The following is a 57,012-nucleotide window of genomic DNA, read 5'->3' on the forward strand; positions in this document are numbered from 1 at the left end:
CACATTAGCCATGTATCGCTCGCAGAATCAGCGCCCGGCTCGGATCCCTGTGGGAGAGGGCTTGCTCGCGATGGCGGTGGGTCAGTTAACTCATCTGTCACTGATATACCGCTATCGCAGGCAAGCCCGCTCCCACATTGGCCATGTATTGCTCGCAGAATCAGCGCCCGGCTCGGATCCCTGTGGGAGAGGGCTTGCTCGCGATGGCGGTGGGTCAGTTAACTCATCTGTCACTGATACACCGCTATCGCAGGCAAGCCAGCTCCCACATTAGCCATGTATCGCTCGCAGAATCAGCGCCCGGCTCGGATCCCTGTGGGAGAGGGCTTGCTCGCGATGGCGGTGGGTCAGTTAACTCATCTGTCACTGATATACCGCTATCGCAGGCAAGCCAGCTCCCACATTGGCCATGTATCGCTCGCAGAATCAGCGCCCGGCTCGGATCCCTGTGGGAGAGGGCTTGCTCGCGATGGCGGTGAGTCAGTTAATTCATCTGTCACTGATACGCCGCTATCGCAGGCAAGCCAGCTCCCACATTGGCCATGTATCGCCCACAAAATCAGCGCCCGGCCCAGATACCTGTGGGAGCGGGCTTGCTCGCGAAGGCGGCATGTCAGTCACAGAATCTATAACTGACCCACTGCTTTCGCTTAGCTGATCGGTATTAGGCGAGCCGTTAATGGCCGCCTTTCATCCGCCGCGCAATCAGGTAGAGACCCAGGCCCACCAGCGCTGTAGCAGCACCGATGTAGCCGGTACTGGTCCACCCCAACCCCGCCGTAATCGCGATCCCCCCAAACCACGGCCCCAGCGCATTCGCCAGGTTAAACGCCGCATGGTTCGACGCCGCCGCCAAGCTCGGCGCTTCGTGTGCGATGTCCATCAACCGAATCTGCAACGGCGCCGCCAATGCGACCATGGTGCCCACCAACCCCATGCTCAGCAGCACGCCCCACAGCGACGAGGCGGCGAAGGGGAAGAACAGCAGCACGGCCATCGACCATACCAATATCAAACCCACCGCCCGAAACTGCATGCGATCAAACAGCTTGCCACCGGCAATGTTGCCGATGATGCCGCCCACGCCAAAGGCGGCGAGGCCGAAGGGGATCCATTGCGGCGAGACCTTGGTCACTTCCAGCATGGTCGGCGCCAGGTAGCTGAATACGCAGAACATCCCGGCAAAGCCAATCGCGCCGATGGACAGGGCCATCCAGACCTGGGGTTTGGTGAAGGCGCGCAGTTCTTTGCGTGGGTCGCTGCGTTGTTCGTCGTGGCGGTGGGGCACGAATTGCCAGACCAGGGCGATGGTGAGCAGGGCGATCACGCTGACCAGGGCGAACGCCGAGCGCCAGCCCAGGTGTTGGCCGAGGAAGGTGGCAATGGGGTTGCCGAGCAGCATGGCCAGGGTCAGGCCCATCATTACGCGGGCCACGGCGCCGGCGCGTTTGTCGGTGGGCACCATGCTGGAGGCGACCACGGCGGCGATGCCGAAGTAGGCGCCGTGGGGCAGGCCGCTGATAAAGCGGAAGGCCACCAACGAGCCGAAGGTCGGGGTGAAGGCGGTGGCGAAGTTGCCCAGGGCGTACAGGCCCATCAGCAACAGCAGCATGTGTTTGCGCAGCAGCTTGGCGCCGAGGATGGCCAGCAGCGGGGCGCCGACCATCACGCCCAAGGCGTAGGCGCTGATGGCGTGGCCCACCTGGGGTTCGCTCAGGCCCAGGTTCTGGGCGATGTCGGGCATCAGGCCCATGATGGCGAATTCGCCGGTGCCGATCGCGAAGGCGCCCACGGCCATGGCCGCTTCCATTTTGACGGCGCTGCGCGCGGGCAGTACCTGCCCGGGTGTTTGCTGGATTGTCATGGGTAACTCTGTGTGGAGGGTGTGCACGAAGGACGTCGCCGATGCTACGCAAGCCGCGACGAAGGTGTCTAGAACCGCCATTTTCGGCAGAGTTCCACGCCTGTGACCGCAGGTCGCGGCTGCCAGGCTTGACAGGAACGCATTAAAAGCCGCGATTTGGGCCTGTCAATTGGCCAAACGGCGCATAAACGCTGTTTAGCGTGATATTCTGCGCGCCGTCTTGGGCTAGTCTTTCCTTGGTGCGTACACCCGTATACGTCCCAGCGGTTGGCTGTCGCCCAGGTAGCTGAAGCCAATAATGATAAGAAGTCAGCGCAGAAGGGACATAACAGTGAGGTCGATCCATCGGCCTTGTGTGCCCACCCTGCAGCCTTTATGTGACTGTGCAGACCCCGCGCTACGTTGCCTGACGTAGCGTGAACGAGGGTTACTCATGATCGGGGGCGGTAGGGCGGATGGCGTTTTATCATAGGTGCTACTGATGTTTAAAAAAGTAAACACTGCCCTGCTGGGGCTGGCTTTGTCGATGGGGATCACGTCCGTTCACGCGGAAGAGGCAAAGAAAGTCGATGTGCTGCTGATCGGCGGCGGCATCATGAGTGCAACCTTGGGTGTCTGGCTCAATGAGCTGGAGCCGGACTGGTCCATGGAGATGGTCGAGCGCCTCGATGGCGTGGCCGAAGAAAGCTCCAACGGCTGGAACAACGCCGGTACCGGTCACTCGGCCTTGGCTGAGCTGAACTACACCCCGGAAGACAAGAACGGCAACGTTGAGATCCCGAAAGCGGTCGAGATCAACGAAGCGTTCCAGATCTCCCGTCAGTTCTGGTCCTGGCAGGTTCAGCAGGGCGTGTTGAAGAACCCGCGTTCGTTCATCAACTCCACTCCGCACATGAGTTTTGTGTGGGGCGATGACAACATCAAGTTCCTGAAAAAACGCTACGAAGCCCTGAAGGCCAGCCCGCTGTTCGCTGGCATGCAGTACTCCGAAGACCCGGCGCAAATCGCCAAGTGGGTTCCGTTGATGATGGAAGGGCGTGACCCGAGCCAGAAAATCGCGGCCACCTGGAGCCCGATCGGTACCGACGTGAATTTCGGCGAGATCACCCGCCAGTTCGTCGCTCACCTGCAAACCACGCCGAAGTTTGACTTGAAGCTGTCGAGCGAAGTGCAGGACATCACCCGCAACGACGACGGTTCGTGGCGTGTGAGCTACAAAAACCTCAAAGACGGCACCAAGACTGAAACCGACGCCAAGTTCGTGTTCATCGGCGCCGGCGGCGGTGCCCTGCACCTGCTGCAGAAGTCGGGCATTCCTGAAGCCAAGGAATACGCAGGCTTCCCGGTGGGTGGTTCGTTCCTGGTGACCGAGAACCCGACCATCGCCGAGCAGCACCTGGCCAAGGCCTACGGCAAGGCTTCGGTAGGTTCGCCACCGATGTCGGTTCCGCACCTGGACACCCGCGTGCTGGACGGCAAGCGCGTGATTCTGTTTGGCCCATTCGCCACCTTCTCGACCAAGTTCCTGAAAGAAGGCTCGTACCTGGACCTGCTGACCAGCACCACCACCCACAACATCTGGCCTATGACCAAAGTCGGTATTCGTGAATACCCACTGGTCGAGTACCTCGCCGGCCAACTGATGCTGTCTGATGATGACCGTTTCAAGGCGCTGCAAGAGTACTTCCCGAACGCCAAGCAGTCCGACTGGCGCCTGTGGCAAGCCGGCCAGCGCGTGCAGATCATCAAGCGTGATGAAGAGCAAGGCGGCGTGCTGAAGCTGGGTACCGAAGTGGTCAGCTCTGCCGACAACACCATCGCAGGCCTGTTGGGTGCATCGCCAGGCGCGTCCACCGCGGCTCCGATCATGCTGACCGTGCTGCAAAAGGTGTTCAAGGACAAAGTAGCCAGCCCAGCCTGGCAGGAAAAACTGCACCAGATCGTGCCAAGCTACGGCACCAAGCTGAACGACAGCCCTGAAGCTGTTGCCAAGGAATGGGCCTACACTGCCGGTGTGCTGCAACTGACACCACCGCCAGCGATCCCGCAACTGGCTGCTCCACAGGCTACCGAGGCTGCCAAGCCTGCGGCTGAGCCAAGCAAGCCGGCGTCTGATCTGGCGCTGTAAGCAACACCCACGAAAAAGCCCGCTGAACCGGTGACGGTCAGCGGGCTTTTTTGTGTGTATTCAGAGGGTGAACCCCTTTTTGAGTTGTTCATGCAGATGAAGCGCCAAATGGTTTGCGCTATCGGACAACAAGTAGATGTGGTGGCGCGGCAATTCAGGTAGGCGAACGCCGGGGATATTTTGAGTCAACCCAACTGTTATTCGACTTTCTTCAATCAGTCCAACGGCCAATCCGCAGAACACTGCGGCTTCTACCGCAGTAGAACTGGCACTTTCCAGCAGGACTCGATAGTAGGCTCCATGCTCTTTCAGCGCTCGTATCGCTGAGGCTCGATAGGGGCAACCGGTCAATTGCACTGCGATGGGTAGCGGCGCCTGTTCGGGTGTTTTGAATTGGTCGGAAACAACCCATACAGGCTGTATCGAACCCAACTGTTCTCCTTGCTCCAACGGCTGAGCACTGACGATCAATGCCAAATCAATCTGTTCCCGGCTGAACATGGTGAACAGTTCGCCACTGGATCTGGCTTCTATTTCCAACTCAAGCAAGGGATTGTCAGCGATAAGCTGCGGCAGGAAGTCGCGCATGAAAGCCGGCGCATAAGAATCGTGAAGCCCCAGGCGAATCCTTCCTTGCATGCGCTGGGGGGTTAAGGAGGCCAGTAAGCGGTCGTGGCTCTTGAGAAAGTCGGTGGTTTCGCTGAGTAGTTTCTTGCCATACATCGTCAGCTCAACACCTTGGTTACTCCGGCTGAACAGGCGTTGGCCGACTAAGTCTTCCAGCTTTTGAATCTGCGTCGTAACGGTCGAAGCGCTCCGATGCACATGGCTCGCTGCTTCATTGAAGCGACGGAAGCGGGCGACCGCATGAAAGGTTCGAAGCAGATCGATATTGAGTTGCTTGCTCATGATTCTTCTTTTTGGGATTAGTTGTGCAGATTATTCAAATATACAAAATCATGCTCGCAGCCTAGCCTTTTATTTAGCCGGCGTCATCACGGCGCTGTGTGATCAAAACTGCGAAAGGAACTGCGCTATGGATAAGACAAAACCCAACCGTTCTCGAAGTACGAAAGCAGACAACTCCGCTACGGCGGCTCGATCAAAGCTTAGTCTCTTTTCGGTTTCTTCTGATGTGGATACCGAAACACTTCTGGCTAGCGCTGCTGAGACGTTCTCATCCGTTAATAATTTGATATCCAACCTGGCATTTGAGCTTGAAGGCGCTCACAGGGGGCTTGCTCTCGGGATTCAGCAGATGACCGAGCAAGGTTTGTTGTTGGTTGATAAGGCATTGGAGCAAGTGGCACCTGTCTAGGGTGACCTAATGATGGATGGCGCCTGTGGCATTGATGAACTTCGATATATCACGGCAAGTGCCAGTGAGAGCGTACGGCTTTTGCTGGCATCCATTGTGAGTGACAAAGCATGGAGTCAGATAGATATGAAATATGGTGCTCGATATTTGGTATCACTTCGGGGAGCCGGTCACCTGAAGTCAGCCCTGCAAGCATCACTGGTTCCCGCATCTCGATGTAAGCATCCCGGGGCCCTGCTCGACACGTTGCAACACTGGAGTGACAGTTATTTGCGCAGTGATGGCCCATGCCTCACAGGTCATCGCAGCTTAGCGAACCTGGGGTACATGAGGTCGCCACTAGTAATTGCCCAGCCCGAGCAGTTGACGGCAGTGGCTCAGGTCTCGGGGCTGTTCAATAAGCAGGGCATCGCCGAGTTGAGGCGAGCGTGTTATCAGCTGGAGGCGGGGTCCAGCACCAGCGACTGGATTATCTCTAACCGTACCCGTGCGGCAACGCGGTCATCGACACTTATCCGGGAGATGATGGACAGTCGGGCGTTCCTGCTGGCGGTGTCAAAAATTGCAGGTGTGCCGCTGGTTCCGCACCCTTTCTTGCGCGCCCGTTCCCAGGTCAATTACTTCTACCCGCCCCAGGCTCTGCACGATAGGGCACAGATCGGTATGTGGCATACCGATGGAACCAGCTTTGTGCTGAACATAATGCTGTCTGAGCCCAGCGAGTACGAAGGTGGAGAGTTCGTTTATTTTGAGGGCCCTGTGGAGCGCTTTGATGTCGCAAGCCTCAATGACGACGTGCGAAGCTGTGGTGTGAAAGCCAGTGGCGATGCGGTGTATATCTACGGCAGTCGAGTGTTTCATGGCGTACGCCCACTCACTCAAGGCCGGCGCATGTCGTTGGTGTTGTCGTTTCACTGTCCTTACAGTCAGGCGGATGTCAATAAGTTCTGGCACTTGGCATCCGACGATGGCGTGCTGCGTACCATCAAGCCGTGGTTCCAGCTCAAGCGTGACCTGGTGCGACCCGCCAGCGAGCAATATCGGCGTTTGGGGATTGACCCCATCACGTTTGGCGAACTCGTGCCGTTGCAGTTGCAGGGGGCACGATGACGGCTCGTATCGGCTACACGCGGTTGTTACTGCTTCAGGTCGTCTTTGTCCTGTCCTGGAGTTCCGGCTTTATAGGTGCCAAGTTAGGCGCGCAGAGTGCTGGAGCCTTCAACCTTTTGTTCTGGCGTTTTTTGTTGGTTTCGTTATGCCTGGCAGTGTTTTTGAACAGACGGTTGCTGAGGGTTTCCTGGCAGCAGATTCGTCATCACGCAGTTGTCGGGTTCCTGTCGCAGTTCCTGTATTTGAGCTGCCTCTACGTGGCGATCCAGAACGGTCTACCGCCCGGGATCGCGGCGATCATTGCGGCGTTGCAGCCGTTGATGACAGCGGCATTGTCGACGGGCATGGCGTCCGAGCGCAGTGGCGGCTGGCAGTGGTTGGGGTTGATGATCGGCTTTGTCGGTGTGTCGATTGTGATTGCCGGGCAGTATGGCGGTGGCGGGCAGGGTGTCGGGCTGGTCATGTATCTCTTGCCTCTGGTGTCGGCACTTGGGCTGACACTGGCGACTTTGTACGAGCGTCGCTCGGTGCAGGCCCAGGACAGCGGGTTGGTATTGCCGCTGTTTATCCAGTCGCTGTTGACCTTGATAGGTTTTACCGCGGCCGTGATCTACACCGACACCCTGAGTATTCCCCATGACACCAACGTACTGATCTCGATTGTGTGGCTGACGGTGTTCTCCACCTTCCTCGCCTATTTGAGCCTGTGGATGCTGCTGCGGGTGATGACGGCGACCCATGTGGCGGCGCTGGTGTACCTGGAGCCGCCGGTGACGTTGGTGTGGGCGGCGTTGATGTTTGGCGATGTGATCCACGCATCGACCTACACGGGCATTGCCGTGGTCGTGGCGGGGTTGGTGCTGGTGCGCCTGAAGCGACCGACTGTCGCCTGTACTTACTGAGGCTGGCAGGTTCAGCAACCCGACAGACATCTCCTGTTAAAAATAACCCAGGCCCAAGCAGGGCCCGGCTGCAACAAAGGAAGGATTTCTTTCTGATGCAGGTGTGGGGCGTTCGCGCCCGAGGGTTTTGTATGTTGCTACGTTATGCAGCATTGGCCGCCATGGTGGTCGCGGCTTCCGGATGTGTGCAAGAGCGTGTTGTGCATGAGCGCAGGCCGGTGCAACGTGAGTATGTTGAGGTGGTGGCGCCGCAGCCGCCACCGGTGCAGGTGATCGAAGTCGAACCGGCGGTACGCGAGGGTTATATCTGGTCACGCGGTTACTGGCGCTGGGAAGGCGGGCGCTATGTGGCGGTGCACGGCCATTGGGAGCCGGTGCGCCAGGGGTATCGTTATGTACACCCGCACTGGGTGCAGCGTAGTGATGGCTACCATTGGCAGGTCGGTGGCTGGATACGCTGACCAAACCTCCTCTCCCTCTTCTCTGTAGGAGCGAGCTTGCTCGCGAAAACGTCAACGGTTACGCGGGCATTCAGGTTGCACGCGGTGCCTGTGAGTTTTTCGCGAGCAAGCTCGCTCCTACACAAACAAGGCGGGCTAGCCGAGCCGTTTCATCCCCGCTGCCTTGGCCGCGTTCAGATCAAAGGTGGCGGTGTACTCGCAACCGGCCGCATGGCCACAGCGTTCAACCAGGCAGTCGGCAAAGTCGGCTTTGCTTGCGGTGAACTTGCGCAAGGCCTGCCAGATGACATCGGCGTGCTCGACGGTCAGTTCCCGTGTGTGCAGCAAGGTCTCCAGCACCGTCACCACGTCGCTTTTGGCCGACTGGTAGCAGGACTGCAACACCCACACCAGTTCCGTCAGCGTCACCAGGCTGACGAAACCGGGTGAGGCGGCGGTGAGCGATTCGATCAGTTGGGACGCCTTGGCGGATTGGACCGGGTCATCCTGGGTCACATAACGCACCAGCACATTGGTATCCAGGCCGATCATCCAGCGCTTGCTCCCTGGGCCGCGATGGCGCGGTTCATGTCTTCGATAGACACGGCATGAGCGGGTTTGCGGATCAACCCCTTGAGGTCCCTGACGGTTTTGCTGGCGGCAATCATGGAAAACTTGCCGTCTTCCATTTCGACGAATTCCACCCGGTCGCCTGTTTCCAGGCCCAGGGCTGTCCTGACCTGCACAGGGATAGTGATTTGCCCTTTTGAAGTGAGTGTGGCGGTGGCCATAGTGAAGATCTCCATCGTGATATTCCTTACCTTAGGGTAAGGAATGACGGAGGACAATATCCGTTGGTCCATAGGTCGCTCGCTGAGGTGAATGAGTCGGAATAGTAAAACCCTAGTCCGAACTCTTGTTCCTCACACGCCGTGCCATGTCCCAAACGAATACAAACTATGACCGACCGCCGCTGGCTTACTGCACCACGCGATAGCACGGCACATACGCCGCGCCGCCCGGCAGTTTCATGCGGTGCTGGGCCACGAACGCCTTCAATAATTCATCCAACGGTTTCATGATCGCCGGGTCGCCGTGAATCTCATACGGGCCGTTTTCTTCGATCAGGCGAATACCTTTGTCTTTGACGTTACCCGCCACGATCCCGGAGAACGCCCGGCGCAGGTTGGCCGCCAATTCATGGGGCGGCAGCGCGTGGCTCAGTTGCAGGCTGGCCATGTTTTCGTGGGTAGGGTCGAACGGGCGCTGGAAGCCTTCGTCGATTTTCAGCAGCCAGTTGAAGTGGAACGCGTCATTACGCTCGCGGCGGAATTGCTTCACCGCCTTGAGGCCGGTCGTCATCTGGCGGGCCACTTCGGCCGGGTCGTCGATGATGATCTGATAATGCTGCTGCGCCGCTTCGCCGAGTGTGGCGCCGACGAATGCGTGCAGCTGTTCCAGGTAAGGCGCGGCGTGTTTGGGCCCGGTCAACACCACCGGGAACGGCACGTCGCGGTTATCGGGGTGCATCAGGATGCCCAGCAGGTACAAAAATTCTTCCGCGGTGCCGGCGCCGCCGGGGAAGATGATGATGCCGTGGCCGACGCGCACGAAGGCTTCCAGGCGTTTTTCGATGTCCGGCAAAATCACCAGCTCATTGACGATCGGGTTCGGCGCTTCGGCGGCGATGATGCCTGGCTCGGTCAAGCCCAGGTAACGGCCATTGGTGATGCGTTGCTTGGCGTGGGAAATGGTCGCGCCCTTCATTGGGCCTTTCATCACGCCTGGGCCGCAACCGGTGCACACGTCGAGGCTGCGCAGGCCCAGTTCGTGCCCGACTTTCTTGGTGTATTTGTATTCTTCGGTGTTGATCGAATGGCCGCCCCAGCACACCACGATCTTGGGCTCCACACCCGGGCGCAGCGTACGGGCGTTGCGCAGCAGGTGGAACACGTAGTCGGTGATGCCCTGGGAGTTGCTCAGGTCGATACGCTGGCTGTCCAGCTCGTTCTCGGTGTAGACGATGTCGCGCAGGGCGCTGAACAGCATTTCGCGGGTGCTGGCGATCATTTCGCCATCGACAAAGGCATCGGCTGGGGCGTTGAGCAGTTCCAGACGTACGCCGCGGTCTTGCTGATGGATGCGCACTTCAAAGTCTTTGTAGGCGTCGAGGATGGTCTTGGCGTTGTCGATATGCGCGCCGGTGTTGAGAATCGCCAGGGCGCATTGGCGGAACAGGGTGTAGATGCTGCCGGTACCGGCTTCGCTCAGTTGCTGCACTTCACGTTGGGACAGGGTTTCGAGGCTGCCCTTGGGGCTGACGGAGGCGTTGATGACTTGACGTTGGGGCATTCTGATTCCTTGAAAGCATAGCCACCGCGCTTGCTTGGGGGCGATGGCTTGAGAAGGGTGAGCGCCAATTAAGGTCGCACGAGACGGTTATTTACCTCAGGCGCAAGGCCCAGCGCAAATACCGTCCAACACCATCATGCCGCAGAACTTACTGAATCAGCTTCCAGTTTTTGTAGAAAACCCGACGCAGGGTAAAGACCAGCCCGGCAAAGCCTGCGATCACGGCGTTGAGCACCGACGGCAGCATCGTCGGGCGCACGATGTCGATGAACAGGCAGTAGCGCTTGGCGTCGTTTTTGTTGAAGGACGCATGCATCAGCGTGTCATCGAAGATAAACAGCGGGTCGTCATGCCAGTAGTGCTTGTGCTTGCCCACCTGGATATACACGCCTTCATGGTGGGGCGCCGGGGCCATGTTGTAGAGCACACGGAACATCATGCGCAGGGGGCCGAAGTGGAACGAGGTCGAGCGGTTTTCGTTGAACACCGAGACACCGATGGTCTTCACAAATGGCAGTTTTTTGCGCAACTGCGGGATATCCAGGGTGGTTTCGATCGGGCGACCGTACCACTGGAAGAACAACATGCCGCGTTTCTTCTCGGCCATGCGTTCGTCCAGGTAACCGATGATTTCATCCTTGCGGGCCATGGCGTCGTCGATCACCTGTTGCAGGTCTTGGCGCCACGCGGGGGGCAAGTCGTGCAGGGTATAGACATGCTGGTTGCGGCTGCTCAGCAGGTCGAGCAGGGTGTTGAACGGCGCCAGCACCCAGGTATTGCGACCGTTGCCGATGAAGTATTTCTTGAAGGTGTCGCGGTCGTAGAGGCCATTGCGCAAGAAATCGTAGACACCGCACACCACCACCAGCAGCAGAAACACCAGGCAGGTTCGCGGAAAACAGCCAATCAATAGCAACACGCCGACTACCCAGGCGAGGGACACCAGCTTTTTGCCGACAGCACTTTTGCTCATGAAACATGGCTCCAACTTTGAAACATAATGAAACAATATCGTCATGATAGGACTTTACGGGCCGCGCAGGCGTTTTAAATGGTTCGAAAATTGTGAAGCCTGTGCACAATTTTTAACGCCCGGCAGGGACGAGTCCGGAGCGTTGTGGATTGAATTTTGAGAACAGAAGATTTGCGACTATCGTGACGCTTCGGTTTTTCAGGCGTCATAGACCGGTACGATTGAAGTTGAATGGCCACTATTGGCCTTCGGCACCTTGGAAGAGGCAGAAATTTTTATGATCATCAAACCGCGGGTTCGTGGCTTTATCTGTGTGACCGCTCACCCTGTTGGCTGTGAAGCGAACGTCAAAGAGCAGATCGACTACGTAACCAAAAACGGCGTCATCGAAGGCGGCCCTAAAAAGGTACTGGTCCTCGGTGCCTCCACCGGCTACGGCCTGGCCGCGCGCATCAGTGCTGCGTTTGGCTGCGGCGCCGACACCCTGGGCGTGTTTTTTGAGAAAGAAGGCGAAGAAGGCAAACTGAGCTCCGCCGGCTGGTACAACAGCGCGGCGTTCGAGAAGTTTGCTGTGGAAAAAGGCCTGTACGCCAAGAGCATCAACGGCGACGCGTTCTCCGACGAGATCAAGCGCCTGACCATCGAAACCATCAAGAAAGACCTGGGCAAGATCGACCTGGTGGTCTACAGCCTGGCCGCCCCACGCCGTACCGACCCGCAAGGCGTGGTACACAACTCCACCCTCAAGCCAATCGGCAAGGCCGTGACTCTGCGCGGGATCAACACCGACAAGGGCGTGGTGGTCGACACCACGCTTGAGCCTGCGACCCAGGAAGAAATCGACGGTACCGTGAAGGTCATGGGCGGCGAAGACTGGCAGCTGTGGATCGACGCCCTGCGTGACGCCGATGTATTGGCCGAAGGCGCCAAGACCACCGCGTTCACCTACCTGGGTGAGAAGCTGACCCAGGACATCTACTGGAACGGCTCCATCGGCGAAGCCAAGAAAGACCTGGACAAGAAAGTTTTGACCCTGCGCGAAAACCTCGCTGCGCTCAAGGGCGACGCCCGGGTGTCGGTGCTCAAGGCGGTGGTGACCCAGGCCAGCTCGGCGATCCCGATCATGCCGCTGTACCTGTCGCTGCTGTTCAAAGTGATGAAAGAGCAGGGCACCCACGAAGGCTGCATCGAGCAGGTCTATGGCCTGTTCAAGGACAGCCTGTACGGCAGCGAGCCGAAACTCGACGCCGACGGCCGCCTGCGCGCCGACCTGGCCGAGCTCGAACCCAAGGTTCAGGACGCCGTGGCTGCGCTGTGGAACCAGGTCACCGATGACAACGTCAACGAGATCAGCGATTTTGCCGGTTACAAGGCTGAGTTCCTGCGCTTGTTTGGCTTTGAGGTCGACGGCGTTGATTACGACGCGGATGTGAACCCGACCGTCAAAATCAACGGCCTGATCCAAGCCTAAGTCGACGCGGTTAAAAATGTGGGAGGGGGCTTGCTCCCGATGGCGGTGTATCAGTCACTATCTTCAGTGGCTGACACCCTGCTATCGGGGGCAAGCCCCCTCCCACATTTGATCCGCGTCTTTTTCAGATACTTCTTACGCTCCTGCGGGCGCCTCCCTCTTTCAGATCTGTCAGACTCCAGCAGCTATCAAGCCACGCTAACGGAGGATCTGATGACGATTCGTGCAGTAGTTTTTGATTTCGGCGGTGTTCTGTTCGACTGGAGCCCGCAGCACCTGTACCGCAAGCTGATCGCCGATGAGGCGCAGCGGCAGTGGTTCCTCGATAACATCTGCACCCAGGCCTGGAACACCGAGCAGGATGCCGGTCGTACGTTGGCCGAAGCCACCCGCACCCTGATTGCTCTGCATCCCGATCACGAACCCTTGATTCAGGCTTACTACGAGCGCTGGCACGAGATGCTGCGCGGTGAGTTACCTGACGGCGTGGCGATTCTAGAAGCGTTGCACCAGGCCGATATGCCGCTGTTCGGGCTCACCAACTGGTCGGCTGAAACCTTCCCCTACGCCCGAGCGAACTATCCGTTCCTGCAGCGCTTTCGCAACATCGTCGTGTCCGGCGAATTGAAGTTGATCAAGCCTGACCCGGCGATCTACCACGCCAGCCTCAATCAGATCCGCGCTCATCTGCCGGATATAAAACCGAGTGAGGTGGTGTTTATTGATGATGTTGCCGGCAACACCGAGGCTGCCGTCGCCTTGGGCTGGCAGGGCATTCATCACGTATCGGCCGAGGCCACCGCCGCGCGGTTGCGGGCGTTGGGCGTGGTTTTTAATGTGCCCACTTCTCCATGACAAAATCGACAAATGCCCGCAGCTTGGGCAAGCGGTAACGGTCATGGCGATACAGCAGGTGCATCGGGCGGCTGGGCAATTTATAGGTGGTTAACAGGGCCACCAGCTTGCCGCTCTCCAGGTCCGCTTGCACCAGGGCGTCGGCCAGCATCGTGATGCCCATGCCGTTGACGGCCGCCTGGCGCAAGCCTTGGGAGCTGTTGATGGTCAACGAGCCCGCCACCGGAACCTCCACCTCGCCGCCATCGCCGCTCATGCGCCACAGTTTGTCGGTGTCACGCCAGTTGTCGTTCGCAGGGTAGGCGAAGGCCAGGCAGTCATGTTGTTGCAGGTCCTCCGGGGTCTGCGGCGTGCCGCGTCGCGCCAGGTAGGCAGGCGACGCGCAGAGGGTGAGGGTGTAAGGCTGCATGGGCCGGGCGATCAGGCTGGAGGTCTCCAGTTCACCGAGACGGATCGCCACGTCGAAGCCGCTGTCGACCAGGTCCATTCGTTCGTTGCTCAGCACTACGTACAGGTCGATAAGCGGGTAGCGCTGGGAAAACTCGCTTAACGCCGGCACCAGACGTTCGGTGCCGAACACAGGAGGCGCGGTGATGCGCAGGCTGCCTTTAGGGGCTTCACTGTGGATCTGCTCGGCCAGCAGCTCGGAGTCCGCCACCAGCCCCAGCACTTCCAGACAGCGCTGATAATACTGCCCGCCAAATTCGGTCAGGTTCTGTTTACGCGTGGTGCGTTTGAGCAAGCTCACCCCCAGCCGTTGCTCCAGCGCCCGCAGGTGGTTGCCCACCATGGTGGTCGACATCCCGCATTCCTGAGCAGCGGCGGTCATGCTGCCGGTTTCGACCACTTTCACGTAGACCGACATTGCCTGGAACAGATCCATTATCAAGCCCTGCTTTAAAGTCATTGCAGATATTCGCAGTTTATCCAGCGCAGGTGGTTAACGATACTTCCATCACCGCAACGATGCACTGGAGCCGCTACCATGACCGCCGCCTGCCTGATGAGCACCTATCAACCCCTGGCCCTGAGTTTCACCCGTGGCCTGGGCACGCGCCTGTGGGACCAGCAGGGCCGCGAATACCTGGACGCTGTCGCCGGAGTGGCGGTGACCAATGTCGGCCATTCCCACCCCAGGCTGGTGGCAGCTATCAGCGAACAAGCCGGTTTGCTGCTGCATACGTCCAACCTCTACAGCATCGACTGGCAACAACGGCTGGCCCAGCGCCTGGCGCAACTGTCCGGGCTGGATCGCGCATTCTTCAACAACTCCGGCGCCGAGGCCAACGAGACAGCCCTGAAACTGGCGCGCTTGCACGGCTGGAAAAAAGGCATTGAACAGCCGTTGGTGGTGGTGATGGAAAACGCCTTCCACGGCCGCACGCTGGGCACCATGGCCGCCAGCGACGGGCCGTCGGTGCGCCTGGGCTTTCAGCGCCTGCCGGGGGATTTCATCAAGGTGGGGTTCGGCGATATGCAGGCGTTGGAGGCGATCACTGCGCAGTTCGGCACGCGCATCGCCGCCGTGTTGCTTGAGCCGATCCAGGGCGAAAGTGGTGTGTTGGTGACGCCAGCGGGTTACCTGAAAGCCTTGCGCGACCACTGCACGCGCCACGGCTGGCTGATGATGCTCGACGAAATCCAGACCGGCATCGGGCGCACCGGCGCCTGGTTTGCCTTCCAGCACGAAGGCATCCTGCCCGACGTGATGACCCTGGCCAAAGGCCTGGGCAATGGCGTGCCCATCGGCGCCTGCCTGGCTCGCGCCGCCGTCGCCGAACTGTTCACCCCAGGCAGCCATGGCAGCACCTTTGGCGGCAACCCGCTGGCGTGTCGCGTCGGGTGTACGGTGCTGGAGATCATCGAGCAGCAAGGTTTGTTGCAGAACGCCGCACACCAGGGCGAACACTTGCTGGCACGCTTGCGCATGGAGCTGGACGGGCACCCGCATGTGCGGGCGATTCGTGGCAAGGGCTTGATGGTTGGGATTGAACTGGCCAGCCCATACCGCGACCTGGCTCAGCGTGCCGCCCAGGAGCACGGATTGTTGATCAACGTCACGCGGGGCAAGATCATTCGCCTGTTGCCGCCACTGACGCTGGAGCGCAAGGAAGTGGAGATGATCGTACGAGCCATCACCCGATTACTGGACTGAAATTCCATCAAAATGTGGGAGGGATCAACCCCGAACTACTGTAGGAGCGAGCTTGCTCGCGAAAGACGCACAGACGCTGCGTTCATTCAGCAAGCACGCGTTATCGTTGACGTTTTTCGCGAGCAAGCTCGCTCCTACAGGGGGTCAGGGGGAAGGGCCATTCAACCATTCCTGGTTGAGGGTCTCTGTATCCCCCAGGTACTCCAACAACCACGCCATGGCCGGCGACAGCTTGCTCTGCGCCCACGCCACACACGACGGGCTGGCCGGAAATGGTCGGCTCAGTTGCAGCGCCACCAGCTCACCGCGCTCGATCCATGGCAACACCTGATGGGCCGGCGCCATTCCCACACACAGCCCATCGCGCAGGCAATCCAACGCCGAAGCCCAGTTGGGCACCACCAGGCGGCGCTGGTTATCCAGGGTCCAGGTGTCACGCTTGGGCAGATTGCGCGAGGTGTCGGTCATGCACAGCGAGGCGAAGGGGCGCAGTTGGTCATCACTGAGCAAGCCTTCTACCGTCGCCAATGGATGCCGGGTACTGACCACACACAACCAGTTCAGCAGGCCCATATCGCGGAAGCTGAAGTGGCTGGCCACCGGCACCGCGCTGGTGGCGCCGATCACGATGTCGGTGCGCTCATCGGCCAGCGCGTCCCATACGCCGTTGTACACCTCGTATTCGAGCAGCAATTCCACTTCGGGAAACTGCCGATAGAAGTCCAGCACCAGTTGGCGGCAACGTTGCGGTTTGACGATGGAGTCCACCGCCACCTTCAACTGACCGCTCCAACCATTGGCTACCTGTTGGCACAAGCGCCGGGTGCCGAGCATTTTTTTCATCACGCTGCGGGCCTCGTCGATAAACAGGCGGCCGGCGGGGGTCAGCTCCACATCGCGATGCCTGCGTACAAACAAGGGCACGGCCAGCCATTCTTCGAGCTGGCGTACGGTGTAACTGATGGCCGACGGTACGCGGTGCAGTTCCTGGGCGGCGGCGCTGAAGCTGCCGTGACGAGCGACGGCGTCGACCACGTCCAGGGAATATTCCGACCACATACGCGTTGCCTTCAAAATTATTGATGAGAGTGTCCAATTATTATCGCTTCACACAGATATTGTCAGCTTCATAATGGGTGCCAGTCAGCAAATAGTTTGATGGCAGTGTCTACAAGGCTTCGATGAAAAATTCTTTTGGTTTTACCTGGTACCTGGCGGGGCTGAGCATGCTCGGCTATCTGGCCATGGACATGTACTTGCCGGCGTTTGGCGCCATGGGCGAGCAGTTGAATATTGGTGCTGGTGCGGTGGGCGCCAGCTTGAGTGTTTTTCTCGCCGGCTTTGCGCTGGGGCAGTTGGTGTGGGGGCCGCTCTCGGACCGCCTGGGGCGCAAGCCGATCCTGCTCGCGGGCCTGAGCCTGTTTGTGCTCGGTTGCCTGGGCATGTTCTGGGTCGAGACCGCTCCGCAACTGCTGGCGCTCCGGTTTATACAAGCGATTGGCGTGTGTGCCGCGGCCGTGAGCTGGCAGGCATTGGTGATTGACCGCTACCCGGCCGACAAGGCCCATCGGGTGTTTGCCAGCATCATGCCGTTGATGTCGCTGTCCCCGGCCCTCGCACCGCTGTTGGGAGCCATGGTGTTGAATCACTTTGGTTGGCAGGCGATCTTCGGCGTGTTGCTGGTGGTGTCGCTGTTGCTGCTGTTGCCGACCTTATTGCTGCGCAGCGTGCCCAAACGTGGGGAGCACAAGGGTGGACCCAGGCGCCTGGGGTACGGGCAGTTGCTCACCTCCCGGGTGTTCACCGGCAACGTGATGATCTTCGCCGCCTGTTCGGCCAGCTTCTTCGCTTGGCTCACGGCCTCGCCGTTCATCCTTGGCGGCATGGGCTACAGCCCGAACGACATTGGCCTGAGCTACGTACTGCCGACCCTGGCGTTTTTGGTTGGCGGCTACAGTTGCCGCAGCGCATTGCAGCACCTGGCGGGCAAGACCCTGTTGCCGTGGTTGCTGGCGGCGTATTGCCTGAGCATGGTGGCGCTGTACCTGGTGGCCACTTTGAGCGTGCCGACCCTGACCACCTTGTTGATTCCGTTCTGCCTGATGGCGCTGTGCAACGGCGCCAGCTACCCGATCGTGGTGGCGAATGCGCTGATGCCGTTTGCGGAAAACTCCGGCAAGGCGGCGGCTCTGCAAAATACCCTGCAGTTGGGTCTGTGCTTTCTGGCCAGCCTGCTGGTGTCGTCGATGATCGAGCAACCGCTGTTGATCACGGTGATTGTGATGCTGGCGACGGCGCCGTTGGCGGTATTGGGGTATTGGCTGGCACGGCCGAAGGGCAACGCTTCCGAACTGGCCAGCGCCTGATCTGACAATACGATCAAAATGTGGGAGCAGGCAAGCCAGCTCCCACATTTGAAGTGAGGCTCTTCAGTTAGAACGTCACTTCCATGTTCAGCGTCGGTGTTGAGGTGCGACTGCCACGGCCGCCGTCCACGCCGAACTTGTTGTGCCAGTACTCATAACCCACCCCCAGGTAAAGGTTCGGCTTGACGCTTTTACCCGGTCGCACCGCCACCATCAGCGCCGTGCGCATCAAGGCCTCCGCTGCCGTATCGCGGCCATGGTAATCCTCGCCTTTCTCCCCGACGTAATTGATAAACCCCTGGAATTTCGCCGCATGGTTGCCGACTTCGAACGGGCGCATCCACGTCAGGTTGAGCATGTAGGTGTCGTCGAAGGTGTGGTTCGACTCTTGGGCGCCGGGAATGCCGGTGTGGTTCTTTTCCTTGTAGTACATCAGGCTCAGGTCCAGCACGCCGACGGTGTTGAACTTCAAGGTCGGGCCGATCACCAGCGCGCGTTTTTTGGCTGAGGCGAAGTTGTTGTTGCGGTTGGCGTCGAAACCCAGGGTCAGGGCGTAATCCTTGATCAATCCGGTACCCGGCGTCAGATCGAACACTCGCGAGGCGTACAGCTGGTGCCGGTAAACCGCATACACCTCGCTGCCGCCATGGTCGGTGCCCTTGCGTGGGTCGCGGCTGTCGGACAGGAACACATCGAGGTTGAGAAAGTTGCTGCCGTAGCGGTAGCCGCTGGCGTGGGTGAAGCTGTAGATGCGCTTGCTGAAATCGTCGGGGTTGTTCGGATTGGTGAAGTGCTGGCCGTAGCGAAACCCGACGCTGTTGTTCATCCATTCCACCGCGACAGCCTCGCCACCGCCCAGAAGGGTCAATGCAACGGTTGCGCCCTGTAGTGCCTTTTTCATTATTTTTGTCCTTTGGCGTTCTGGCTCATAACGGCCGAATTGTTTTTGTAACGCTGCTGGAGGGTATCTTGTTCGATTGATTGTATACAACTCTATGGACATACAGTCTGAACATTGCATACAGTGAGCGCACAACAAAAACAGAGAACCCCTCACCATGACTATCCCGAAGGCGTCACCACAGCGGCCCGAAGATGAAAATCTGGGCGTTGCCGCCAACATGGCTTACGGCCTGCAGCATGTGCTCACCATGTACGGCGGCATCGTCGCCGTGCCGTTGATCGTCGGCCAGGCAGCCGGGTTGTCGCCGGCGGATATCGGCCTGTTGATCGCCGCGTCGTTGTTCGCCGGTGGCCTGGCCACGTTGTTGCAAACCCTTGGCCTGCCGTTCTTTGGCTGTCAGTTGCCACTGGTGCAGGGCGTGTCGTTCGCAGGTGTGGCGACCATGGTGGCGATTGTCGGTAGCGACGGTGCAGGGGGGATCCCGGCGATTCTCGGTGCGGTGATGGCCGCGTCGTTGATTGGCCTGTTGATCACCCCGGTGTTTTCACGCATCACCAAGTTCTTCCCGCCGCTGGTGACGGGCATCGTGATCACCACCATCGGTCTGACGCTGATGCCCGTGGCGGCGCGCTGGGCCATGGGCGGCAACAGCCGGGCGGCGGATTTCGGCAGTATGTCGAATGTCGGCCTGGCGGCCCTGACCCTGGTGCTGGTGCTGCTGCTGAGCAAAATCGGCAGCGCCACCATCTCGCGCTTGTCGATCCTGCTGGCGATGGTGATCGGCACCGTGATCGCCGTGCTGCTTGGCATGGCTGACTTCTCCGGCGTCATGCAAGGGCCGATGTTTGGCTTTCCTGCGCCGTTCCACTTCGGTATGCCGACCTTCCATGTGGCGGCGATCATTTCCATGTGCATCGTGGTGATGGTGACGCTGGTGGAAACCTCGGCGGACATCCTCGCGGTGGGCGAGATCATCGACACCAAGGTGGACTCCAAGCGCCTGGGCAACGGCCTGCGCGCCGACATGCTGTCGAGTATGTTCGCGCCGATCTTCGGTTCGTTCACCCAAAGCGCGTTCGCCCAGAACGTTGGCCTGGTGGCGGTGACCGGCGTGAAGAGCCGCTTTGTGGTGGCGACCGGTGGGGTGTTTCTGGTGGTGCTGGGCCTGTTGCCCTTTATGGGGCGGGTGATCGCGGCGGTGCCCACTTCGGTGCTGGGCGGTGCGGGCATCGTGTTGTTCGGCACGGTGGCAGCCAGCGGGATTCGCACGCTGTCGAAGGTGGATTACCGCAACAACATGAACCTGATCATCGTCGCCACGTCCATAGGTTTCGGCATGATCCCCATCGCCGCACCAAGCTTCTACGATCAGTTCCCCAGCTGGTTCGCGACCATCTTCCACTCGGGCATCAGCTCGTCGGCGATCATGGCGATATTGCTGAACCTGGCATTCAACCACTTCACCGCCGGCAACTCGGACCAGCAGTCAGTGTTTGTGGCGGGGACTGAGCGCAGCTTGTGCTTTCGCGACGTGGCCGCGTTGCGCGATGGGGATTACTACCGGGGTGGGAAGTTGTTTGATGCCGAGGGCAAGGAAATTCCGTTGGTAGCAGATACCTCAAAGAAAGCCGCAAAACCCGAAACCACTGAGGTTTAAATAGGTAGGAGCGAGCTTGCTCGCGAAAAACGTCAACGATGACGCGTGCTTCCTGAATAAACACGGCGTCGATGAGTTTTTCGCGAGCAAGCTCGCTCCTACAGAGGGCGGATTTCAGCCGGCCTTGAGGGCTTTGTGCGGCAACGAACACACCTCATCCAAAAACTTCACCACAGTCCCCATACACGCCTGGCGTTCTTCCACATGGGGCATGTGGCTGGAGTCTTCAAACAGTGCCCAGCGCACATCCGCGATCTCGTCCAGGAACGGTTTGACCACCAGCGGCGTGGCTTCGTCATGCCGCCCGGAAATTACCAGGGTTGGCACCTTGATGGCTGACAGGCGGCCAATCACGTTCCAGTCTTTCAAGCTGCCGATCACGTGGAATTCAGTCGGGCCGCTCATGGCGTGGTACACCGTCGGGTCGGCATCGACCTGGGCGAAAGTGCGCGCCACTTCTTCCGGCCATGGGTTGACTCGGCACACGTGCTGGTCATAGAAAATCCGCGAGGCCGCCAGGTATTCCGGGTCTTGGTAGGTACCGGCCTGTTCGTGTTTGAGCAGGGTTTCGTGCACGCCTTCGGGCAGCAGCTTACGCAGGCGATTGGCTTCGCTGGCCCAGGTACGCATACAGGTCGGTGAATTGGCGGGGATGAACGCGCGCAGGCCCTTGGGCTGCAAGATCGCGTGTTCGCTGCCCAGCATACCGCCCCAGGATTGACCGAGGATCGCGTAGTTCTCGCTGATTTGCAGGTGGTCCAGCAGGTTGTTCAGCTCGTCGAGGAACAGGCCGATGGTCCAGAACGAAGGATCTTTGTGGGGCAGGTGCGTGGAACGGCCATTGCCCAGTTGGTCATAGTGGATCACCGCGTGGCCGCTGGCGGCCACGTCCTTGAAGGCATCGACGTAATCGTGGGTGCAGCCCGGGCCGCCGTGGATGATCACCAGCGGCGTGCGGCCCGTGCTCAGGTCACCGGTGACGCGATACCAGGTCTGGTAGGCGCCAAAGGGTGCGTAGCCTTCGCGAACTTTTTCGATGAATTCCATTTCGTACCCCCTGAAAAAAATGATCAGGGTTACGATAATCTGAACAAAAAGTTTAGGTAACTAGCAAAACAGCTAGGTTTTTACGAAAACTCAAGCTTCCAGCAAGCGGTAATGGGTCGCTCGCACCACCGCTTGGACGCGGTTCTTGGCCCCCAGTTTATGCATGGCCGAAGCCAGGTGCAGGGTCACTACCGCCAGGGAACGGCTGAGTTTCTTGGCGATTTCGGCGGCGGTCAGCCCGTCGGCGGCCCATTTCAGGCATTCGCGTTCGCGCTTGGTCAGGTGGATATGCGGATAGGTGCGCAGCTCCTTGCTGAACAGCGGGTAAGCTGCTTCCTGTAAGGCATGGGTAATCAGGCTGAAGTCGGCCAATGTGTGTTGTGCGTCCTTCAACACCGTGCGTGCCTTGCCGGTGCGCAGGCCGGTCAGTGATGCGAAGCCACCCCGGGGCAAGTGAATGGGCACGCTGACGCCGCAGGTCAGTTCACGTTCGTGCAGGTACGAGGAAACGGGGGCGTGGCACGGGTCGATAATTTTTTGCAGGGCAGTCTCGGTTTTCGCTTCGTAGGACCAGACAAACGGCGATACCGTGCTCAACGCCAGGTGTTGCACCGGGTCGATCTGGTAAAACCCTTCGCCGCACCATAAGGCGTGCCAGTCGGGCGGTGTGTTGCGCAGTTGCAACACCGAGGGGGTAATCAGTGCGCCATCCAGGTCGATGGGCACCGGGGTGTAGTCGTACACCAGCGCATCGAAGCCCAGTTGTTGGGCAAGGATAAACGTATTGTCCATCTGTTCATCCAGGCTCCTGCCCGGCATGAGACGGTTATTGAAGGCGGTCAGCTTGGCCAGCATCCGTTCTGCTCCCGAATTCATTTGAATCTCGACTTGCTGCAAGTAGAATGCCACGCCCCGGCGAAGGACAGCCAGGCCAAACCTATAAGAAATACTAGGTTATGGACGCACGGTATCCTCGGTAGTGTTGACCTGATAAACGGCCGCTACCCGCCAGGCCGATACAACACAAGGAATGTATGCATGTGGCGTGAAATTGCCCCCGACCAGCAGTACAACGTACAAGTCGACGGCCATAACCTCGTGGTCTACAGCTTTGGCGAAGGCGATGAAGTGCTGCTGTGTCTCAATGGCGGCCCTGGTCTGCCGTGTGACTATCTGCGTGACGCTCATGGCTGGCTCAAAGCGCATAACCTGCGAGTGGTTGCATTCGACCAGCTTGGCACGGGCGCATCAGCCAGACCGACCGATGTTGCACTGTGGGAAATCCGCCGTTATGTCGAAGAAGTCGAGACCGTGCGCCAGGCGCTGGGCCTGGGCCGCGTGCATTTGCTCGGGCATTCCTGGGGCGGTTGGCTCGGTATCGAATACGCCATCCACTACCCCGATGCGCTCAAAAGCCTGATCCTGGAAAACACCGTCGGCGACATTCCCCATCTGTCCCGGGAACTCGAACGCCTGCGTGGCGCCCTGGGCAGCGAAACCGTGGCCATGATGCAGCGCCACGAAGCCATGGGCACCCTCGATCACCCGCAATACCAGGCCGCCATCACCTTGCTCAACTACCGCCATGTGTGCCGCCTCGACGAGTGGCCCCAGCCGCTGAAACGCTCCCTGGGCGATTGGAACATGGGGCCTTACGCAACCATGCAAGGTCCCAACGAGTTCCTCTACATCGGCAACCTCAAGGACTGGAACCGCCTCAAGGAGATGGGCGAGTTCACGATGCCGATTCTGATCACCACCGGTCAGCACGACGAACTGACCCCCGCCTGCGCCATGCGCATGAAGCTGGCCGCCACCCACGCCGAGCTGCATGTATTCCCCAACAGCAGCCATATGCCGTTTTATGAGGAACCTCAGGCGTACTTCCCGGTGCTGCTGGACTTTCTCGCTCGCCACCGAGGCTGAAGGATGAACCTGGCGCGATACCGTTTTGTCCTGTCCCGGCCGCTGCAGTTGCTGCCGGTGCTGTTTGGCATCAGCCTGATCACCTTTGTATTGGTGCGCTCGATCCCCGGCGACCCGGCGCGGGCCCTGCTGGGCTCGCGCAGTACGCCGGATGCACTGCTGAAAATCCGTGCCCAGTTCGGCCTCGACCAGCCGTTGTGGATGCAGTATTTCTACTTCCTGAAAAACCTGCTCAAGGGCGACCTCGGCCAGTCGCTGCTGTACAAGGTCGACGCGCTGAAACTGATCGTCACCCGCATTGAGCCGACGCTGGTGCTGGTGCTGGGCAGCGTGGTCCTGGCGTTGCTGATCGCGGTGCCGCTGGCGACCGTGGCGGCGCGTCACAAAGGCGGTTGGGCGGACAACCTGATCCGCGTTTTCACCACGGTCGGCCTGGGGATGCCGGCATTCTGGCTGGGGTTGATGCTGATCCTGTTGCTCAGCGTGCAATGGGGCCTGTTCCCGGTGTCTGGCTATGGGCGGACCTGGCTGGACAAGGCCCACCATATGCTGTTGCCGTGCCTGACCATCGCCCTGGCGCTGTCGGCGGTGTTGGTGCGCAACCTGCGGGCAAGCATGTTGATGGAACTGCAGGCCGATCATGTCACCGCCGCCCGGGCCCGGGGCTTGTCGGAGGCCGCGGTGTTTCGGCGGCATGTGCTGCCCAATTCCCTGGTGCCGGCGGTTAACCTGCTGGCGGTCAACATCGGTTGGCTGATCAGCGGCACGGTGGTCATCGAAAGCCTGTTTGCAATTCCGGGCATCGGTCAATTGCTGGTGCGCGGTATTTTCACCCGTGACTACATGGTGGTGCAGGGCGTGGCGATGGTGCTGGCCTGTGCCACGGTGGTGGTCAACTTCGTTGCCGATGTAGTGACAGTCGCCCTCGACCCAAGGGTGAAGATGCAATGAGCAGCCGCCCACTGATTGCACCCTGGCGTTTGCGCCTGCGCTTTGGCTTTCGCAATGGCCGCCTGACCGCCGCCTGGGGCCTGCTGATTCTGTTGGTGTGGTTGGCCCTGGCGCTGTTTGCGCCGTGGATCGCACCGTTTGACCCGATTGCGCAAAACACCGACATGAGCTTGCTGGCGCCCAGCCTTGCCCATCCGTTGGGCACCGACAATTACGGCAGGGATATCCTCTCAAGGGTGATCTGGGGGGCGCGCATCGACCTGCAACTGGCGATTGTCGGGGTGATCTTCCCGTTCATCATCGGCACCTTCATCGGCGCGGTGTCGGGTTATGTGGGTGGGCGCTTCGACAGTTTCTGTATGCGCGTAATCGATGTGGTGCTGGCATTCCCGTTTCTGGTGTTGATGCTGGCGATCATGGCCATTCTCGGGCCTGGTTTGCAGAGCTTTTATATCGCCATGGCACTGGTGGGCTGGGTGTCGTATGCGCGGTTGATTCGCTCGCAGATCCTGGTGCTCAAGGAAAGCGAGTTTGCCCTGGCCGCCAAGAGCCTGGGGTTTGGTCATGGGCGCATTCTGTTCCGGCATTTGCTGCCCAATGCCTTGTTTGGCTCCATCGTATTTTCCATGTCCGACGCGGTGCTGGTGCTGCTCAACGGCGCCGCCGTGAGTTACCTGGGCCTTGGCGTGCAACCGCCTACCGCGGAGTGGGGGACGATGGTGGCCGAGGGGCAAGCCTTTATCACCACGGCCTGGTGGATTTGCACGTTTCCGGGTTTGGCCATTGTGACCCTGGCCATGGGCTTTAGCCTGTTGGCCGACGGTGTGGCGCAAATATTGGGGGACCGCTCGTGAGCCTGCTGCAAGTGCGCGATCTCAGCGTGATCGCCAACAACACCGGGCGTGATGTCACCCTGGTGGATCGCGTGTCCTTTGACCTGGCCGAAGGTGAGATCCTTGGCCTGGTGGGCGAGAGCGGTTCGGGCAAGACCATGGCCTGTCGCGGCCTGATGCGCTTGCTGCCATCGCCCAGCCTGCGCGTGCAAGGCGGCGCCGTACGCCTGGCCAGGCAGGACCTGTTGCAACTGGATGACGCCGGTATGCGCGCCGTGCGGGGCGGGCAACTGGGCATGATCTTCCAGAACCCCAGCAGCCACCTCGACCCGCTGATGCGCATCGGTGAGCAGATCGCCGAGGGCATCCGCCTGCATCAAGGCGCCTCGAAAAAAGACGCGCGCGCACAGGCTGTCGAGGTACTGCGCCAGGTTGGCATCCCGGACCCGCAGACGCGGGTCGATAACTATCCCCATGAATTTTCCGGCGGTATGCGCCAGCGCGCGATGATCGCGGTGGCGCTGGGCTGCAACCCGAAAGTGCTGATCGCCGACGAGCCGACCACGGCCCTGGATGTGACGGTGCAGGCGCAAATCCTGCGGCTGTTGCTCGACCTGCGCGACCAGCGCGGCTTATCGATCATCATGATCACCCACGACCTGGGCGTGGTCGCACAAACCTGCGATTCCATCGCCGTGATGTACGCCGGGCGCCTGTGCGAGCACGGCAGCAAGTACGAACTGCTGGCCCGGCCGCAACATCCGTATACCGCTGGGCTGATCGACTGCCAGCCGGCCCACAGCAGCGGTCATGCATTGTTGCGCACCATCCCTGGCCAGCCGCCGTTGCTCGATGCCTTGCCTGACGGTTGCCGCTTTAATCCGCGCTGCCCGCAGGTCGGTGCCTTGTGTACCGAACTGCTGCCCCAGGGCGCACGCGTGGCCTGTCACTATCCATTGGGGGAACGCCCATGAGCCTGTTGCAGATCAAGGACCTGGAGGTGCGCTTTGCCGCGTCCGGCAGCGGCCTGTTCGGCTTGAACAAGCAGTGGGTGAGGGCGGTGAACGGGGTGTCGCTGAACCTCGCCGCCGGTGAAACTCTCGGCTTGGTGGGTGAGTCCGGCAGCGGCAAAAGCACCCTGGGCCGAGCGATTTTGCACCTCAACCCGATCAGCGCCGGCCAGGTGCTGTTTGACGGGATCGACATGGCCCATGGCAGCGCTATCGATATTGCCCGCCTGCGCCATGAAACCGCGATGATTTTCCAGGATCCGTACGCCGCGCTGAATCCTCGGCACAGCATTGGCGAAACCCTTGCCGAAGTGCTGCGCGTGCAGCGCAAGGTGGCTGTGGAGCGGATCCCGGCGCGCGTCAACGAGTTGCTGGAGCTGGTGGGCCTGCGCCCCGAACTGGCCGGGCGTAAACCGGGCTCCCTCAGCGGCGGCCAATGCCAGCGGGTGGGCATCGCTCGGGCACTGGCGGTGGAGCCGCGCCTGATCATTGCCGATGAATGCGTGGCGGCGCTGGATGTGTCAATCCAGGGCCAGATCATCAACCTGCTGCTGGAACTGCAACAACGCATGAACCTGGCGATCCTGTTTATCGCCCATGACCTGGCCATCGTGCGGCGCCTGTGCGACCGCGTGGCGGTGATGTACCTGGGCAAGATCGTCGAGGAAGGGCCGGTGGAGGCGGTGTTCACCACGCCGCGCCATCCCTATACGGCGGCGTTGATCGAGGCGATTCCCGAGATCGACCCCCATCGGCCGTTGCCCGCGCAGCCCCTGCCGGGTGAGCCACCCAGCCCGCTGAATTTGTCTGCAGGTTGTGCGTTTCACCCGCGTTGCCGGTATGCGCGGGCGGTGTGTTCCTCGGTGTTGCCGCCGACCCATTTCCTGCACGAGCACCGGTACAGTTGCGTGCTTGAAGAACCTTTGCTTTGACCTCTGCCATTCATTAACAAGGAGTTGTGATATGCAATCGCGCCACTTGAAGTTGCTCGCCGCCGCTACGCTGACCGCCTGGTCGTTGACCGCAGGCCTGGCCCAGGCCGCCGGTGTCCTCACCATCGGCTGCCGTGAAGACAGCACCACGTTCGATCCGATCAAAAGCGCGCAAAACCGCGACACCTGGGTGTTTGCCAACGTCTACGACACCCTGGTGCGCGTGGACAACCTGGGCACCAGGATGGAACCGGGCCTGGCCGAAAGCTGGGGCATTTCCAAAGACGGCCTGACGTACACCTTCAAGCTGCGCGAGGCGAAGTTCTCCGACGGCTCGCCGATCACCGCTGCCGATGCCGCGTTCAGCCTGCTGCGCATCCGTGATAACAAGGCCTCCTTGTGGAGCGACCCGTTCAGCCTGATCAACACCGCCAAGGCCAGCGATCCCAAGACTCTGGTGGTCACTCTGAAAACCCCGGCGGTGGCCTTTCTCTCGCAACTGGCATCGCCGACGGTGTCGATCCTGTCGGAAAAAGCCATGACCGCGATGGGCGAAGACGCCTATTCGGAAAACCCGGTAACGTCCGGCGCGTTTACCGTGCAAGAGTGGCGCAAGGGCGACCGGGTGATCCTGAAGAAGAACCCGAATTTCTGGCAGGCCAACAACGTCAGCCTCGATGGCGTGGAGTGGGTGTCGGTGACCGACGACAACACCCGTATGCGCATGGTGCAGAACAACGAACTCGACACGGCGATCTTCGTACCGTTCTCGCGGGTTGAAGAGCTGAAGAAAGACAAGAACGTGGTGATCCACGCCGACCCGTCCACCCGTGAAGATCACCTGTTGATCAACCACGAGCACGGTTTGCTCGCCAAGCCGCAGGTACGTCAGGCATTGGACATGGCCATCGACAAGCAATCGCTGGTGAAAACCGCGACTTACGGCCAAGGCACTGTGGCGTACTCCTACATTCCCAAGGGGTCGCTGTACCACTACGCCAACAACCTGCAGCGTCCTTATGACCCGACCGAGGCCAGAAAGCTGCTGGAAGAGGCCGGAGCCAAGGACTTGAAGCTCAATTACGTGGTCAACGCCGGCAACGAGGCTGATGAGCAGATTGCAGTGATCGTCAAGGACCAGTTGGCCAAGGTCGGTGTGACCGCCAACCTGCAAAAGGTCGACCCGACCCAAAGCTGGCAGATGCTGGTGGACGGTGAGTACGATATTTCAGTGATGTACTGGACCAACGACATTCTCGACCCGGACCAGAAAACCACCTTCGTACTGGGCCACGACACCAACCAGAACTACATGACCCGCTACAGGAACGACAAGGTCAAAGAGCTGGTAGCCGCCGCGCGAGTTGAGGCAGATCCGGCCAAGCGTGAGCAGATGTATGTCGAGTTGCAGAAACTGGCCAAGCAGGATGTGAACTGGATTGACCTGTACTACAGCCCGTACATCAACATCTCGCGCAAGAATGTGAGCAACTTCCTGCAGAATCCGTTGGGGCGCTTCACCCTGGAGGAAGTGGTCAAAAACTGAGTTTTTAACAACACCACAAAGCAATGTGGGAGCTGGCTTGCCTGCGATGGCGATGGAACATTCACCACCGCTATCGCAGGCAAGCCAGCTCCCACCTTTGTTTTGCAGTGTGTCAGGGCTTACTGCGCATCGAAGGCCTGGCCGTTGATGCCCGCACTGTCCGGCCCCATCAGGTACAGGTACACCGGCATGATCTCTTCCGGCGCCGGCCTTTCCATCGGGTTCTCACCGGGATACGCCTGGGCTCGCATACTCGTGCGTGTACCACCCGGGTTGATGCTGTTGGCGCGCACTGCCGCGACATCTTCCAGCTCATCGGCCAGGGTTTGCATCAAACCTTCGGTGGCAAACTTGGACACACCATAAGCGCCCCAATACGCCCGGCCCTTGCGCCCGACGCTGCTGGAGGTGAACACCACCGACGCATCCTGGGACAGCTTGAGCAGCGGCAGCAAGGTACTGGTCAGCATGAACATCGCGTTGACGTTCACATGCATCACTCGCATGAAATTCTCGCCGGATAACTGCTCGATGGGCGTGCGCGGGCCGATGATCGAAGCGTTGTGCAACAGGCCGTCGAGGTGGCCGAATTCTTTTTCGATCATCGCTGCCAGTTCATCGTATTGATGGGGCAGGGCGGTCTCCAGGTTGAAGGGGATCACCACCGGTTGCGGCTGGCCGGCAGCTTCGATCTCGTCATACACCTGGGCCAGGTTGGCTTCGGTCTTGCCCAGCAACAGCACGGTGGCGCCATGGGCGGCATAGGTTTTTGCCGCTGCTGCGCCAATCCCGCGACCGGCGCCGGTTACCAGGATGGTCCGGCCTTTGAGCAGTTCTGGAGGGGCAGAATAATCAAACATAAATAGCCTCGACAAAATTCAAGGTGATACACCACTCAAAGTGGAATCCATTTCCTGTGGGAGCTGGCTTGCCTGCGATGGTGGAGTACCTGTCGGCAGATGTGCTGGCTGGCAGACCGCTATCGCAGGCAAGCCAGCTCCCACATCGACCTCAGTGTTGTTGAGATCTTCGAACAATCAGCAACTGCACAGCGCGTTATCCAGCACCTTGCGCAATTCCAGCGGGTGATCCACCACCACGTCCGCGCCCCAGTGACGCGGGTTGTCGTCCGGGTGGATATAGCCATAGGTGACCGCCGCCGTGCGCGTACCCGCGTCGCGGCCGGATTCGATGTCGCGCAGGTCATCGCCCACGAACAGCACGCTGGCCGGGTCCAGGTCGAGCATTTTGCACGCCAGGATCATCGGCTCCGGGTCCGGCTTGCTGTTTTTCACATGGTCCGGGCAGATCAACACGGCCGAACGCTCGGCCAGGCCCAGCCGCTGCATGATCGGTTCGGCAAAGCGCACCGGCTTGTTGGTGACCACACCCCAAATCAGCTTGGCTTTCTCGATGTCTTCCAGCAACTCGGCCATGCCGTCGAACAGCTTGCTGTGCACCGCGCAGTCCTTGAGGTAGCGCTCCAGGAATTCCTGGCGCAGCTCTTCAAAGCCTGGGGATTCAGGATCCATCGAGAAGGTCACGGCAACCATCGCCCGGGCACCGCCGGAGATTTCATCGCGGATGTGCTGCGGGTTGATCGGTTCCAGGCCGCGGTCGGCGCGCATGGCCTGGCAGATGGCGATAAAGTCCGGCGCGGTATCCAGCAGGGTACCGTCCATGTCGAAGAGAACCGCTCGCAACTTCACAGGCTTACTCCTCGCGCAGGGTCTGGATCATGTAGTTGACGTCAACATCGTTGGCCAGCTTGTAGTGCTTGGTCAGCGGGTTGTAGGTCAGGCCGATGATGTCCTTGACGGTCAGCCCGGCCTGACGGCTCCACGCACCCAGCTCGGAAGGGCGGATGAATTTCTTGAAGTCATGGGTGCCACGCGGCAGCAGCTTCATGATGTATTCGGCGCCAATGATCGCGAACAGGTAAGCCTTGGGGTTGCGGTTGATGGTGGAGAAAAACACCTGGCCGCCGGGTTTGACCATGCGGAAGCACGCACGGATCACCGAGGACGGGTCTGGCACGTGTTCGAGCATTTCCAGGCAGGTGACCACGTCGAACTGCTCGGGCATTTCCTCGGCCAGGGCTTCGGCGGTGATCTGGCGGTATTCCACGCTCACGCCGGATTCGAGCTGGTGCAACTGCGCCACGGCCAGCGGCGCTTCGCCCATGTCGATGCCCATCACGGTCGCGCCGCGCTGGGCCATGGCTTCGCTGAGGATGCCGCCGCCGCAACCCACATCCAGCACCTTCTTGCCGGCCAGGTTGACGCGTTCGTCAATCCAGTTGACCCGCAGCGGGTTGATGTCGTGCAGCGGTTTGAACTCGCTCTCGCGGTCCCACCAGCGGTGGGCGAGGGCTTCGAATTTGGCGATTTCGGCGTGGTCGACGTTGCTCATGGTCAATCCTCTGAATCTGATAAGTCGGTGGTCGCGGCTGAACGTGCAGGTTCAACCGCGGCGTTATTCGTGGTGCCCGCTGATGCGTTGGCCCCAGGCAATGGCCGTGGCGGTCAACTGCTGTTCATCCATGCGGGTCAATCGCCGGTCGTCGAGCAATGGCTTGCCGGCGACCCAAAGGTGTTTCACGCAATCGCGTCCGGTGGCATATATAAGCTGTGAGACCGGATCGTAGATCGGTTGTTGCGCCAGCCCCGACAGATCGAAGGCGACTATATCTGCGGCCTTGCCGACTTCCAGCGAGCCGATCTCGCTTTCCAGGCCCATGGCCCGTGCACCGTTGAGCGTCGCCATGCGCAGGGCGCGGTGGGCGTCCAGAGCGGTGGCCGAGCCGGCAACGGCTTTGGCCAGCATCGCGGCGGTACGGGTTTCGCCCAGCAGGTCCAGGTCATTGTTACTGGCGGCGCCGTCGGTGCCGATGGCCACATTGACCCCAGCCTGCCACAAGCGCTCCACCGGGCAAAAGCCGCTGGCCAGTTTCAGGTTCGATTCCGGGCAATGGATTACGCTGGTGTTGCTTTCTACCAGCAAAGCCAGGTCTTCCTCGCTGATTTGGGTCATATGAACGGCCTGGAAGCGCGGTCCGAGCAAGCCGAGGCGGCCCAGGCGCGCCAATGGCCGCTCGCCTGTCTGCTCCACGGCTTGTTGCACTTCAAAGGCTGTTTCATGCACATGCATATGGATCGCTGCGTCCAGTTCTTCGGCGATCACCCGGATCTTTTCCAGGTTGGCGTCGCACACGGTGTAGGGCGCGTGGGGGCCGAAGGTAATCTTGATGCGCGGGTGGTGCTTGAGGTCGCCGAACAGCTCGATGCCCTGGCGCAGGGCTTCGTCGGCAGTGCTGGCGCCGGGAATCGGGAAGTCGAGGATCGGCATGGCGATCTGCGCGCGCATACCGCTGTTATGCACGCAATCGCTGGCGACCTTGGGGAAGAAGTACATGTCGGAGAAGCAGGTGATGCCGCCCTTGATCTGTTCGGCGATGGCCAGGTTGGTGCCGTCGCGCACAAAGGCTTCATCGACCCACTTGGCTTCGGCCGGCCAGATGTGTTTTTCCAGCCAGGTCATCAGCGGCAGGTCATCGGCCAGGCCACGGAACAGGCTCATTGCCGCATGGCCGTGGGCGTTGATCAGGCCAGGGCTGAGCAACATGCCGGGCAGTTCGCGCACCTCATTGGCCGCAAGCTTCAATGCCGCGGCGCGTGGGCCGATAAAGGCAATGCGCCCGTCGCGGATGCCCAGGCCATGCTCCTTGAGCACCACGCCGGCAGGTTCGACCGGTACCAGCCAGGTCGGCAAGAGCAACAGGTCGAGCGGGGCGGCAGTGGAGGTCATCGCAGGCTTCTTCCCAGGCAGCTATATAAAGAAGGGCGAAGTATACCCGAGCGTCCTGGCTGGCGGATCGCTATAATCCGCGGCTTTTGTTCATAAGTGCGGGGTAAGGGATGCGCGACCGACTGTTGGCTGCAGAGAAAGTGAAGGCCATCGATTGGCGTGACGGCGCGCTGTACCTGCTCGATCAGCGCGTGTTGCCGTCCCGGGAGAGCTGGGTGGCCTGCCATACCGTCGCGGCGGTGGCCGAGGCCATCCGTTCGATGCTGGTGCGGGGCGCGGCGGCCGTCGGCATCAGTGCCGCCTATGGCCTGGTACTGGCCGCCCGTGAACGCATTGCCGAGGGCGGCGACTGGCAAGCGGCGTGGGAGGAAGACTACGCACTGCTGGCCGACAGCCGCCCGACCGGGTCGAACCTGTTCTGGGCCCTCAAGAACATGCGCGACTGCCTGGACCGCCTCAAGCCGCACGCCGATCCGGTGGCTGTGCTGGAAGCCCAAGCCATTGCGATTCATGAAAGCGACCGCGAGGCCAATGTGGTCATGGCCCAACTGGGCATGGAGCGGATTCGCAAGCACCAGGGCAACGCCCAGGCGATCCTTACTCATGGCAACACCGGCGCGCTGGCCACGGGCGGGGTCGGCACGGCCCATGGCGTGATTCGCGCGGCGTTCCTGGAAGGGCTGGTCGAGCAGGTCTATGTCAACGAAACCCGCCCATGGCTGCAAGGCTCGCGTCTGACCGCGTGGGAGTTGGCGGGCGAGGGCATCCCGGTGACGGTGAGTGCCGACTCGGCTGGGGCACACATCCTCAAGACCAAAGGCGTGACCTGGGTGGTGGTCGGTGCCGACTGTATTGCCGCCAATGGCGATGTGATCAGCAAGATCGGCACCTACCAACTGGCCGTTTGCGCCATGCACCATGGCGTGCGCTTTATGGTGGTGGCGTCGAGTTCGACGCTCGATTTGATGATGGCTACTGGCGATGATGTTGCACTGGAGGCGCGCGATCCCGCTGAGCTGCTGGACGTCATGGGGCAGCGCCTGGAGGTTGATGCGTTTAACCCGGTGTTTGATGTGACGCCGGCTGACTTGATTGATGTGATCGTGACCGAGAAGGGCGTGGTTGAGCGCCCGGATACTGCCAAATTGGCCAGGTTGATGTGCCGTAAGCGCCTGCATTGAGGGCTGTGGTGTCTGTGAGATAGCAATCGGGGGCAAGCCCCCTCCCACATTTTGACTGTGTTCACAATTCAAGTGTGGGAGGGGGCTAGCCCCCGATTGGGCTCGAAAGTCAATAAAACCCTCGGATCCACCCTCAAAAAACAGCATCACCCCACCTCTGAGCCCCTCTCGTCCCCTTCAAGCCTGTCACCCGTCAAATTACTAGCCTCCATGCGCATCAGGGGGATAGGTGCGTGGCGGCGATTGTGATAACATCCGGCGGTTTCCAGGGCTGCCCCGAGGGGCTGCCTATAACGCGCAGATCCGTGTCATAACTCGTTGATTTGTCGTAAGTCGTTGTCAGGCACCGTGCCGGCAGCGGCGAGCTTCGTTCGTCCCGAATGGATGTGACGAGGTTTCACCCGAAAAAGGAATCAGGCTTCTCATGGGCGAACTGGCCAAAGAAATCCTCCCGGTCAATATCGAAGACGAGCTGAAACAGTCCTACCTCGACTACGCGATGAGCGTAATTGTCGGTCGGGCACTGCCTGATGCGCGCGATGGCTTGAAGCCCGTGCACCGGCGTGTGCTGTTCGCGATGAGCGAGCTGGGTAACGACTGGAACAAGCCGTACAAGAAATCTGCCCGTGTTGTCGGTGACGTGATCGGTAAGTATCACCCTCACGGCGACACTGCGGTGTACGACACCATCGTTCGGATGGCGCAGCCGTTTTCCCTGCGCTACCTGCTGGTAGACGGCCAGGGCAACTTCGGTTCGGTCGACGGCGACAACGCCGCGGCCATGCGATACACCGAAGTGCGCATGACCAAGCTGGCGCACGAGCTGCTGGCCGACCTGCACAAAGAAACCGTGGACTGGGTGCCGAACTACGACGGCACTGAAATGATCCCGGCCGTCATGCCCACCAAGATCCCCAACCTGCTGGTCAACGGTTCCAGCGGTATCGCCGTGGGCATGGCCACCAACATTCCGCCGCACAACCTCGGTGAAGTCATCGACGGTTGCCTGGCGCTTATCGACAACCCCGAGCTGACCGTCGATGAGCTGATGCAGTACATCCCCGGCCCGGACTTCCCGACCGCCGCGATCATCAACGGTCGCGCCGGCATCATCGAAGCCTACCGCACCGGTCGCGGACGCATTTACATGCGTGCCCGCTCGATGATCGAAGACATCGACAAGGTCGGTGGCCGCCAGCAGATCGTCATCACCGAACTCCCGTACCAGCTGAACAAGGCACGTCTGATCGAGAAGATCGCCGAGCTGGTTAAAGAGAAGAAGCTGGAAGGCATCACCGAGCTGCGCGACGAGTCCGACAAAGACGGTATGCGCGTAGTAATCGAGCTGCGTCGTGGCGAAGTGCCTGAGGTGATCCTCAACAACCTCTACGCCCAGACCCAGCTGCAAAGCGTGTTTGGTATCAACGTGGTTGCCCTGATCGACGGCCGTCCGCGCATCCTGAACCTCAAGGACCTGCTGGAAGCCTTCGTGCGTCACCGTCGCGAAGTGGTGACCCGCCGTACCGTGTTCGAACTGCGCAAGGCCCGCGAGCGCGGCCATATCCTGGAAGGCCAGGCGGTTGCGTTGTCGAACATCGACCCGGTGATCGCCCTGATCAAGGCCTCGCCAACCCCGTCGGAAGCCAAGGAAGCGTTGATCAGCACGCCTTGGGAATCCAGCGCCGTGGTGGCCATGGTTGAACGTGCCGGTGCCGACTCGTGCCGTCCGGAGACCCTGGACCCGCAATACGGTCTGCGTGAAGGCAAGTACTTCCTGTCGCCGGAGCAGGCCCAGGCCATTCTGGAACTGCGCCTGCACCGCCTGACCGGTCTTGAGCACGAGAAGCTGCTGGCCGAGTACCAGGAGATCCTCAACCAGATCGGCGAGTTGATCCGCATCCTCAGCAGTGCCGTGCGCCTGATGGAAGTGATCCGCGAAGAACTGGAAGTGATCCGCGCCGAATACGGCGACGTGCGCCGCACCGAAATCCTCGATGCGCGCCTGGACCTGACCCTGGGTGACATGATCCCGGAAGAAGAGCGCGTGGTGACCATCTCCCACGGTGGCTATGCCAAGACCCAGCCGTTGGCTGCGTACCAGGCCCAGCGTCGTGGCGGTAAAGGTAAATCGGCTACCGGCGTGAAGGATGAGGACTACATCGCTCACCTGCTGGTCGCCAACAGCCACACCACGCTGTTGCTGTTCTCCAGCAAGGGCAAGGTGTACTGGCTCAAAACCTACGAAATCCCGGAAGCCTCCCGTGCCGCCCGTGGTCGTCCGTTGGTCAACCTGCTGCCGCTGGACAGTGATGAATACATCACCACCATGCTGCCGGTTGAGGAATACACCGAAGGTCACTTCATCTTCATGGCCACCGCCAAGGGCACCGTGAAGAAGACCCCGCTGGAATCCTTCAGCCGTCAACGCAGCGTGGGCCTGATTGCCCTGGAGCTGGACGAAGGTGACGTGCTGATTTCCGCGGCCATTACCGATGGTGAGCGCGAAGTCATGCTGTTCTCCGATGGCGGCAAGGTTACGCGCTTCAAGGAATCCGACGTGCGCGCCATGGGCCGTACCGCCCGCGGTGTGCGCGGTATGCGCCTGCCGGAAGGGCAGAAGCTGATTTCGATGCTGATCCCGGAAGAAGGCAGCCAGATCCTCACCGCTTCCGAGCGTGGCTATGGCAAGCGCACCGCCATCAGCGAGTTCCCGGAGTACAAGCGTGGCGGCCAGGGCGTGATCGCCATGGTCAGCAACGACCGCAACGGCCGTCTGGTCGGCGCGGTGCAGGTGCTCGATGGCGAGGAGATCATGCTGATCTCCGACCAGGGCACCCTGGTGCGTACCCGTGTGGCTGAAGTGTCGAGCCTGGGCCGTAACACCCAGGGCGTGACCCTGATCAAGCTGGCCAAGGACGAGAAGCTGGTTGGTCTGGAGCGTGTGCAGGAGCCATCGGAAGTCGAAGGCGAGGAGCTCGAAGGTGAGGAATTTGAAGGCGAGGTGATCGCAGCTGGCGATGACAACGTTGACGAGCCAACCCTCGACGCTGCCGCAGACGAAGAAGAACCGCAGGAATAAGCGGACACACAGGGGGCGGATGAAGATTCGCCCCCTTGTTGTTTGTCCCGTATGAAACACAGCGCCCTTTGCCTGGACGCGGTCCATGTGGGAGCAGGCAAGCCAGCTCCCACAGATGCCCGCTCCAGAATGAGGGCGTTGCTGACATGATTGCAGCCCCACCAGATCAGAGTGAGATTGGATGTGAGCAAGAGAGCCTATAACTTCTGTGCCGGTCCCGCGGCGCTTCCTGAAGCAGTCCTGCAGCGTGCGCAGGGTGAACTCCTCGACTGGCATGGAAAAGGCCTCTCCGTGATGGAAATGAGCCATCGCAGCGATGAGTTTGTGTCCATCGCCACCAAGGCCGAGCAGGATCTGCGCGACTTGCTGGACATCCCCTCCGACTACAAAGTGTTGTTCCTGCAAGGTGGGGCGAGCCAGCAGTTCGCCCAGATCCCGCTGAACCTGTTGCCTGAAGACGGCACTGCCGACTATATCGACACCGGTATCTGGGGGCAGAAAGCCATTGAAGAAGCTTCGCGCTACGGCCACGTTAATGTGGCGGGTACCGCAAAGCCCTACGATTACTTCGCCATTCCAGGTCAAAACGAGTGGAAACTGACAAAGGACGCGGCCTACGTTCACTACGTCGCGAACGAAACCATTGGTGGTCTGGAGTTTGATTGGGTGCCTGAAGTTGGTGACGTTCCGCTGGTGTGCGACATGTCCTCGGACATCCTCTCGCGCCCGATCGATGTGTCCAAATACGGCATGATCTACGCCGGCGCGCAAAAGAACATCGGCCCGAGCGGCATCCTGGTCAATATCATCCGCGAAGACCTGCTGGGTCGCGCCCGCTCGCTATGCCCGACCATGCTCAACTACAAGGTCGCGGCCGATAACGGCTCGATGTACAACACCCCGCCGGCGTTCGCCTGGTACCTCTCCGGCCTGGTGTTTGAGTGGCTCAAGGAGCAGGGTGGTGTGGCGGCCATGGGCAAGTTGAACGAAGAGAAGAAGCGCACCCTGTACGACTTCATCGACGCCAGCGGCCTGTACAGCAACCCGATCAACCTCAGCGACCGTTCGTGGATGAACGTGCCGTTCCGCCTGGCCGATGACCGCCTGGACAAGCCGTTCCTGGCCGGTGCCGACGAGCGCGGCCTGCTGAACCTCAAGGGCCACCGCTCGGTAGGCGGTATGCGCGCCTCCATTTATAACGCTGTCGACATCCACGCCATCAACGCGCTGGTTGCCTACATGGCAGAGTTCGAGAAGGAACACGGCTAATGTCTGAGCAAGAACTCAAAGCCCTACGAGTACGCATTGACAGCCTGGACGAGAAAGTCCTGGAACTGATCAGTGAGCGCGCGCGCTGCGCCCAGGAAGTGGCGCGGGTGAAAATGGCGTCCCTGGCCGAAGGCGAAGTGCCGGTGTTCTACCGGCCCGAACGTGAAGCCCAGGTGCTCAAGCGCGTGATGGAGCGCAACAAGGGCCCGTTGGGCAACGAAGAGATGGCGCGGTTGTTCCGTGAAATCATGTCTTCGTGCCTGGCGCTGGAGCAGCCGCTGAAAGTGGCCTACCTCGGCCCTGAAGGCACCTTCACCCAGGCGGCGGCCATGAAGCACTTCGGCCACGCGGTGATCAGCAAGCCGATGGCTGCTATCGACGAAGTGTTCCGCGAAGTGGCAGCCGGTGCGGTGAATTTTGGCGTGGTGCCGGTGGAAAACTCCACTGAAGGCGCGGTCAACCACACGCTGGACAGCTTCCTTGAGCACGACATGGTGATCTGTGGCGAAGTCGAGCTGCGCATCCACCACCACCTGCTGGTGGGTGAAAACACCAAGACCGATAGCATCAGCCGTATCTACTCCCACGCTCAGTCCCTGGCCCAGTGCCGCAAGTGGCTGGACGCCCATTACCCGAATGTCGAGCGCGTGGCGGTGTCCAGCAACGCCGAAGCGGCCAAGCGGGTCAAGGGCGAGTGGAACTCGGCGGCAATTGCCGGCGATATGGCCGCGGGCCTGTACGGCCTGACGCGCCTGGCCGAGAAAATCGAAGACCGCCCGGACAACTCCACGCGCTTTTTGATGATCGGCAGCCAGGAAGTGCCGCCCACCGGCGACGACAAGACCTCGATCATCGTTTCCATGAGCAACAAACCCGGCGCGCTGCATGAGCTGCTGGTGCCGTTCCACGACAACGGGATTGACCTGACGCGCATCGAGACTCGTCCTTCGCGCAGCGGTAAATGGACCTACGTGTTCTTTATCGACTTCATCGGCCATCACCGCGACCCGCTGGTCAAGGGCGTGCTGGAGAAGATCAGTCAGGAAGCTGTGGCACTCAAGGTGCTGGGCTCTTACCCGAAAGCGGTTTTGTGAGGCTTTGACATGAGTGGCAACTTCCTCGCCCTGGCGCAGCCGGGCGTGCAACAACTCTCGCCTTACGTTCCAGGCAAGCCTGTGGACGAGCTGGCCCGTGAGTTGAATCTGGACCCGTCCAAAATCGTTAAGTTGGCGAGTAACGAAAACCCGCTGGGCCCGAGCCCCAAAGTGTTGGCGGCGATTCGTGAAGAGCTTGCCGAGCTGACCCGTTATCCCGACGGCAACGGTTTTGCGCTCAAGTCGCTGCTGGCGGACAAGTGCCGGGTCGAGCTGAACCAAGTGACCCTGGGCAATGGCTCCAACGACATCCTTGAACTGGTCGGCCGTGCCTACCTGGCGCCCGGTTTGAATGCCGTGTTCAGTGAGCACGCATTTGCGGTCTACCCGATCGTGACTCAGGCTGTGGGGGCTGATGCGCGAGTCATTCCCGCCAAGGATTGGGGGCACGACCTCCCGGCAATGCTGGCGGCGATCGATGCGCACACCCGCGTGGTGTTTATCGCCAACCCGAACAACCCGACCGGCACCTGGTTCGATGAGCAGGCCCTGAACGAATTCCTGCAGGACGTGCCGGAGCATGTGCTGGTTGTGCTGGACGAGGCCTACATCGAGTACGCCGAAGGCAGCGACCTGCCCGATGGCCTGGATTTTCTCGCGGCCTACCCGAACCTGTTGGTGTCGCGCACCTTTTCCAAGGCTTATGGCCTGGCGTCGTTGCGGGTTGGTTACGGCCTGTCCACGGCGGTAGTTGCCGATGTGCTGAACCGCGTGCGCCAACCGTTCAACGTCAACAGCCTGGCCCTGGCGGCCGCCTGTGCGGCGGTGAAGGATGCTCAATACCTGGAAGAGGGCCGTCGCCTCAACGAAAGCGGCATGTTGCAGTTGCAGGACGGCTTTCGCGAGTTGGGCCTGGGATGGATTCCGTCCAAGGGCAACTTCATCTGCGTCGACCTCGGCCAAGAGGCTGCGCCGGTGTTTCAGGGCTTGCTGCGCGAAGGCGTGATCGTGCGTCCGGTGGCCAACTACGGTATGCCGAACCACCTGCGTATCACCATCGGTTTGCCGGCCGAGAACAGCCGCTTCCTGGAGGCTCTGGCCAAGGTTCTGGCCCGTGGTTGATGTCACTGCATTGCAACCTGCTGTGCCTATGATCGGTCGCCTGGTGGTGGTCGGTCTGGGATTGATCGGTGGTTCCTTCGCCAAGGGCCTGCGTGAAAGTGGTCTGTGTGGCGAAGTGGTGGGCGTCGACCTCGACCCGCAATCGCGCAAGCTGGCGGTGGAGTTGGGTGTCGTGGATCGCTGTGAAGCGGACCTGGCAATCGCTTGCCAGGGCGCGGACGTGATCCAGCTTGCGGTGCCGATCCTGGCCATGGAGAAATTGCTCGCCGTATTGGCCGGCATGGACCTGGGGCAAGCGATCCTCACGGACGTCGGCAGTGCCAAAGGCAACGTGGTGCGCGCGGCGCAATTGGCGTTTGGCGTCATGCCGCCGCGCTTTGTGCCGGGTCATCCGATTGCCGGTTCCGAGCAGAGCGGGGTGGAAGCATCCAATGCGCAGTTGTTCCGTCGGCACAAGGTGATCCTGACGCCGCTGGCGCAGACTGATCCGGCGGCGTTGGCTGTGGTGGATCGGCTCTGGCGCGAGCTGGGCGCGGATGTGGAGCATATGCAGGTCGAGCGCCACGATGAAGTGTTGGCGGCGACCAGTCATCTTCCCCATCTGCTGGCATTCGGCCTGGTGGATTCGTTGGCCAAACGCAACGAGAACCTTGAGATTTTCCGCTACGCCGCCGGTGGTTTTCGTGATTTTACCCGGATCGCTGGCAGTGATCCGGTGATGTGGCATGACATCTTTCTCGCCAATCGCGAAGCGGTGTTGCGCACCCTGGACACGTTCCGCAGTGACCTCGACGCCTTGCGTGACGCGGTGGATGCGGGTGATGGTCATCAGTTACTGGGTGTGTTCACTCGGGCGCGGGTGGCGCGTGAGCATTTCAGCAAGATCCTGGCGCGCCGGGCCTATATGGAAACCGCAGTGAATGCCGATGAGCTGACTTTTGTCGCCAACCCGGGTGGCCGCTTGAGCGGATGCATTCGGGTGCCGGGTGACAAGTCGATCTCCCATCGATCCATCATGTTGGGTTCATTGGCTGATGGCGTCACCGAGGTGGAAGGCTTCCTTGAGGGCGAAGATGCCCTGGCGACCTTGCAGGCGTTTCGCGATATGGGCGTGGTGATTGAAGGTCCACACCATGGGCGAGTGACCATTCATGGGGTTGGCCTGCACGGCTTGAAGGCAGCGCCGGGGCCGATCTACCTGGGGAACTCCGGTACATCGATGCGTCTGTTGGCGGGTTTGCTGGCGGCGCAAAGCTTCGATAGCGTCCTGACCGGCGATGCATCGCTGTCCAGGCGCCCCATGAGTCGTGTGGCCAAGCCGCTGCGGGAAATGGGTGCGGTAATCGAGACCGGTCCTGAAGGGCGTCCGCCTCTGACCATTCGTGGCGGGCAGGCGCTCAAGGGCCTGACTTACGCGTTGCCGATGGCCAGCGCGCAGGTTAAATCCTGCCTGTTGCTGGCTGGCTTGTATGCGCAAGGTAAAACCGCAGTCACCGAACCTGCCCCGACCCGCGATCATACCGAGCGCATGTTGCGTGGCTTTGGTTATCCGGTGGCGGTGGAGGGCGCGACGGCATCGGTGGAGTCGGGCCATCGGCTGACGGCTGCTCACATTGAAGTGCCTGGGGATATATCGTCTGCGGCGTTTTTCCTGGTGGCGGCGTCGATTGCCCAAGGCTCGGAGCTGCTGCTTGAGCATGTCGGCGTCAATCCTACCCGCACCGGTGTGATCGATATTCTGCGGCTGATGGGGGCTGATATCACCCTTGAAAACCCGCGCGAGGTAGGCGGCGAGCCTGTTGCCGACCTGCGTGTTCGGGCCGCCGCCTTGAAGGGCATCGAGATTCCCGCGGCGTTGGTGCCGTTGGCGATCGATGAGTTTCCCGTATTGTTTGTTGCTGCTGCCTGCGCCGAGGGGTGCACCGTGTTACGCGGTGCCGAGGAGCTGCGGCTCAAGGAATCGGACCGTATCCAGGTTATGGCCGACGGTCTGCTGGCTCTGGGTGTGAAGTGCCAACCCACGTCTGATGGGATTATCATTGACGGTGGCCCGATGGGCGGCGGTGAAGTGCACGCCCATGGCGATCATCGCATTGCCATGGCGTTCAGCGTGGCCTCCCTGAGGGCGACGGCGCCGATTCGTATTCGTGACTGTGCCAATGTTGCTACGTCTTTTCCGAACTTTCTTACACTGTGTGCCCACGTTGGCATCCGTGTTGCCCAAGAGGCTCAATTGTGAATATCAAAGCACCGGTGATTACCATCGACGGGCCAAGCGGCTCGGGCAAAGGCACCATCGCCGGCATCCTGGCCAAGCGCCTGGGCTGGTGCCTGCTCGACTCCGGCGCGCTGTACCGCCTGCTGGCATTCGCGGCGCGCAACCATGGCGTCGACCTGACCAACGAAGAGTTGCTGACGAAAATTGCCGCCCATCTGGATGTGCAGTTCATCGCGGCGACCGACGGTCAATTGCAACGCATCATCCTGGAAGGCGATGAAGTCAGTGATGTGATCCGTACCGAGAGCATCGGTGCCGGCGCCTCCCAAGTGGCCGCTTTACCGGCGGTTCGTGAGGCTTTGCTACAGCGCCAACGCGCATTTCAGGAGCCGCCGGGCCTGGTGGCCGACGGTCGCGACATGGGCACGGTAGTGTTTCCCGAGGCGCCGTTGAAGATTTTCCTCACTGCCAGTGCCGAGGAGCGAGCGCGCCGCCGCTACTTGCAGTTGAAGGGCAAAGTCGATGGTGTTAGTCTGTCGAGTCTGCTAGATGAGATCCGTGCACGCGATGAGCGTGATACCCAGCGTGCGGTAGCCCCGCTCAAGCCGGCGGCTGACGCCATACAGCTGGATTCCACGGAGCTGTCCATCGAGCAGGTGCTGGAACGCATCATGAGTGAAATCGCCATTCGCGATATCGCCGGGTGATCAAGAAGGCCGCAGGGGACCAGTCATAGTCCTGCGGTGGCTTCTTTTAACTGAAACTGACCCACACCGTCTGGGGTGTGGAGATGGGCGTATTCTTCGCCCTTATCAACAGGAATTAAAATGAGCGAAAGCTTTGCGGAACTCTTTGAAGAAAGCCTAAAAACCCTGAACCTTCAGGCAGGCTCCATCATCACCGGTGTTATCGTTGATATCGATTACCAAGCTCGCTGGGTAACCGTTCACGCTGGTCTGAAGTCTGAAGCTCTGATCCCGCTGGAACAGTTCTACAACGATGCTGGTGACCTGACTATCAATGTCGGTGACGAAGTTCACGTTGCTCTGGACTCGGTTGAAGACGGTTTCGGTGAAACCAAGCTGTCCCGTGAAAAAGCCAAGCGCGCTGAATGCTGGATTGTTCTCGAAGCAGCCTTCGCAGCTGAAGAAGTGGTCAAGGGCGTTATCAACGGTAAGGTTAAAGGCGGCTTCACTGTCGACGTTAACGGCATCCGTGCGTTCCTGCCAGGTTCTTTGGTCGACGTTCGTCCAGTGCGCGACACCACGCACCTGGAAGGCAAAGAACTCGAATTCAAAGTCATCAAGCTCGACCAGAAGCGCAACAACGTTGTCGTTTCCCGTCGCAGCGTGCTGGAAGCAGAGAACTCCGCCGAGCGTGAAGCTCTGCTGGAATCCCTGCAGGAAGGCCAACAAGTCAAAGGTATCGTCAAGAACCTCACCGATTACGGCGCATTCGTCGATCTGGGTGGCGTCGATGGCCTGCTGCACATTACCGACATGGCTTGGAAGCGTATCAAGCATCCTTCTGAAATCGTCAACGTTGGCGACGAGATCGATGTCAAGGTTCTGAAATACGATCGCGAACGCAACCGTGTTTCCCTGGGCCTGAAGCAACTGGGTGAAGATCCATGGGTCGCTATCAAAGCCCGTTACCCAGAAAGCACCCGCGTGACCGCGCGTGTTACCAACCTGACCGACTACGGCTGCTTCGCTGAGCTGGAAGAAGGCGTTGAAGGCCTGGTACACGTTTCCGAAATGGACTGGACCAACAAGAACATCCACCCTTCGAAAGTCGTACAAGTCGGCGACGAAGTGGAAGTTATGGTTCTGGACATCGACGAAGAGCGTCGTCGTATCTCCCTGGGCATCAAGCAGTGCAAATCTAACCCATGGGAAGATTTCTCTGGCCAGTTCAACAAGGGCGATAAAATCTCCGGCACCATCAAGTCGATCACCGATTTCGGTATCTTCATTGGTCTGGACGGCGGCATCGACGGCCTGGTTCACCTGTCCGACATCTCCTGGAACGAAGTTGGCGAAGAAGCTGTTCGTCGTTTCAAGAAGGGCGACGAGCTGGACACCGTTATCCTGTCGGTTGACCCAGAGCGCGAGCGCATCTCCCTGGGTATCAAGCAGCTGGAAAGCGATCCGTTCTCCGAGTACGTTCAAGAGAACGACAAAGGCGCAATCGTTAAGGGCACTGTGAAAGAAGTTGACGCTAAAGGCGCCATCATCACTCTGGCCGACGATATCGAAGCGACTCTGAAAGCCTCCGAAATCAGCCGTGACCGCGTTGAAGACGCGCGCAACGTTCTGAAAGAAGGCCAGGAAGTAGAAGCCAAGATCATCAGCGTTGATCGCAAGAGCCGCGTGATCCAACTCTCCATCAAGTCGAAAGACGAAGTGGAAGAGAAAGAAGCTATCCAGAGCTTGAAAGAAGCTGCTCCGGAAGCTGCTGCTGACACCACCATGGCGGCACTGCTGCGCCAGGCGATGGCCAAGCAGAACTAAGTTCTGTAAAGCTGTTGAAAAAGGGCGACTTCGGTCGCCCTTTTTTGTGCCTGAAATTTGAGGAAGCAACTGCACCGAACGAAGGCGTTCAGCCCACTGTCAGAACTGACTATAGTTTTAAAAAACGGCTATTTCGCGTTGCTGACTCAATAAGGGTTTGAATGAACAGGATTATCGTAATACTTGCATTGGTGGTGCTTGCCGGCTGCTCCTCCACCAGCGCCAAGACCCATGCCAAGCGCGGCGTCAGCGGCATAGAGATCGACTGCTCTGGCTTGGGCAACAAATGGGAGAAGTGCGAGAAGCGTGCCGCCCGTGAGTGCAAGATGCAGGGCTATAAAGTCATCACTCGCTCCAGTGACGCCGAGGACGAAGAGGGTGACTACCTGTTCGGCTGGAACCCGGCAGGCGCAGTGACGCGGACGATGTTGGTGATCTGTAAGTAGGGGGTTGGCTGCTCGCTGAGTGTGTTTATTTAGCCTCAGATAAGTTGACATATGGGCTGTTCAAATTCATCAACTCATGCTAAAACCTTCGGAGCGCTTTTCCTAGCTGCTTGAAAAAGAAGGGAAAAATATGACGAAGTCGGAGTTGATCGAACGAATTGTCACCCATCAAGGGCTGCTCTCATCCAAGGATGTGGAGCTGGCTATCAAGACCATGCTTGAGCAAATGTCCCAATGCCTGGCCACCGGAGATCGCATCGAAATCCGCGGCTTCGGCAGCTTCTCACTGCACTACCGCGCACCACGCGTAGGCCGCAACCCAAAAACCGGCCAATCCGTCAGCCTCGACGGCAAATTCGTGCCCCACTTCAAACCGGGCAAGGAATTGCGCGATCGGGTGAACGAAGAAGAGGAAGAAGGCGTCTGAGTGTCTTTGGGGAAGGAGAAGGGTATGCGTGGGGTTAAGCGCGTTGTTGCGGTATTGATTGCAGTGCTGGCGGCTTTGGTGATTTTGGCGTTTGTGCTGGAGAACCAGCAGGGCGTGGCGCTGTCGTTCCTGGGCTGGAGTACTGCGCAGATGCCGGTGGCGGTGTTTGTGGTGGTGGCTTTGATTGTGGGGATGTTGATTGGGCCGGTGTTGGGGGTGGTTGTGCGTAGGCGTCGGGGTAAGGCGGTGGTTTAGGGGGGTGGTCTTAGCTGGCATTGTGATGGAAATGGGCGGTGTTTGAGACCGTTTGTCAGAAATCTAGTCATGTCGAGCGCTTTGAGTTGCCTGGCTACCTATTCCCGCTGGTTGCGACAGTTCTCATGGGGAATTCAGAAACGTCCGACAGACATGTCAAGACTTGTAATATGCCAAAGAGATGGCAGAATGGAATCTGTTCTCGATAACAGGCATTTTGTGCGCTCAAAATTTGGCAGAGACGCTGGGTTTTGGCGGTCATCCAATTAGAATAAAAAAATACGCAATTTTGTCTGCATAACGAGCCCGCAGTTTCTCTTTGAAGGCAGGTTTTTGTTGTGAGTAGTAGCTTCCGCGTTCCTTCTGTACCTCCCTCTGGCGAAGTTGATATTGCCGCAGTTTTTCATGCTGTTTGGCAGCAGAAAGTCCTTGTTTTATTTGTGTCCGTGGGGATAACACTGGCTGCGGCAGTCTATGCCTTCACTGCGAAACCTGAATACCAAGTAAGTAGTGTTTTGCGTCCTGCGGCCATTAACGAACTGGATGCCTTGAATCGGTCGGAAGTCTACCAATTGCCGCCAGGTGATGCGCTCATCAAAGTAGGTGCATCGTTAGAGTCCTATGAGACCCGACTCAATTTCTTCAGAGCTAACCAGGCATTATTCAAGCCTTTCGAGCGACCAGGGCGCACGCTTGAACAAAGCTTTGATGCCTTCAATCGCGACTCCCTCAAGTTGGTTCTGCCTGACCCGAAAAAATCTGATTCATTAAGTGCGTACATTGGGCTTGGACTCAACTACCCGAAAGGTATCGATGGCGTCAGCGTGCTTAACAAATTTGTTGATTATGCTATCGATGCCGAGCGTGAACAGATCGCCGCTGATTTGAGGGTAATTGTAAAAAATCGCCTGACCGAGCTGGAAGGAAAGATCGAAGCTGCCCGGTCCAGCTACAAGACAGACAAGGATGCGCGAATTGCGACGCTCCAAGAGGCTGATAATCTTAAGCGAGCACAGTTGCAGGACGAGTTGAAAGCCTTGCGCCAGCAGATCAAGACTGCGCGGCAAGACCGAATTGCGCAATTGGGCGAGGCAATCGCGATTGCCAAATCTCTTGGCATCGAGAAACCGACGACACCGTCCGCGCTGGGTGAAAAAACGGGTGGTTCCAGCGAAAGCAGCAGCGTGATGCGAACAGAGATTAATAACCAGCAGATACCGCTGTACTTCATGGGCGTCGAAGCGCTGTCGGCTGAGCGCACGGCGTTATTGCAACGCAAGTCTGATGATTTTACTGAGGGCCGAATTGCCCAAATTGCTCGTGAGTTGCAATTGCTGCAGAGCAATCGGGAAATTGAGGTGTTGAAGCAGCGTCAGAACGAAGACCTGTTTCTTTCGGGGGTAGAGCCCTTGAGGGCCGAAGTCGTACGCCTGAAAAATTTGGGCAATCTCGATATCAGCAATATGAAGCTGGTCACAATAGATCGCAAAGCGCTTGAGCCACTCAGGCCTGTGAGCCCCAATAAAATATTGATACTGGCCATTGGGGTCTTGGTGGGGGGAGTCCTGGGTGTTCTAGCCGCACTGATCAGGCATTTTATCATCAGTGGCCGTCGCGCCAAACAGCAAGAGGTCACGCCTGTGCTTGCCGGCGCTGCAGGTAAGCCATTGAACGAGAGGGTGATATCGTAATTGCGCCCCTCGCGCACCTGGCAAGCCATGATCGTAGAGGTCATGGCTCACTATTGACCCCGGTCTAGCTTTTACTGGGTACCTTCATTTTTCAATAACAGCTCATCTCCCTGTGTTTAGCCCCTGCTGTCCTCCAAGACGTTTTTGGTCCGGTATGCGTGGACCTGTATCACGTCAGGAGGTGGCATATTGCCATTGATTCGATCGGCCTCCACCCCTACAAGACTTTTCACTGTTCGTTTTGTTGATGGGGGGGAGCGCTGTATCATCACGTTCTTTGTGACGCTCGTGAATGCTGTGTCGGTATAGGAAGGGCTTGCTCTGACATGGTGTCAGCTGTGGCTTGGGATGAGTCGTATTTTGTCGGTAATAATCGAGTAAGCCTCCGCCCGTATGTGGGGGATCTGAACGTTAAGGATGTGTTTTAGATATGACAATGTTGAAGCGTAAGGGGATCATTCTTGCCGGAGGTGCGGGCACCCGTCTCTACCCTCTGACGCTGGGCGTGTCTAAGCAAATGCTCCCCATTTATGACAAGCCGATGATTTTTTATCCGCTGTCGGTGCTGATGCTGGCAGGCATCCGTGAAATTTTGATCATCTCGACGCCCGATGACCTGCCAGGATTCAGGAAATTGCTGGGTGATGGCAGCCAGTACGGTGTGCACCTAAGTTATGCCGAGCAACCCAGTCCCGATGGATTGGCACAGGCATTCATCATCGGCGAGGAGTTTATCGGCACAGATCCCGTATGTCTGATCCTTGGCGACAATATTTTCTACGGCCAGCATTTTTCCGACAATCTCCGATCTGCTATGTCGCAGGCGTCCGGCGCTACGGTGTTTGGCTATCACGTATCAGATCCAGAACGCTTTGGCGTGGTTGAGTTTGACCACACCGGGCGTGTACTCAGTATCGAAGAGAAGCCCGCCAAGCCCAAGTCGAACTATGCGGTCACGGGGTTGTATTTTTACGATAACCAAGTGGTGGAGATCGCTAAAAGCATTCGCCCCTCTTCACGTGGTGAGCTTGAAATTACCGATGTGAACCGTGTTTATCTTGAACAACAAAGTTTGACTGTCGAAATGTTGGGCCGAGGCTTTGCTTGGCTGGACACTGGGACACATGAGTCACTGCTGGAGGCGAGTCAGTTTGTGCACACCATTGAGCACCGGCAGGGCTTGAAGGTGGCTTGCCTTGAAGAAATCGCTTTCAATGCCGGCTGGATCTCGCCAGAACAATTGGCGACCCAAGTGCAGCACTTGAGCAAGACGGGATACGGCCAATACCTGCAGAACCTTCTGACTGAGCATAAGAGCTGATGAAGTTTATAGAAACCAAGCTGGCCGGTGTGGTCATTATTGAACCTAAAGTATTCGCGGATGACCGTGGATGGTTTATGGAAAGTTTCAATGAGCCGTTGTTCCACCAACAACTCGCCGAGTTTGGTCACCCCATTCCGCGCCCATTTGTGCAAGACAATCACTCCTGCTCAAAAAAGCACGTCTTGAGAGGGCTTCATTTTCAGCGTGATCCTCATGCCCAAGGCAAATTGGTCCGAGTTACTGCAGGTAGCGCCTATGACGTGGCGGTGGATATCAGGAAAGGCTCGGAAACATTTGGTCAGTGGCTGGGGGTTGAGCTCTCCGCAAAAAATGGCCGGATGCTTTGGATCCCAGAGGGGTTTGCACACGGCTTTTTGGCGTTGGAGGACAATACTGAGTTTCTCTACAAGACCACAGATATCTATTCCAAGGCTTGCGAGCAATCGATCAACTGGAATGATCCCGCCATTGGCATCCAATGGCCAGTGACTGAAGGGTTGATCATCAGTCAGAAGGATGAAGAGGCACCGTTGCTCTCGCAAGTAGTGTCTTCTGTTTCGGTACTGACAGGCAATGTGACGTCGAGTGAGTTGCAAGTAATTGGCGATGATCGTGGCAGCCTGATTGCCCTGGAGCAAGGGCGTGATATCCCGTTCGACGTCAGGCGAGCCTATTATATTTTCAATACCAAGGCGGGTATCAGCAGAGGCTCGCACGCGCATTTCAGGTTGGAGCAGTACATTATCTGCTTGTCAGGCAAATGCAGAATTCTGATCGATGACGGCGTGACGCAGGAATCGATATGGCTGGATGCCCCGAATAAGGCCATTCACATCAAGAAACTGATTTGGCGCGAGATGCACGACTTCAGTGAAGATTGCGTTTTGCTGGTATTCGCAAGCAATCATTACGATGAAGGCGACTATTTGCGAAATTACGATGATTTCATGCGTGCGGTGAAACGATACGCTTGATTGAGCAAGACGCTTGATGCGATCCGGGGTTGGAAAGCCAGCCTTAAATAAGGCAGGCCCATCAAGCGGCTACAGATTGCGGGGCGCAGCAACCGCTGCGCCTTCATGCACCTAATAACGAAGCACCGACGTCAGGTATTTTTGATGATTCCATTTCTCGATTTAAAATCATTGAACGCGGCTCATCGTGAAGAGCTCATTGAAGCTGCGACACGTGTCATTGATTCGGGTTGGTATATTCAAGGCGAATGCCTCAAGCGCTTCGAGGAAGAGTTCACGGCGTACACTGGTGCCCGCCACACGGTGGGGGTTGCGAACGGTCTGGATGCATTGATCTTGACCATCCGTGCCTGGAAAGAGCTGGGGAAGCTCAAAGATGGCGATGAAGTCATAGTGCCAGCCAATACTTACATTGCCACATTGCTGGCCATCACCGAGAACAAGCTGACGCCGGTTTTGGTTGAGCCTGACGCAGACACCTATAATTTGTGCCCCAAGAATATAGAACGAGCGTTGACTGACAAAACTCGATTGATCATGCCTGTGCACCTCTATGGGCAGTTGGCTGACATGCCCGCAATCGATGCAATTGCCAAACGTGAGAACCTGCTGGTGCTGGAAGACTCTGCTCAAGCTCACGGGGCGCAAGTGGCAGGCAAGAGTGCGGGCAACTGGGGTGATGCGTCCGGATTCAGTTTTTACCCAGGCAAGAACCTAGGGGCGTTGGGAGATGCAGGGGCCATTACCTCCAGTGATGCCGAACTGGTCAATATGATTCAGGCACTTCGAAACTATGGTTCTCATGAGAAATACAAGAATCTGGTGCAGGGCGTAAACAGTCGGCTGGACGAGATTCAGGCTGCCATGTTGAGCGTGAAGCTCAAATATTTGCAGGGTCAGATCGAGGCGCGTCGACGCGTTGCCGCTATTTATATGGCGGGAATAAAGAATCCTTTGATCAAACTGCCATTGGATACGAGTGTTGATGTGATGAATCATATCTCGCACGTGTGGCATCTTTTTGTAGTGCGATCCGAGGTGCGAGAAGCGCTGCAGCGTCATTTGACTGAGTCAGGTGTTCAAACATTAATTCATTACCCAATACCACCTCATCAGCAACAGGCCTATGCGAAGTCGGACTTTTTCAATAAATCATTTCCTATCACAGAACGCATTCACCGGGAAGTATTAAGCTTGCCGATCAGTCCGGTGATGACCGACGCTGAGGCTCAGCGTGTCGTTGAGGCCTGCAATAGCTTTTCTGTAGACGCCTGATATGACGCTGCTTCGAACGAGCTTTCTCAACGGTATTGCCGTCATTATCAAGATGCTCACGTTGCTGGGCATTAACAAGATGCTCGCCATTTATGTAGGGCCTTCCGGGTATGCTGCGTTAGGCCAGTTTCAAAATGCTGTGCAAATGGTGACGACGTTTTCGACCGGCGCTATCAGCAATGGGGTGACCAAATACACTGCTGAATATAAAGACGACGAGGACGCACAGCGTCGGGTGTGGCGTACTGCAGGAACGATCGCATTAATCGGCTCGGTTGTAACATCCATACTGATTGTCTGTTTCAGCAAGCCGCTGGCGGTGTGGTGTTTTAATGATGAGTCTTTGTACAGCGTCTTTATCTGGTGCGCTGCTACAGTCGTGTTCTTCTCCTTCAATACCTTGCTGCTCGCTATTCTCAATGGCAAAAAGGAAATCAGCCGATATATCCTGGCCAATATAGGGGGGAGTCTTCTTTCCTTATTGGTCACTATCATCATGGTCGTACAATACGGGCTCTATGGTGCATTGATTTCCCTTGTGCTCTATCAATCCATTGCCTTCTTTGTGACGTGTTTGCTGTGCTATAGAACACCGTGGTTTCGATTTTCGAATTTGCTCGGCCGATTGGACAAGCAAATTGCCATAAACTTGACAAAGTTCACCGCTATGGCGCTCACCACGGCGGCATGTGTGCCAGTCAGTCATATTTTGGTACGGAACTATCTGGGGTCGGAATTTGGGTGGGAGACCGCTGGGTATTGGGAGGCCATGTGGCGTCTCAGTACCGCCTATTTGCTGTTGGTGACGACAACGTTGGGCTTGTATTTTCTGCCTAAGTTGTCAGAACTGGTCAATCCAGAGGATATCAGGAAGGAGATCGTGCAAGGCTATAAGCTGATTTTGCCAGTTGCGATGATCTGTGGCTTGGTGATTTACCTCATGAGAGACTTCATTATCGGGCTACTGTTTACCGATGCGTTCAGCCCGATGAGAGATTTCTTCGCCTGGCAGATGCTGGGCGATACGTTGAAAATCGCTAGTTGGATACTTGCCTACCTAATGCTGGGTAAAGCGATGGTTAAGATGTACATCGTTACAGAAGTGATTTTTGCGTTCGGGTTTTATTTGCTTACGATCGTGTTGACAAAGGTGGGTGGGCCGATTGGTGTAACGTGGGCTCACGCAGTTAACTACGGTGTTTACTTGGTAGTCATGTACTTTCTTATTTATAGAAAGCTAAATCAAAATAATGCTGTGTGAGGTCTTTTTGCCCATGAGTCGCTTGCTACCCTCACTTCGCGATTTAATTTTAACGCAAAAAGATATCAATAAGAGTATTGAGTTGGCCGAGGCCTATGGGGCAATACTTTGGGCGGTTGATAAGGGGGTTTACGATGATCCAGAACTGGAGGCCTTGTTAACCAACCGGTGCATGAGCTTGGTTCATGAAGATGACATTGTCGCACCTTCGAAAGATTGTATTCATCTGATATCCGAGCCTTATTTGATCGGAGGGCATACCCGGCTGATGGAACAGCTTGCTACGATGCACTCGGAAAAGCCTGACCTGTTGATAACCCGCCAAAGTGATGACGCTGCGATTGAGCGTACTCGTGTCTTTTTTAATGAGTGCACTGTCTTACAGTTCCGTACGCCATTGCAGAAAGTCACTGAAATTATAGAGTGTCTGAAAGCCTATAAGAGGGTGGTTTTGCATATCCATCCGGACGACATGACTACGGTCATTGCCTGCAATATTCTAAAAGGCATGACGAATGCAAAAATCTTTTTTGTGAATCATGCCGATCATGTCTTCACTTACGGCAGTTCTGTTGCGGACGTCTATTTCGAAATCAGCACGTTTGGTCAGCAGCGGGATAAAAAGAAAAATATTTCAGGGGTAAAGTCCTTTTTGGGCATCCCGTTGAGCACTCGCTTAGTCAAGAAAGCACATCGCCTGCCTGCGAAAGATGATGCATTGAACTTTTTTAGCGCGGCGTCACCCTTCAAATTCAAACCGGTCAAAAACTATGATTCAAGGCCTACGATTCACCGGGTTTTGTCAGAGTTTAAAAACGCCACTTTCTGGATAGTTGGAGCCAATCCCTACACCAATATCTGGTGGTGGCCGTTAAAGCTTAGATATCGGCGGCGCTTTCAAATTTTATCGTCGGTGCCGTATGAGAGCTACCTGAAACTCTTGGATGGCGCTGATTTTTACGTTGATAGCTATCCAACGCCCGGTGGTACCGCATTTGCAGAGCAGCTCGTGAGCGGCCGTCGTTGTGTGGGTCTTCGCGCGCCGATACAAGGTTATTCACCTGCGGACAATCTTAAAAGTAAAAACATAGATGATTTAATGACGAGCATTCTCCAGTGTGACAATGACCCAGCGGTAATTGAGTCAGTTTACGCCGTGAATGGCTATGACGCTGTTAAGTCTCGCTACTTAGCGTGTCTTTATGACGACGTGTTATGCGCTAACGAGATGGAGCGTTATGTGGCATGGACGGGGGATGTTGCTGCATATGAGCAGACAGGGAAAATTACCTCGGCTATTCCCCCAGAGGTAATTGCGAAGTTGATAAGTTTCGATAAAGGTTTTTTGTTGCCTGTATTGCATGAGTTGAGTACAGTGCAGAAAGTTAAGATGGTGTTCAAGTTAGCGCTTTTGAGGATTAAAAGTTTAACCGGGAAAGACGTAGGATCGGACAAGGCATGAGGGCACTAGCGCTGCGTTTTTTTATAATATTGCTCTTGTTTTCGGATTACCTTATCTTGACCTTTCATACGCCTGCTGTTTTTGCGGCTTGGCGCGAGGGTGCGGTACTGTTCTATATACTGCTGACAGTGCTGATCGTGTTTTTTCAGGCTGGTACTCAGCATTCAATACCGCGCAAGTATAAAGAACAGTTGCTGATATTTGCTTTTTTCCTCATGTTTTATGTGCTGTGCGGTGAGCTTACCGATGGATCATTTCGCATGTTTCGCTCCTTTGCGATGCCTATTATTTTTGCGTTGATGGTGAATGCGATATGTCGGGATTTAGAGCTTGAAGTAAAGCTGAGATTGATATTTTCCACGCTGGTGGCCGTGACACTTATTTGTGGTGGTTATGCCGTATATCAATATCTCACTATCACTGGTGCTGAGCAGTTCTGGTATTGGCCCCTGCTAACCGAAAAAGGCTTTGAGTTAGAAGCGTACAACTCTATGAGGGAGGGAAGTGCCAGGATGTCCGGGTTCTTTACCGGTACCCTTGAATTCAATGCCTTTGTTTTGAATACGGCGCTATTTGCCAGTTGTCTGCTCGTGCAGGCGATCAGGAAAGGAAAGTACACCTTAAGTTTTATCGGGTATGTGCTGGTCGTTATTTTTTCAACGCTGGTGATTTGTTATGGCTCAGTCAGAACTGCCGTTATCGGAATGGTGTCTGCGGTATTCTTCTTGATCGTACTGCAGATGTTCAAGCGGAAAATGCTTATTAATGCGTTGGGTTACAGCTATTTCGTAATGTTTACAAGTTCCATATTTCTCTACCTGGCCTTGGGGTACACCGACGATTTGTCCGCCTTGGACCGCGTACGGCAGTGGTATGTGGTTCTCGAATCATTGGGCTCTATGCCGCTGGGCCTGGGCTTCGGCGCCATAGGGCCTGGTCAGGCACACTGGTATGATTCGCTGTGGTTGAATCTCCTGGCCTCCACGGGCTATCTTGGGCTGACCATTATGATCGGCTTAATTCTATTTTACGCCAAGATCGTCGCGGTGACGCAGCAGTTACGTGTAGGAGGCAGCGCGTTTATGACTGGCGTCGCTGACTATCTAGTCATCAGCTACCCATTTTTCCTTAGCAGTTTCTTCTTCCAGTCTTACACCAATAGTGTCGTATTGTATCTATTTGTGCTGGTTATAGTGGTGGTAATGTATGACTCAAAATATCGTAAAATCTAAGCTTTCGATATTGATTGTTCTTTATAAGCGGCATTATAAGGATTCGGCTGCTATAACAACATTGCTGGAGTGTGCTAGCTACTTTTGCGAAAAAGGCATTGAAGTCGATTTTTTTGTGTGGAATAACACACCGCAGTGTTCGCCCCGTTTGGTCAGGGAAGGGCTGACTTGGCTGGAAGGTAATAATGAAGGGTTGTCTCATATCTATAATCGTGTCGCCGCACAGGCGTTTGCGGCCGGTGCGACACATTTCATGATTTCAGATGATGATACTGATTATTCCTCGCAGAGTTATGTTGGCGAGATCGCCACTGCAATTGAGTTTGAAGCGAAGTCGTCGCCTGATGCATTTGGAGTAATTCTGCCAAAGATTTACTCAGGGGCAAACCTGGTGAGCCCAGGTGAGCGTTTCTGGTTTTTCGGTCGCTTGTCACCAAGCGTAGAGAGTGGCATAAACTCTTCTGCCAATAAGCTTGCGATCAACAGTGGAGTAATATTCACAAAAGCTTGTTATGTGCGAATGATGCCACTCTTTGATGAGCGCCTTAAGTTTTATGCTACGGATACCGAGTTCTTCGTGAGGTATGAGACGTATTACCCGCAATTTTACGTGTTGGGTACAGCGCTACAGCATGATCTTTCTGAGCATACGTCCGATAACGCCGAGCGTGCTGTTTTTCGGTTCCAGGAAATGATTCGTGGTTTTCGGGTGATCTTTGAGCGTAAAAATTACTTTTTTCGTCTAATCATGGAGGCTTATTTGTTGATTTCTTCCTTGAGGAAAAGTGTCTCGTATAAAGAGGCTGAGTTTTTTCGTTCATATATTTCATCTTTTAAAGAGAGAAGATAATGTTGATAGAATTGGTTGAGTTTCTTTCTTTGAAAATCAGGAAGCGAGGCATCAAGCTCGATAGGCGAATTCCAGATAGTTATCTCTTTGACTTCGTTCTTTCTAAAGCGTTTATGGTCATAAATGGCTTCATGAAATTCAGGCGTCTTTCGGTCATCCTAGTAGGCAAGCGCGTTACCGTAAAGGCACGCTCACTGATCTTCGGAGGGGAAGGCCTCGTGATTGATGAGGGATGCTTTATCGACGCGTTGGCAGTCAAGGGTATTACCTTCGGTCGCGGGGTTTCCTTGAAGAAAAATGTTATTATCGAATGCACGGGGAGTCTGACCAAATTAGGTGAGGGGCTTTCGGTCGGTAACAATGTTGGCATCGGCAGCGGCAGCTTCTTGGGCTGCGCAGGTGGTATCACTATTGGCGATGACACGATCATTGGTAACTATGTGTCCTTCCATTCGGAAAATCATAATTTTGCTGACCCTGCAACGCCTATCCGTCTTCAAGGGGTGAACAACACAGGCATCCATATTGGAAGTAACTGCTGGATTGGCGCCAAAGTGACCGTGCTGGATGGTGTCTTTCTCGAGGATGGTTGTGTGATCGCGGCTGGAGCCGTTTTAAAGGCTGGACGATACGCCTCAAACTCAATTTATGCGGGCGTCCCTGCGAAGCGAATAAAAGAACGTAGCGAAAAGGATGTGTAGTGAAAAAAATTATATTTTTTCATTTGCTCAATGACTATAGCGGGAGTCCAAAAGTTCTCTCGCAGGTTATTGAAGCTGTATCGAAGAAAGG

52 protein-coding genes and 1 pseudogene (1 of these 53 only partly in view) are annotated in these 57,012 nt (G+C 57.8%); 38 read left to right on the top strand and 15 right to left on the bottom strand.

The window, feature by feature from the left end; translation table 11 throughout:
- Positions 1–676: 676 nt before the first annotated feature.
- A complete protein-coding gene (locus JFT63_RS20015) occupies positions 677–1,864 on the bottom strand; it encodes an MFS transporter (protein WP_198844596.1) in 1,188 nt (395 codons plus the stop codon).
- A gap of 481 nt (positions 1,865–2,345) precedes the next feature.
- Here JFT63_RS20015 and mqo point away from each other — a divergent pair, with 481 nt between their 5' ends.
- Positions 2,346–3,992, top strand: a complete 1,647-nt coding sequence (gene mqo / locus JFT63_RS20020; protein ID WP_197881568.1) for a malate dehydrogenase (quinone) — start codon at positions 2,346–2,348, stop codon at positions 3,990–3,992.
- Between the two features lie 60 nt (positions 3,993–4,052).
- Here mqo and JFT63_RS20025 read toward each other — a convergent pair whose 3' ends face one another.
- Positions 4,053–4,901: a LysR family transcriptional regulator gene (locus tag JFT63_RS20025; protein WP_198844597.1), complete on the bottom strand. Its 849-nt coding sequence runs from the start codon at positions 4,899–4,901 to the stop codon at positions 4,053–4,055.
- A 127-nt stretch (positions 4,902–5,028) separates the two neighbouring features.
- Here JFT63_RS20025 and JFT63_RS20030 point away from each other — a divergent pair, with 127 nt between their 5' ends.
- The 4 genes from JFT63_RS20030 to JFT63_RS20045 all read left to right on the top strand — a co-directional run bounded on the left by JFT63_RS20030 (position 5,029) and on the right by JFT63_RS20045 (position 7,783).
- Positions 5,029–5,310, top strand: a complete 282-nt coding sequence (locus tag JFT63_RS20030; RefSeq protein ID WP_198844598.1) for a DUF6124 family protein — start codon at positions 5,029–5,031, stop codon at positions 5,308–5,310.
- Between the two features lie 327 nt (positions 5,311–5,637).
- The gene (locus JFT63_RS20035) at positions 5,638–6,420 is read left to right on the top strand and encodes a 2OG-Fe(II) oxygenase (protein WP_233102361.1); all 783 of its coding nucleotides are present in this window, start codon (positions 5,638–5,640) and stop codon (positions 6,418–6,420) included.
- Positions 6,417–7,322 (top strand): DMT family transporter, encoded by a 906-nt coding sequence (locus tag JFT63_RS20040; RefSeq protein ID WP_198844599.1) that lies wholly within the window; start codon positions 6,417–6,419, stop codon positions 7,320–7,322. The genes JFT63_RS20035 and JFT63_RS20040 overlap by 4 nt, the downstream gene beginning before the upstream one ends.
- A gap of 131 nt (positions 7,323–7,453) precedes the next feature.
- The gene (locus JFT63_RS20045; protein WP_044272937.1) at positions 7,454–7,783 is read left to right on the top strand and encodes a YXWGXW repeat-containing protein; all 330 of its coding nucleotides are present in this window, start codon (positions 7,454–7,456) and stop codon (positions 7,781–7,783) included.
- 135 nt (positions 7,784–7,918) lie between these two features.
- Here JFT63_RS20045 and JFT63_RS20050 read toward each other — a convergent pair whose 3' ends face one another.
- The 4 genes from JFT63_RS20050 to JFT63_RS20065 all read right to left on the bottom strand — a co-directional run bounded on the left by JFT63_RS20050 (position 7,919) and on the right by JFT63_RS20065 (position 11,087).
- A complete protein-coding gene (locus JFT63_RS20050) occupies positions 7,919–8,314 on the bottom strand; it encodes a PIN domain-containing protein (RefSeq protein WP_057704526.1) in 396 nt (131 codons plus the stop codon).
- Positions 8,311–8,568, bottom strand: a complete 258-nt coding sequence (locus tag JFT63_RS20055; protein ID WP_057704525.1) for an AbrB/MazE/SpoVT family DNA-binding domain-containing protein — start codon at positions 8,566–8,568, stop codon at positions 8,311–8,313. Before JFT63_RS20055 ends, JFT63_RS20050 begins: the two co-directional genes overlap by 4 nt.
- Positions 8,569–8,740: 172 nt before the next feature.
- Positions 8,741–10,114, bottom strand: coding sequence for a nucleotide 5'-monophosphate nucleosidase PpnN (ppnN, locus tag JFT63_RS20060; protein ID WP_198844600.1), 1,374 nt, complete (start codon positions 10,112–10,114; stop codon positions 8,741–8,743).
- A 148-nt stretch (positions 10,115–10,262) separates the two neighbouring features.
- On the bottom strand, positions 10,263–11,087 hold the full coding sequence (locus JFT63_RS20065; RefSeq protein WP_057704523.1) for an aspartyl/asparaginyl beta-hydroxylase domain-containing protein: 825 nt from the start codon (positions 11,085–11,087) through the stop codon (positions 10,263–10,265).
- Between the two features lie 277 nt (positions 11,088–11,364).
- Here JFT63_RS20065 and fabV point away from each other — a divergent pair, with 277 nt between their 5' ends.
- Both fabV and JFT63_RS20075 read left to right on the top strand, forming a co-directional pair.
- Complete coding sequence (gene fabV / locus JFT63_RS20070; RefSeq protein ID WP_032902674.1) at positions 11,365–12,558, top strand: enoyl-ACP reductase FabV; 1,194 nt, start codon at positions 11,365–11,367, stop codon at positions 12,556–12,558.
- Between the two features lie 213 nt (positions 12,559–12,771).
- Entirely contained in the window at positions 12,772–13,413 is a 642-nt protein-coding gene (locus JFT63_RS20075) for an HAD family hydrolase (RefSeq protein ID WP_198844601.1), read from the top strand.
- Here JFT63_RS20075 and JFT63_RS20080 read toward each other — a convergent pair.
- Positions 13,391–14,296, bottom strand: a complete 906-nt coding sequence (locus tag JFT63_RS20080) for a LysR family transcriptional regulator (protein ID WP_057704521.1) — start codon at positions 14,294–14,296, stop codon at positions 13,391–13,393. The two genes, JFT63_RS20075 and JFT63_RS20080, sit on opposite strands and share 23 nt — an antisense overlap.
- Before the next feature lie 102 nt (positions 14,297–14,398).
- Between JFT63_RS20080 and JFT63_RS20085 the strand changes: the two genes are divergently transcribed.
- Positions 14,399–15,568, top strand: coding sequence for an aspartate aminotransferase family protein (locus tag JFT63_RS20085; RefSeq protein WP_198706509.1), 1,170 nt, complete (start codon positions 14,399–14,401; stop codon positions 15,566–15,568).
- A gap of 144 nt (positions 15,569–15,712) precedes the next feature.
- Here the strand turns inward: JFT63_RS20085 and punR are convergent, their stop codons facing one another.
- On the bottom strand, positions 15,713–16,627 hold the full coding sequence (punR, locus tag JFT63_RS20090; RefSeq protein WP_057703844.1) for a DNA-binding transcriptional activator PunR: 915 nt from the start codon (positions 16,625–16,627) through the stop codon (positions 15,713–15,715).
- A gap of 122 nt (positions 16,628–16,749) precedes the next feature.
- Here punR and punC point away from each other — a divergent pair, with 122 nt between their 5' ends.
- A complete protein-coding gene (punC, locus tag JFT63_RS20095; RefSeq protein WP_198844602.1) occupies positions 16,750–17,934 on the top strand; it encodes a purine nucleoside transporter PunC in 1,185 nt (394 codons plus the stop codon).
- A gap of 67 nt (positions 17,935–18,001) precedes the next feature.
- Here the strand turns inward: punC and JFT63_RS20100 are convergent, their stop codons facing one another.
- Complete coding sequence (locus JFT63_RS20100) at positions 18,002–18,835, bottom strand: nucleoside-binding protein (RefSeq protein WP_198844603.1); 834 nt, start codon at positions 18,833–18,835, stop codon at positions 18,002–18,004.
- A 157-nt stretch (positions 18,836–18,992) separates the two neighbouring features.
- Between JFT63_RS20100 and JFT63_RS20105 the strand changes: the two genes are divergently transcribed.
- Complete coding sequence (locus JFT63_RS20105; protein ID WP_198844604.1) at positions 18,993–20,495, top strand: nucleobase:cation symporter-2 family protein; 1,503 nt, start codon at positions 18,993–18,995, stop codon at positions 20,493–20,495.
- Between the two features lie 114 nt (positions 20,496–20,609).
- Here the strand turns inward: JFT63_RS20105 and JFT63_RS20110 are convergent, their stop codons facing one another.
- Together JFT63_RS20110 and JFT63_RS20115 are read right to left on the bottom strand one after the other, a co-directional pair.
- A complete protein-coding gene (locus JFT63_RS20110) occupies positions 20,610–21,542 on the bottom strand; it encodes a proline iminopeptidase-family hydrolase (RefSeq protein ID WP_198844605.1) in 933 nt (310 codons plus the stop codon).
- Positions 21,543–21,632: 90 nt separating this feature from the next.
- Positions 21,633–22,397, bottom strand: a complete 765-nt coding sequence (locus tag JFT63_RS20115; RefSeq protein WP_198844668.1) for a LuxR family transcriptional regulator — start codon at positions 22,395–22,397, stop codon at positions 21,633–21,635.
- Positions 22,398–22,580: 183 nt separating this feature from the next.
- Between JFT63_RS20115 and JFT63_RS20120 the strand changes: the two genes are divergently transcribed.
- The 6 genes from JFT63_RS20120 to JFT63_RS20145 are packed head-to-tail and all read left to right on the top strand — an operon-like array spanning position 22,581 to position 28,740.
- Positions 22,581–23,468, top strand: coding sequence for a proline iminopeptidase-family hydrolase (locus JFT63_RS20120; RefSeq protein WP_057703838.1), 888 nt, complete (start codon positions 22,581–22,583; stop codon positions 23,466–23,468).
- A gap of 3 nt (positions 23,469–23,471) precedes the next feature.
- A complete protein-coding gene (locus JFT63_RS20125) occupies positions 23,472–24,419 on the top strand; it encodes an ABC transporter permease (RefSeq protein WP_057703837.1) in 948 nt (315 codons plus the stop codon).
- Entirely contained in the window at positions 24,416–25,273 is an 858-nt protein-coding gene (locus JFT63_RS20130; RefSeq protein ID WP_057703836.1) for an ABC transporter permease, read from the top strand. The genes JFT63_RS20125 and JFT63_RS20130 overlap by 4 nt, the downstream gene beginning before the upstream one ends.
- Positions 25,270–26,226, top strand: coding sequence for an ABC transporter ATP-binding protein (locus JFT63_RS20135; RefSeq protein ID WP_198844606.1), 957 nt, complete (start codon positions 25,270–25,272; stop codon positions 26,224–26,226). Before JFT63_RS20130 ends, JFT63_RS20135 begins: the two co-directional genes overlap by 4 nt.
- Positions 26,223–27,194 carry an ABC transporter ATP-binding protein gene (locus JFT63_RS20140; RefSeq protein ID WP_198844607.1) on the top strand — a complete coding sequence of 324 codons (972 nt, stop codon included), beginning with the start codon at positions 26,223–26,225 and terminating at the stop codon, positions 27,192–27,194. Before JFT63_RS20135 ends, JFT63_RS20140 begins: the two co-directional genes overlap by 4 nt.
- Positions 27,195–27,225: 31 nt before the next feature.
- A complete protein-coding gene (locus JFT63_RS20145; RefSeq protein ID WP_198844608.1) occupies positions 27,226–28,740 on the top strand; it encodes an ABC transporter substrate-binding protein in 1,515 nt (504 codons plus the stop codon).
- 119 nt (positions 28,741–28,859) lie between these two features.
- Here the strand turns inward: JFT63_RS20145 and JFT63_RS20150 are convergent, their stop codons facing one another.
- The 4 genes from JFT63_RS20150 to JFT63_RS20165 form a co-directional block, all read right to left on the bottom strand.
- Positions 28,860–29,600, bottom strand: a complete 741-nt coding sequence (locus JFT63_RS20150; RefSeq protein ID WP_057703832.1) for a YciK family oxidoreductase — start codon at positions 29,598–29,600, stop codon at positions 28,860–28,862.
- Between the two features lie 177 nt (positions 29,601–29,777).
- Positions 29,778–30,449: an N-acetylmuramic acid 6-phosphate phosphatase MupP gene (mupP, locus tag JFT63_RS20155; RefSeq protein ID WP_034135125.1), complete on the bottom strand. Its 672-nt coding sequence runs from the start codon at positions 30,447–30,449 to the stop codon at positions 29,778–29,780.
- Positions 30,450–30,453: 4 nt separating this feature from the next.
- Positions 30,454–31,152 carry a bifunctional 2-polyprenyl-6-hydroxyphenol methylase/3-demethylubiquinol 3-O-methyltransferase UbiG gene (gene ubiG / locus JFT63_RS20160; RefSeq protein WP_003189760.1) on the bottom strand — a complete coding sequence of 233 codons (699 nt, stop codon included), beginning with the start codon at positions 31,150–31,152 and terminating at the stop codon, positions 30,454–30,456.
- Positions 31,153–31,215: 63 nt separating this feature from the next.
- Positions 31,216–32,547 (bottom strand): TRZ/ATZ family hydrolase, encoded by a 1,332-nt coding sequence (locus JFT63_RS20165; protein ID WP_057703830.1) that lies wholly within the window; start codon positions 32,545–32,547, stop codon positions 31,216–31,218.
- Positions 32,548–32,657: 110 nt separating this feature from the next.
- Between JFT63_RS20165 and mtnA the strand changes: the two genes are divergently transcribed.
- From mtnA to JFT63_RS29975, 22 genes and pseudogenes are all read left to right on the top strand, one after another.
- Positions 32,658–33,728 carry an S-methyl-5-thioribose-1-phosphate isomerase gene (gene mtnA / locus JFT63_RS20170; protein ID WP_198844609.1) on the top strand — a complete coding sequence of 357 codons (1,071 nt, stop codon included), beginning with the start codon at positions 32,658–32,660 and terminating at the stop codon, positions 33,726–33,728.
- 424 nt (positions 33,729–34,152) lie between these two features.
- Positions 34,153–36,807 (top strand): DNA gyrase subunit A, encoded by a 2,655-nt coding sequence (gene gyrA / locus JFT63_RS20175; RefSeq protein WP_032892792.1) that lies wholly within the window; start codon positions 34,153–34,155, stop codon positions 36,805–36,807.
- 183 nt (positions 36,808–36,990) lie between these two features.
- Entirely contained in the window at positions 36,991–38,076 is a 1,086-nt protein-coding gene (serC, locus tag JFT63_RS20180; RefSeq protein WP_198844610.1) for a 3-phosphoserine/phosphohydroxythreonine transaminase, read from the top strand.
- Positions 38,076–39,170, top strand: coding sequence for a prephenate dehydratase (gene pheA, locus JFT63_RS20185; protein WP_003172650.1), 1,095 nt, complete (start codon positions 38,076–38,078; stop codon positions 39,168–39,170). The genes serC and pheA overlap by 1 nt, the downstream gene beginning before the upstream one ends.
- A gap of 9 nt (positions 39,171–39,179) precedes the next feature.
- Positions 39,180–40,292, top strand: coding sequence for a histidinol-phosphate transaminase (gene hisC, locus JFT63_RS20190; protein WP_198844611.1), 1,113 nt, complete (start codon positions 39,180–39,182; stop codon positions 40,290–40,292).
- A gap of 28 nt (positions 40,293–40,320) precedes the next feature.
- Positions 40,321–42,531 carry a bifunctional prephenate dehydrogenase/3-phosphoshikimate 1-carboxyvinyltransferase gene (locus JFT63_RS20195; protein ID WP_233102366.1) on the top strand — a complete coding sequence of 737 codons (2,211 nt, stop codon included), beginning with the start codon at positions 40,321–40,323 and terminating at the stop codon, positions 42,529–42,531.
- On the top strand, positions 42,528–43,217 hold the full coding sequence (gene cmk, locus JFT63_RS20200) for a (d)CMP kinase (RefSeq protein ID WP_005786302.1): 690 nt from the start codon (positions 42,528–42,530) through the stop codon (positions 43,215–43,217). The genes JFT63_RS20195 and cmk overlap by 4 nt, the downstream gene beginning before the upstream one ends.
- Positions 43,218–43,337: 120 nt before the next feature.
- Positions 43,338–45,023, top strand: a complete 1,686-nt coding sequence (gene rpsA / locus JFT63_RS20205; protein ID WP_005786304.1) for a 30S ribosomal protein S1 — start codon at positions 43,338–43,340, stop codon at positions 45,021–45,023.
- A gap of 161 nt (positions 45,024–45,184) precedes the next feature.
- Positions 45,185–45,469 (top strand): hypothetical protein, encoded by a 285-nt coding sequence (locus JFT63_RS20210; RefSeq protein WP_005786306.1) that lies wholly within the window; start codon positions 45,185–45,187, stop codon positions 45,467–45,469.
- A gap of 130 nt (positions 45,470–45,599) precedes the next feature.
- Complete coding sequence (ihfB, locus tag JFT63_RS20215; protein WP_003189779.1) at positions 45,600–45,896, top strand: integration host factor subunit beta; 297 nt, start codon at positions 45,600–45,602, stop codon at positions 45,894–45,896.
- Between the two features lie 24 nt (positions 45,897–45,920).
- Positions 45,921–46,151, top strand: coding sequence for a lipopolysaccharide assembly protein LapA domain-containing protein (locus tag JFT63_RS20220; RefSeq protein ID WP_198844613.1), 231 nt, complete (start codon positions 45,921–45,923; stop codon positions 46,149–46,151).
- Between the two features lie 338 nt (positions 46,152–46,489).
- Positions 46,490–47,842, top strand: a complete 1,353-nt coding sequence (locus JFT63_RS20225; RefSeq protein WP_186562370.1) for a Wzz/FepE/Etk N-terminal domain-containing protein — start codon at positions 46,490–46,492, stop codon at positions 47,840–47,842.
- Between the two features lie 430 nt (positions 47,843–48,272).
- Positions 48,273–49,163: a glucose-1-phosphate thymidylyltransferase RfbA gene (gene rfbA, locus JFT63_RS20230; RefSeq protein ID WP_186562368.1), complete on the top strand. Its 891-nt coding sequence runs from the start codon at positions 48,273–48,275 to the stop codon at positions 49,161–49,163.
- Positions 49,163–49,708: pseudogene (rfbC, locus tag JFT63_RS29705) on the top strand (dTDP-4-dehydrorhamnose 3,5-epimerase); the annotation flags it as partial. The gene rfbA and the pseudogene rfbC, both read left to right, overlap by 1 nt.
- A gap of 33 nt (positions 49,709–49,741) precedes the next feature.
- Positions 49,742–50,140, top strand: coding sequence for a sugar 3,4-ketoisomerase (locus JFT63_RS29710; protein ID WP_169718276.1), 399 nt, complete (start codon positions 49,742–49,744; stop codon positions 50,138–50,140).
- A 144-nt stretch (positions 50,141–50,284) separates the two neighbouring features.
- Positions 50,285–51,415: a DegT/DnrJ/EryC1/StrS family aminotransferase gene (locus JFT63_RS20240; protein WP_186562364.1), complete on the top strand. Its 1,131-nt coding sequence runs from the start codon at positions 50,285–50,287 to the stop codon at positions 51,413–51,415.
- A gap of 1 nt (position 51,416) precedes the next feature.
- Positions 51,417–52,676 carry an O-antigen translocase gene (locus tag JFT63_RS20245; protein WP_133633414.1) on the top strand — a complete coding sequence of 420 codons (1,260 nt, stop codon included), beginning with the start codon at positions 51,417–51,419 and terminating at the stop codon, positions 52,674–52,676.
- A gap of 13 nt (positions 52,677–52,689) precedes the next feature.
- Positions 52,690–54,138 (top strand): hypothetical protein, encoded by a 1,449-nt coding sequence (locus tag JFT63_RS20250; RefSeq protein ID WP_198844614.1) that lies wholly within the window; start codon positions 52,690–52,692, stop codon positions 54,136–54,138.
- A gap of 56 nt (positions 54,139–54,194) precedes the next feature.
- The gene (locus JFT63_RS20255) at positions 54,195–55,370 is read left to right on the top strand and encodes a hypothetical protein (protein WP_186562360.1); all 1,176 of its coding nucleotides are present in this window, start codon (positions 54,195–54,197) and stop codon (positions 55,368–55,370) included.
- Entirely contained in the window at positions 55,345–56,220 is an 876-nt protein-coding gene (locus JFT63_RS20260; RefSeq protein WP_186562358.1) for a hypothetical protein, read from the top strand. The genes JFT63_RS20255 and JFT63_RS20260 overlap by 26 nt, the downstream gene beginning before the upstream one ends.
- Positions 56,220–56,921, top strand: a complete 702-nt coding sequence (locus tag JFT63_RS20265) for an acyltransferase (RefSeq protein WP_186562356.1) — start codon at positions 56,220–56,222, stop codon at positions 56,919–56,921. Before JFT63_RS20260 ends, JFT63_RS20265 begins: the two co-directional genes overlap by 1 nt.
- A protein-coding gene (locus JFT63_RS29975) for a glycosyltransferase family 4 protein (RefSeq protein ID WP_198844615.1) crosses the window boundary here: on the top strand, positions 56,921–57,012 show its 5' end (the start). The gene runs 1,003 nt beyond the window's last position; only the first 92 of its 1,095 coding nucleotides appear in the window; the start codon lies at positions 56,921–56,923; the stop codon falls past the right edge of the window. Before JFT63_RS20265 ends, JFT63_RS29975 begins: the two co-directional genes overlap by 1 nt.

Origin of the sequence: Pseudomonas sp. MF7453 (assembly GCF_016405455.1) — a bacterium.
GTDB lineage: Bacteria > Pseudomonadota > Gammaproteobacteria > Pseudomonadales > Pseudomonadaceae > Aquipseudomonas > Aquipseudomonas paralactis.

What these genes read in the sequence shown, in the direction of transcription:
- JFT63_RS20055 (WP_057704525.1), bottom strand. Translation starts at nt 8,568, where the DNA reads ATGGAGATCTTCACTATGGCCACCGCCACACTCACTTCAAAAGGGCAA.
- JFT63_RS20045 (WP_044272937.1), top strand. Translation starts at nt 7,454, where the DNA reads ATGTTGCTACGTTATGCAGCATTGGCCGCCATGGTGGTCGCGGCTTCC.
- JFT63_RS20110 (WP_198844605.1), bottom strand. Translation starts at nt 21,542, where the DNA reads ATGGAATTCATCGAAAAAGTTCGCGAAGGCTACGCACCCTTTGGCGCC.
- JFT63_RS20130 (WP_057703836.1), top strand. Translation starts at nt 24,416, where the DNA reads ATGAGCAGCCGCCCACTGATTGCACCCTGGCGTTTGCGCCTGCGCTTT.
- punC (WP_198844602.1), top strand. Translation starts at nt 16,750, where the DNA reads ATGAAAAATTCTTTTGGTTTTACCTGGTACCTGGCGGGGCTGAGCATG.
- rpsA (WP_005786304.1), top strand. Translation starts at nt 43,338, where the DNA reads ATGAGCGAAAGCTTTGCGGAACTCTTTGAAGAAAGCCTAAAAACCCTG.
- JFT63_RS20265 (WP_186562356.1), top strand. Translation starts at nt 56,220, where the DNA reads ATGTTGATAGAATTGGTTGAGTTTCTTTCTTTGAAAATCAGGAAGCGA.
- JFT63_RS20115 (WP_198844668.1), bottom strand. Translation starts at nt 22,397, where the DNA reads ATGCTGGCCAAGCTGACCGCCTTCAATAACCGTCTCATGCCGGGCAGG.
- ppnN (WP_198844600.1), bottom strand. Translation starts at nt 10,114, where the DNA reads ATGCCCCAACGTCAAGTCATCAACGCCTCCGTCAGCCCCAAGGGCAGC.
- JFT63_RS20075 (WP_198844601.1), top strand. Translation starts at nt 12,772, where the DNA reads ATGACGATTCGTGCAGTAGTTTTTGATTTCGGCGGTGTTCTGTTCGAC.
- JFT63_RS20040 (WP_198844599.1), top strand. Translation starts at nt 6,417, where the DNA reads ATGACGGCTCGTATCGGCTACACGCGGTTGTTACTGCTTCAGGTCGTC.
- gyrA (WP_032892792.1), top strand. Translation starts at nt 34,153, where the DNA reads ATGGGCGAACTGGCCAAAGAAATCCTCCCGGTCAATATCGAAGACGAG.
- JFT63_RS20100 (WP_198844603.1), bottom strand. Translation starts at nt 18,835, where the DNA reads ATGAAAAAGGCACTACAGGGCGCAACCGTTGCATTGACCCTTCTGGGC.
- JFT63_RS20240 (WP_186562364.1), top strand. Translation starts at nt 50,285, where the DNA reads ATGATTCCATTTCTCGATTTAAAATCATTGAACGCGGCTCATCGTGAA.
- JFT63_RS20195 (WP_233102366.1), top strand. Translation starts at nt 40,321, where the DNA reads ATGATCGGTCGCCTGGTGGTGGTCGGTCTGGGATTGATCGGTGGTTCC.
- JFT63_RS20035 (WP_233102361.1), top strand. Translation starts at nt 5,638, where the DNA reads ATGAGGTCGCCACTAGTAATTGCCCAGCCCGAGCAGTTGACGGCAGTG.
- JFT63_RS20015 (WP_198844596.1), bottom strand. Translation starts at nt 1,864, where the DNA reads ATGACAATCCAGCAAACACCCGGGCAGGTACTGCCCGCGCGCAGCGCC.
- fabV (WP_032902674.1), top strand. Translation starts at nt 11,365, where the DNA reads ATGATCATCAAACCGCGGGTTCGTGGCTTTATCTGTGTGACCGCTCAC.
- JFT63_RS20260 (WP_186562358.1), top strand. Translation starts at nt 55,345, where the DNA reads ATGACTCAAAATATCGTAAAATCTAAGCTTTCGATATTGATTGTTCTT.
- punR (WP_057703844.1), bottom strand. Translation starts at nt 16,627, where the DNA reads ATGTGGTCGGAATATTCCCTGGACGTGGTCGACGCCGTCGCTCGTCAC.
- JFT63_RS20105 (WP_198844604.1), top strand. Translation starts at nt 18,993, where the DNA reads ATGACTATCCCGAAGGCGTCACCACAGCGGCCCGAAGATGAAAATCTG.
- pheA (WP_003172650.1), top strand. Translation starts at nt 38,076, where the DNA reads ATGTCTGAGCAAGAACTCAAAGCCCTACGAGTACGCATTGACAGCCTG.
- JFT63_RS20210 (WP_005786306.1), top strand. Translation starts at nt 45,185, where the DNA reads ATGAACAGGATTATCGTAATACTTGCATTGGTGGTGCTTGCCGGCTGC.
- JFT63_RS20220 (WP_198844613.1), top strand. Translation starts at nt 45,921, where the DNA reads ATGCGTGGGGTTAAGCGCGTTGTTGCGGTATTGATTGCAGTGCTGGCG.
- JFT63_RS20030 (WP_198844598.1), top strand. Translation starts at nt 5,029, where the DNA reads ATGGATAAGACAAAACCCAACCGTTCTCGAAGTACGAAAGCAGACAAC.
- JFT63_RS20150 (WP_057703832.1), bottom strand. Translation starts at nt 29,600, where the DNA reads ATGTTTGATTATTCTGCCCCTCCAGAACTGCTCAAAGGCCGGACCATC.
- rfbA (WP_186562368.1), top strand. Translation starts at nt 48,273, where the DNA reads ATGACAATGTTGAAGCGTAAGGGGATCATTCTTGCCGGAGGTGCGGGC.
- JFT63_RS20085 (WP_198706509.1), top strand. Translation starts at nt 14,399, where the DNA reads ATGACCGCCGCCTGCCTGATGAGCACCTATCAACCCCTGGCCCTGAGT.
- mtnA (WP_198844609.1), top strand. Translation starts at nt 32,658, where the DNA reads ATGCGCGACCGACTGTTGGCTGCAGAGAAAGTGAAGGCCATCGATTGG.
- JFT63_RS20250 (WP_198844614.1), top strand. Translation starts at nt 52,690, where the DNA reads ATGAGTCGCTTGCTACCCTCACTTCGCGATTTAATTTTAACGCAAAAA.
- JFT63_RS20140 (WP_198844607.1), top strand. Translation starts at nt 26,223, where the DNA reads ATGAGCCTGTTGCAGATCAAGGACCTGGAGGTGCGCTTTGCCGCGTCC.
- JFT63_RS20245 (WP_133633414.1), top strand. Translation starts at nt 51,417, where the DNA reads ATGACGCTGCTTCGAACGAGCTTTCTCAACGGTATTGCCGTCATTATC.
- ihfB (WP_003189779.1), top strand. Translation starts at nt 45,600, where the DNA reads ATGACGAAGTCGGAGTTGATCGAACGAATTGTCACCCATCAAGGGCTG.
- hisC (WP_198844611.1), top strand. Translation starts at nt 39,180, where the DNA reads ATGAGTGGCAACTTCCTCGCCCTGGCGCAGCCGGGCGTGCAACAACTC.
- JFT63_RS20165 (WP_057703830.1), bottom strand. Translation starts at nt 32,547, where the DNA reads ATGACCTCCACTGCCGCCCCGCTCGACCTGTTGCTCTTGCCGACCTGG.
- JFT63_RS20145 (WP_198844608.1), top strand. Translation starts at nt 27,226, where the DNA reads ATGCAATCGCGCCACTTGAAGTTGCTCGCCGCCGCTACGCTGACCGCC.
- mqo (WP_197881568.1), top strand. Translation starts at nt 2,346, where the DNA reads ATGTTTAAAAAAGTAAACACTGCCCTGCTGGGGCTGGCTTTGTCGATG.
- JFT63_RS20065 (WP_057704523.1), bottom strand. Translation starts at nt 11,087, where the DNA reads ATGAGCAAAAGTGCTGTCGGCAAAAAGCTGGTGTCCCTCGCCTGGGTA.
- JFT63_RS20050 (WP_057704526.1), bottom strand. Translation starts at nt 8,314, where the DNA reads ATGATCGGCCTGGATACCAATGTGCTGGTGCGTTATGTGACCCAGGAT.
- JFT63_RS20080 (WP_057704521.1), bottom strand. Translation starts at nt 14,296, where the DNA reads ATGGATCTGTTCCAGGCAATGTCGGTCTACGTGAAAGTGGTCGAAACC.
- JFT63_RS20125 (WP_057703837.1), top strand. Translation starts at nt 23,472, where the DNA reads ATGAACCTGGCGCGATACCGTTTTGTCCTGTCCCGGCCGCTGCAGTTG.
- ubiG (WP_003189760.1), bottom strand. Translation starts at nt 31,152, where the DNA reads ATGAGCAACGTCGACCACGCCGAAATCGCCAAATTCGAAGCCCTCGCC.
- JFT63_RS20025 (WP_198844597.1), bottom strand. Translation starts at nt 4,901, where the DNA reads ATGAGCAAGCAACTCAATATCGATCTGCTTCGAACCTTTCATGCGGTC.
- JFT63_RS20120 (WP_057703838.1), top strand. Translation starts at nt 22,581, where the DNA reads ATGTGGCGTGAAATTGCCCCCGACCAGCAGTACAACGTACAAGTCGAC.